At 34.4% G+C, this 57,671-nt stretch carries 51 protein-coding genes and 1 tRNA gene (1 of these 52 running past the window's edge); 20 read left to right on the top strand and 32 right to left on the bottom strand.

Annotated features, from left to right (window positions below; translation table 11 throughout):
* The 16 genes from X925_RS02505 to X925_RS02430 all read right to left on the bottom strand — a co-directional run.
* Positions 1-215 carry the 5' portion of an FAD-binding oxidoreductase gene (locus tag X925_RS02505; RefSeq protein WP_121959031.1) on the bottom strand. The gene continues 931 nt to the left of window position 1, outside the view, so only the first 215 of its 1,146 coding nucleotides appear in the window; the start codon lies at positions 213-215; the stop codon falls past the left edge of the window.
* A 28-nt stretch (positions 216-243) separates the two neighbouring features.
* Complete coding sequence (locus tag X925_RS02500; protein ID WP_121959030.1) at positions 244-531, bottom strand: (2Fe-2S)-binding protein; 288 nt, start codon at positions 529-531, stop codon at positions 244-246.
* Entirely contained in the window at positions 524-2,167 is a 1,644-nt protein-coding gene (locus X925_RS02495; RefSeq protein WP_121959029.1) for an FAD-dependent oxidoreductase, read from the bottom strand. The genes X925_RS02500 and X925_RS02495 overlap by 8 nt, the downstream gene beginning before the upstream one ends.
* Positions 2,160-2,468: a (2Fe-2S)-binding protein gene (locus X925_RS02490; RefSeq protein ID WP_041534008.1), complete on the bottom strand. Its 309-nt coding sequence runs from the start codon at positions 2,466-2,468 to the stop codon at positions 2,160-2,162. Before X925_RS02490 ends, X925_RS02495 begins: the two co-directional genes overlap by 8 nt.
* A gap of 279 nt (positions 2,469-2,747) precedes the next feature.
* Positions 2,748-3,389 carry a hypothetical protein gene (locus X925_RS02485; protein WP_121959028.1) on the bottom strand — a complete coding sequence of 214 codons (642 nt, stop codon included), beginning with the start codon at positions 3,387-3,389 and terminating at the stop codon, positions 2,748-2,750.
* 125 nt (positions 3,390-3,514) lie between these two features.
* Positions 3,515-4,249: an ABC transporter ATP-binding protein gene (locus X925_RS02480; protein ID WP_121959027.1), complete on the bottom strand. Its 735-nt coding sequence runs from the start codon at positions 4,247-4,249 to the stop codon at positions 3,515-3,517.
* Positions 4,246-5,043, bottom strand: a complete 798-nt coding sequence (locus tag X925_RS02475) for an ABC transporter ATP-binding protein (RefSeq protein ID WP_121959026.1) — start codon at positions 5,041-5,043, stop codon at positions 4,246-4,248. The genes X925_RS02480 and X925_RS02475 overlap by 4 nt, the downstream gene beginning before the upstream one ends.
* A 27-nt stretch (positions 5,044-5,070) precedes the next feature.
* Entirely contained in the window at positions 5,071-6,144 is a 1,074-nt protein-coding gene (locus X925_RS02470; protein WP_121959025.1) for a branched-chain amino acid ABC transporter permease, read from the bottom strand.
* 2 nt (positions 6,145-6,146) lie between these two features.
* Positions 6,147-7,061 (bottom strand): branched-chain amino acid ABC transporter permease, encoded by a 915-nt coding sequence (locus X925_RS02465; protein ID WP_012208117.1) that lies wholly within the window; start codon positions 7,059-7,061, stop codon positions 6,147-6,149.
* Between the two features lie 74 nt (positions 7,062-7,135).
* Entirely contained in the window at positions 7,136-8,266 is a 1,131-nt protein-coding gene (locus X925_RS02460) for an ABC transporter substrate-binding protein (protein ID WP_012208116.1), read from the bottom strand.
* A 410-nt stretch (positions 8,267-8,676) separates the two neighbouring features.
* Entirely contained in the window at positions 8,677-9,075 is a 399-nt protein-coding gene (locus tag X925_RS02455; RefSeq protein ID WP_012208113.1) for a secondary thiamine-phosphate synthase enzyme YjbQ, read from the bottom strand.
* Between the two features lie 20 nt (positions 9,076-9,095).
* Positions 9,096-9,362, bottom strand: a complete 267-nt coding sequence (locus tag X925_RS02450) for a hypothetical protein (RefSeq protein ID WP_012208112.1) — start codon at positions 9,360-9,362, stop codon at positions 9,096-9,098.
* Between the two features lie 6 nt (positions 9,363-9,368).
* Positions 9,369-10,190, bottom strand: a complete 822-nt coding sequence (gene minD, locus X925_RS02445) for a septum site-determining protein MinD (protein WP_012208111.1) — start codon at positions 10,188-10,190, stop codon at positions 9,369-9,371.
* A 154-nt stretch (positions 10,191-10,344) separates the two neighbouring features.
* On the bottom strand, positions 10,345-10,527 hold the full coding sequence (locus X925_RS02440; protein ID WP_012208110.1) for a ferredoxin: 183 nt from the start codon (positions 10,525-10,527) through the stop codon (positions 10,345-10,347).
* 130 nt (positions 10,528-10,657) lie between these two features.
* Positions 10,658-11,590 (bottom strand): D-2-hydroxyacid dehydrogenase, encoded by a 933-nt coding sequence (locus X925_RS02435; RefSeq protein ID WP_121514453.1) that lies wholly within the window; start codon positions 11,588-11,590, stop codon positions 10,658-10,660.
* Between the two features lie 6 nt (positions 11,591-11,596).
* Positions 11,597-12,745: an alanine--glyoxylate aminotransferase family protein gene (locus tag X925_RS02430; RefSeq protein ID WP_121959024.1), complete on the bottom strand. Its 1,149-nt coding sequence runs from the start codon at positions 12,743-12,745 to the stop codon at positions 11,597-11,599.
* Positions 12,746-12,946: 201 nt separating this feature from the next.
* On the opposite strand from X925_RS02430, the gene X925_RS02420 reads away from it, so the two are divergent.
* The 3 genes from X925_RS02420 to aroH are packed head-to-tail and all read left to right on the top strand — an operon-like array spanning position 12,947 to position 15,787.
* Positions 12,947-13,273, top strand: coding sequence for a ribosomal L7Ae/L30e/S12e/Gadd45 family protein (locus X925_RS02420; protein ID WP_121959022.1), 327 nt, complete (start codon positions 12,947-12,949; stop codon positions 13,271-13,273).
* A 16-nt stretch (positions 13,274-13,289) separates the two neighbouring features.
* Entirely contained in the window at positions 13,290-15,392 is a 2,103-nt protein-coding gene (infB, locus tag X925_RS02415) for a translation initiation factor IF-2 (RefSeq protein WP_121959021.1), read from the top strand.
* A 38-nt stretch (positions 15,393-15,430) separates the two neighbouring features.
* A complete protein-coding gene (gene aroH, locus X925_RS02410; RefSeq protein WP_103065163.1) occupies positions 15,431-15,787 on the top strand; it encodes a chorismate mutase in 357 nt (118 codons plus the stop codon).
* Positions 15,788-15,792: 5 nt separating this feature from the next.
* On the opposite strand, the gene X925_RS02405 is transcribed toward aroH, so the two are convergent.
* The 5 genes from X925_RS02405 to X925_RS02385 all read right to left on the bottom strand — a co-directional run bounded on the left by X925_RS02405 (position 15,793) and on the right by X925_RS02385 (position 21,635).
* Positions 15,793-16,563 carry an ABC transporter ATP-binding protein gene (locus X925_RS02405; RefSeq protein WP_199171173.1) on the bottom strand — a complete coding sequence of 257 codons (771 nt, stop codon included), beginning with the start codon at positions 16,561-16,563 and terminating at the stop codon, positions 15,793-15,795.
* 20 nt (positions 16,564-16,583) lie between these two features.
* On the bottom strand, positions 16,584-17,630 hold the full coding sequence (locus tag X925_RS02400) for a MetQ/NlpA family ABC transporter substrate-binding protein (protein ID WP_103065187.1): 1,047 nt from the start codon (positions 17,628-17,630) through the stop codon (positions 16,584-16,586).
* 37 nt (positions 17,631-17,667) lie between these two features.
* Positions 17,668-18,456: an ABC transporter permease gene (locus tag X925_RS02395; RefSeq protein ID WP_121959020.1), complete on the bottom strand. Its 789-nt coding sequence runs from the start codon at positions 18,454-18,456 to the stop codon at positions 17,668-17,670.
* 99 nt (positions 18,457-18,555) lie between these two features.
* On the bottom strand, positions 18,556-20,253 hold the full coding sequence (locus tag X925_RS02390) for an FAD-dependent oxidoreductase (RefSeq protein WP_103065160.1): 1,698 nt from the start codon (positions 20,251-20,253) through the stop codon (positions 18,556-18,558).
* A gap of 89 nt (positions 20,254-20,342) precedes the next feature.
* Positions 20,343-21,635: a YeeE/YedE family protein gene (locus tag X925_RS02385; protein WP_103065159.1), complete on the bottom strand. Its 1,293-nt coding sequence runs from the start codon at positions 21,633-21,635 to the stop codon at positions 20,343-20,345.
* A gap of 365 nt (positions 21,636-22,000) precedes the next feature.
* Here X925_RS02385 and X925_RS02380 point away from each other — a divergent pair, with 365 nt between their 5' ends.
* On the top strand, positions 22,001-22,705 hold the full coding sequence (locus X925_RS02380; RefSeq protein ID WP_103065158.1) for a YjjG family noncanonical pyrimidine nucleotidase: 705 nt from the start codon (positions 22,001-22,003) through the stop codon (positions 22,703-22,705).
* 2 nt (positions 22,706-22,707) lie between these two features.
* Here the strand turns inward: X925_RS02380 and X925_RS02375 are convergent, their stop codons facing one another.
* Positions 22,708-24,018, bottom strand: a complete 1,311-nt coding sequence (locus tag X925_RS02375) for an alpha-amylase family glycosyl hydrolase (protein WP_103065157.1) — start codon at positions 24,016-24,018, stop codon at positions 22,708-22,710.
* 183 nt (positions 24,019-24,201) lie between these two features.
* Between X925_RS02375 and X925_RS02370 the strand changes: the two genes are divergently transcribed.
* The 8 genes from X925_RS02370 to gcvH all read left to right on the top strand — a co-directional run bounded on the left by X925_RS02370 (position 24,202) and on the right by gcvH (position 33,754).
* Positions 24,202-25,683, top strand: a complete 1,482-nt coding sequence (locus X925_RS02370) for a B12-binding domain-containing radical SAM protein (protein WP_103065156.1) — start codon at positions 24,202-24,204, stop codon at positions 25,681-25,683.
* Between the two features lie 13 nt (positions 25,684-25,696).
* Positions 25,697-26,896: a hypothetical protein gene (locus X925_RS02365; protein ID WP_103065155.1), complete on the top strand. Its 1,200-nt coding sequence runs from the start codon at positions 25,697-25,699 to the stop codon at positions 26,894-26,896.
* A gap of 132 nt (positions 26,897-27,028) precedes the next feature.
* On the top strand, positions 27,029-27,952 hold the full coding sequence (locus tag X925_RS02360; RefSeq protein ID WP_233186677.1) for an alpha/beta hydrolase: 924 nt from the start codon (positions 27,029-27,031) through the stop codon (positions 27,950-27,952).
* Positions 27,953-27,986: 34 nt separating this feature from the next.
* Positions 27,987-29,000 (top strand): dienelactone hydrolase family protein, encoded by a 1,014-nt coding sequence (locus tag X925_RS02355; RefSeq protein ID WP_121959019.1) that lies wholly within the window; start codon positions 27,987-27,989, stop codon positions 28,998-29,000.
* A gap of 293 nt (positions 29,001-29,293) precedes the next feature.
* A complete protein-coding gene (locus X925_RS02350; protein ID WP_158245193.1) occupies positions 29,294-30,583 on the top strand; it encodes an amidohydrolase family protein in 1,290 nt (429 codons plus the stop codon).
* Positions 30,584-30,658: 75 nt separating this feature from the next.
* Positions 30,659-32,659 carry a S9 family peptidase gene (locus X925_RS02345; protein ID WP_103065151.1) on the top strand — a complete coding sequence of 667 codons (2,001 nt, stop codon included), beginning with the start codon at positions 30,659-30,661 and terminating at the stop codon, positions 32,657-32,659.
* Between the two features lie 44 nt (positions 32,660-32,703).
* Positions 32,704-33,300 (top strand): ECF transporter S component, encoded by a 597-nt coding sequence (locus X925_RS02340; RefSeq protein WP_012208096.1) that lies wholly within the window; start codon positions 32,704-32,706, stop codon positions 33,298-33,300.
* A 103-nt stretch (positions 33,301-33,403) separates the two neighbouring features.
* A complete protein-coding gene (gene gcvH / locus X925_RS02335) occupies positions 33,404-33,754 on the top strand; it encodes a glycine cleavage system protein GcvH (RefSeq protein WP_103065150.1) in 351 nt (116 codons plus the stop codon).
* Positions 33,755-33,784: 30 nt separating this feature from the next.
* Here the strand turns inward: gcvH and X925_RS02330 are convergent, their stop codons facing one another.
* The 6 genes from X925_RS02330 to hutH all read right to left on the bottom strand — a co-directional run bounded on the left by X925_RS02330 (position 33,785) and on the right by hutH (position 41,087).
* Positions 33,785-34,963 carry a ComEC/Rec2 family competence protein gene (locus X925_RS02330; RefSeq protein WP_103065149.1) on the bottom strand — a complete coding sequence of 393 codons (1,179 nt, stop codon included), beginning with the start codon at positions 34,961-34,963 and terminating at the stop codon, positions 33,785-33,787.
* Between the two features lie 218 nt (positions 34,964-35,181).
* A tRNA-Leu gene (locus X925_RS02325) sits at positions 35,182-35,270 on the bottom strand.
* 57 nt (positions 35,271-35,327) lie between these two features.
* Positions 35,328-36,641: an imidazolonepropionase gene (hutI, locus tag X925_RS02320; protein ID WP_304465925.1), complete on the bottom strand. Its 1,314-nt coding sequence runs from the start codon at positions 36,639-36,641 to the stop codon at positions 35,328-35,330.
* A complete protein-coding gene (ftcD, locus tag X925_RS02315) occupies positions 36,604-37,503 on the bottom strand; it encodes a glutamate formimidoyltransferase (RefSeq protein WP_103065147.1) in 900 nt (299 codons plus the stop codon). The genes hutI and ftcD overlap by 38 nt, the downstream gene beginning before the upstream one ends.
* A gap of 12 nt (positions 37,504-37,515) precedes the next feature.
* Positions 37,516-39,543 carry a urocanate hydratase gene (locus X925_RS02310; protein ID WP_121959018.1) on the bottom strand — a complete coding sequence of 676 codons (2,028 nt, stop codon included), beginning with the start codon at positions 39,541-39,543 and terminating at the stop codon, positions 37,516-37,518.
* 17 nt (positions 39,544-39,560) lie between these two features.
* Positions 39,561-41,087: a histidine ammonia-lyase gene (gene hutH, locus X925_RS02305; RefSeq protein WP_121959017.1), complete on the bottom strand. Its 1,527-nt coding sequence runs from the start codon at positions 41,085-41,087 to the stop codon at positions 39,561-39,563.
* 360 nt (positions 41,088-41,447) lie between these two features.
* Between hutH and xylF the strand changes: the two genes are divergently transcribed.
* From xylF to X925_RS02270, 7 genes are all read left to right on the top strand, one after another.
* Positions 41,448-42,476, top strand: a complete 1,029-nt coding sequence (gene xylF, locus X925_RS02300; RefSeq protein WP_103065144.1) for a D-xylose ABC transporter substrate-binding protein — start codon at positions 41,448-41,450, stop codon at positions 42,474-42,476.
* Positions 42,477-42,559: 83 nt separating this feature from the next.
* Entirely contained in the window at positions 42,560-44,098 is a 1,539-nt protein-coding gene (locus X925_RS02295; RefSeq protein WP_121959016.1) for a sugar ABC transporter ATP-binding protein, read from the top strand.
* 41 nt (positions 44,099-44,139) lie between these two features.
* Positions 44,140-45,234 (top strand): sugar ABC transporter permease, encoded by a 1,095-nt coding sequence (locus tag X925_RS02290; RefSeq protein ID WP_103065186.1) that lies wholly within the window; start codon positions 44,140-44,142, stop codon positions 45,232-45,234.
* A gap of 33 nt (positions 45,235-45,267) precedes the next feature.
* Positions 45,268-46,584, top strand: coding sequence for a xylose isomerase (xylA, locus tag X925_RS02285; protein WP_103065142.1), 1,317 nt, complete (start codon positions 45,268-45,270; stop codon positions 46,582-46,584).
* A 23-nt stretch (positions 46,585-46,607) separates the two neighbouring features.
* Entirely contained in the window at positions 46,608-47,804 is a 1,197-nt protein-coding gene (locus X925_RS02280; RefSeq protein ID WP_103065141.1) for an ROK family transcriptional regulator, read from the top strand.
* Positions 47,805-47,819: 15 nt separating this feature from the next.
* Complete coding sequence (xylB, locus tag X925_RS02275; RefSeq protein ID WP_121959015.1) at positions 47,820-49,292, top strand: xylulokinase; 1,473 nt, start codon at positions 47,820-47,822, stop codon at positions 49,290-49,292.
* Positions 49,293-49,493: 201 nt separating this feature from the next.
* Positions 49,494-50,480: a 2-hydroxyacid dehydrogenase gene (locus tag X925_RS02270; RefSeq protein WP_121959014.1), complete on the top strand. Its 987-nt coding sequence runs from the start codon at positions 49,494-49,496 to the stop codon at positions 50,478-50,480.
* Between the two features lie 2 nt (positions 50,481-50,482).
* Here X925_RS02270 and lnt read toward each other — a convergent pair whose 3' ends face one another.
* Positions 50,483-51,958, bottom strand: a complete 1,476-nt coding sequence (gene lnt / locus X925_RS02265; RefSeq protein ID WP_158245386.1) for an apolipoprotein N-acyltransferase — start codon at positions 51,956-51,958, stop codon at positions 50,483-50,485.
* A gap of 234 nt (positions 51,959-52,192) precedes the next feature.
* On the opposite strand from lnt, the gene X925_RS02260 reads away from it, so the two are divergent.
* A complete protein-coding gene (locus X925_RS02260; protein ID WP_121959012.1) occupies positions 52,193-53,692 on the top strand; it encodes a carboxypeptidase M32 in 1,500 nt (499 codons plus the stop codon).
* A 49-nt stretch (positions 53,693-53,741) separates the two neighbouring features.
* Here X925_RS02260 and X925_RS02255 read toward each other — a convergent pair whose 3' ends face one another.
* The 3 genes from X925_RS02255 to X925_RS02245 form a co-directional block, all read right to left on the bottom strand.
* Positions 53,742-56,114, bottom strand: a complete 2,373-nt coding sequence (locus X925_RS02255) for a Lon protease family protein (protein WP_121959011.1) — start codon at positions 56,112-56,114, stop codon at positions 53,742-53,744.
* Between the two features lie 116 nt (positions 56,115-56,230).
* On the bottom strand, positions 56,231-57,526 hold the full coding sequence (gene purB / locus X925_RS02250) for an adenylosuccinate lyase (RefSeq protein WP_369973990.1): 1,296 nt from the start codon (positions 57,524-57,526) through the stop codon (positions 56,231-56,233).
* Positions 57,519-57,671: pyrroline-5-carboxylate reductase dimerization domain-containing protein (locus tag X925_RS02245; RefSeq protein ID WP_369973989.1), on the bottom strand; the 153-nt coding region annotated here is incomplete at its 5' end. The genes X925_RS02245 and purB, both read right to left, overlap by 8 nt.

Raw genomic sequence — 57,671 nt, 5'->3', positions numbered from 1 at the left:
TCAAAAATATGCATACTTTCACTTGCCAGAAGACAGTTTTGTTTGGTGCCCCATTGTTGCCTAACTCCTGCACCGCATCTACCAGTTGCTCCGCTTGAAAGATAGGATTTTTCAAGTAATACTACATCTTTAACACCTTTTTTGGCAAGGTTATAGGCGATGGAACAACCTACGACGCCTCCTCCTATTATCACAACGTTTGCTTTATTTTTCATATTTTTCACCTGCTAGTTATATTAAGGTTTATTTATCATTTTCCGTTATGGTTCCTTTTATTACTTCTTCAAAGGTTATTCCTCCGTATGGAGGTCTGATGTTTTGTAATTCTATTTCTTCCATCGGCTTGCCAGTCATCTGTGAAATTTCCCTTGCGATCAACAAGCCACAGGTTTTACCTTGACAAGGTCCCATCCCGCTTCTTGTCACCCTCTTTATTTCTTCAACGGTGGTGAATCCTTCTCTTATGGCATCCCTTATTTCTTTTAAAGTTACATCTTCACATCTACAAATTATTACCTTGTTTTCATCCATGGGTTCCTTCCTCCACTTTAAAATTCCTAGCCTGCAAATAGTATTCTTTTGGAATTTCTATACTCACTGCGGCTGTTTTGTCTTGAAATTTTCCATCCAATATTCTTATTACTTTGCCATCACATAAGTATTTTCCCTCTCTATCAAGTACCTTGACAATTTCTCCTTTATGAGGTCTTGGAAGAAATTCGTAAGGCATAATAACAACCGAAGTTGTTTCACTGAAATTTTTATGAACTACAAACATTGCCAGCCCTGGGCATTTGCTAACACATATGCCACATCCGGTACATTTTTCAAAGTCAACATAGGGGATGTTGTTGATGTTACCATTTTCAGATATGGCGTTGAAAGGGCAGCTTTTTACGCATGGATCACAAGGGAATCTTTGAAAGCACTCTGATATGGCTATAGGTCCTTTGTCAAATGCCTTTTCTTCTGATGGTAACTTGTTTTTTAAATTTTCTTCTGAAGGTACCCCAGTTTTCATCAAATAAGAAATGTCGAGTGTTTCTTCTGAAAAATTTTCGTTATAATTTTTCCCGTGATTCAAACCTAATTTAGATAAACCTTTCCTAATTTTCTTGCCTACAGGTCCAGATCTTAGCAATTCTAATTCATTTTTAGCTTCTTCTATTCTTTTTTCAATTTCTTTTTTGTTGTTTTTTCCGATTCTTATGGCAACGGATAAACCGGCTATTTGACCTTCGATCATTGCTGCTGTTGCTTCTTCTATTCCTGAAACATCCCCTGCAACAAATAAATTTTTAATTGAGGTTTCCATATTTTCATCTCTTAAGGGGACGTAGCCGCCCAACTCTGAGACATAAGTGGTTTTTACTTTCCTTTGTCTTAAGAGGTCAACCAATGGGGTTAATCCAACAGATAGACAGATTGCATCACATTTGATCAGTTGTTCGGTATCTTTTACTTCGTTCCAATCGTTGTCGAGTTCACATATTACCGCTCCTTCAACTTTTTCTTTTCCGATTGCTTTTTTTATGGTATGAGACGTTAAAATCGGTACGCCCAACCTTCTGAGTTTTGATGCATGAACAGAGTATCCACCTATTTTTGGCGCTGCTTCAACTATTGCAGCTACTTTTACACCAGCTTGTAATAATTGGTAAGAAACTATCAACCCAATATTTCCCGAACCAATCATTAAGACATTTGTTGCTGGCATGACGCCATAAACATTCATCAAAGTCTGAACTGCCCCAGCACCAAAAATGCCAGGAAGGTCGTTATTCTCAAAAGCTAAAAATTTTTCGGATGCCCCCGTTGCAAAAATAATACTTTGAGGATAATACTTTTTCATTTTATGATCGTTTAATATAGTTACAACGTTATCTTCATAGATTCCCAAGACTCGAGAAGATAATAACACTTCTATGTTTTTATTTTTGTTAACTTCGTCGATCAACTTTCTCAGTATATCTATTCCCCTTGTGCCTGCGTATTCTTTTTCTGAACCGAAAAATCTATGGGTTTGTTTTATTAGTTGTCCCCCTAAAAATTCTCTTTCTTCTGCTAAAGATACTTTAATTCCGTAATTAGCAGCAGCAAGTGCAGCTGAAAGTCCTGCAGGACCTCCACCTACAACCAATAATTCAAGGTTTTCAATTTTACTCATTTATCTCAACTCCGATATTTTGGGATTCCACTTTCATTCCATCTTTTAGAGGAGTTATGCACGTTCTTACGTTTGGGACTCCATCAACTGTCATCAAACAGGAGGAACAATGTCCAATAGCGCAGAAAATCCCTCTTGGTCTGTGTAATTTCTTACTTTCACTGAATTTAAAAACACCATTTGCGTACAATGCTGCCGCAATGGTTTCTCCTTCGTAACCTATCAATTCTTTACCATTGTAATAGAACTTTATTTGTTTATCTCTATTGAAACTTAGTATGGGATGATTTTGTATTCTCATTTTTTCTCCTTCTTAAATAAATTATATACTCCTTTCTTTAGTGCCCCTTGGTCCCGCTGTCCACAACACAAGTATTATGTTTCTACTATTAATTGAATCACAATTCTCGTTTTTTAAAAAAGGTGATTATAGACGATTATGAAAAAAATTTCATGATTATAGACGATTAAAGCCAAATATTGAAGTTTTTTTCAATTTTTGAAAAATATTATAAAGTTAATTATTTCTTTGTATAAAAAAAGAGGCCTTTAGGCCTCTTTTCATCGTTTTTACTTTGAATTAGTCGTTGTAATAGGGACAATCTTGATATCTTTGTTGATTGAATCTTTGGTAGTTTTGGTATCTTTGAAAATCTTGGTAGTCTTGATAATTCTTGTACTGTTGATATCTTTTGAAATCTTGGTAATCTTGGTAATCTTGGTAGTCTCTATATCTTTGATAATCTTGATTTTGTTGGAAATCTTCTTGGTATCTTTCTTCGAAATTTTGAGATCGAACATTTTCCATATATCTCTGCATATTCACTGTTCTATCTTGATATTTGATCTCTAAAGGTACAAAGTTTTTGATGTCGTTTATTACTACCTTGTATCCTGTTAGTTCAATACTTTCACCGGCTTTTACATCATCCAAAAAATTCTTGGGCACTCTTACTGAGTAGATTTCAGAGTCTACTTCAACACTCAAGGTTAGAAATACATCGTTATCCACTATGGTTTTGACAGTTCCTGTAATGGTTACTGGTGAAACATCTTGAAAGAATATTCTTTCTTGCAATCTTTCTTGATCCTGAACCATTTGGTTGAGAGGATCCTGATTTTGTACCTGGGACATTGGAGCCCCACCAGCTGGTCCTACTTGTGCAAATAACGATCCGACTAAAAGAATACCTATAAAGAAAGACAGAAAAACTTTTTTCATACCAACACCTCCACTAAGTAATGTTTTTTATTTTTGATACATCAGAATAATAAAACAATATGCTTAATGTTCACTTAATGGAAGCTTAGAAGAAGCTTAAGAAAGTGTGATGTGGTTTCAAAGTTTTAAACCGTCACTCCTAGATAAGTTTTCCTAACTTCATCGTTTTCTAAGAGATCTTTTGCAGGTCCTTCGAGAACAATTTTGCCGGTTTCTAAGACATAACCATAATGAGCGATTTTTAATGCACCAACGGCATTTTGTTCTACAAGCAGTATGGTTACCCCCTCTTCACATATTTTTTCTATAGTTTCTAAAACCTCTTTAACTAGAATAGGAGCTAGTCCAAGAGAAGGTTCATCAAGCATTAGAACCTTTGGTCTTGACATTAACCCTCTTGCAACCGCCAGCATTTGTTGTTCTCCCCCAGATAGTGTGCCTCCAAGTTGCTTGAGTCTTTCCTTTAATCGTGGGAAAAGTGTAAGTACCCAATCGAAATCTTCGCTTATTTTTTCAGAGTCTTTGCGAGAATACGAACCCAATCGGAGGTTTTCTAAAACCGTTAGATTTGGGAATATACGTCTACCTTCAGGGACTAGAACTACTCCTTTTTCTACCATTCTATGAGTTTCCATGTTTGTAATATCAACATTATCTAAAAACACCTTTCCACCGCTCTTTTTAACTACATTCATTATTCCGTTCAAGGTTGTAGTTTTTCCCGCTCCATTTGATCCAATCAACGTTGTGATTTCATTCTTTTTGATTTCCATATCGATTCCTTTTACTGCATGGATACCACCATAGTGAACGTTCATATCAGATATTTTAAGAATTATGTTTGAATTTTCACTGTTCATATTGCCAACTCCTCACCTAAATAGGCTTTTATTACCAAAGGATCTTTTTGAATCTCCTGTGGACTTCCTTCAGCGATTTTTTTCCCATAATCCAAGACATAAATACGCTCACAAATTCCCATGATAACTTTCATGTCATGCTCTATGATGAGAATAGATAGTCCAAACTCCTGTCTTATATGTCTTATAAACTCCATCAATTCACTTGTTTCATGAGGGTTCATTCCTGCCGCCGGTTCGTCTAACAGAAGTAGGTTTGCTCCGGTGGCAAGTGCTCTTGCGATTTCTAACTTTCTTTGTAATCCATATGGAAGAGAGTTTGCCTTGTCATTAGCGTAAACAGACAATCCGACTTCTTCTAGAAGATCCCAGGCTTCGTTTTGCATCTCTTTTTCCACTTTTAAAACGTTAGGAGTTTTTAAAACACTTTTAAAAAGCCAAATCCAACTTTTCAATTTCAAATGCTGAGAGACTAAAACATTTTCTAGAACTGTCATATCTTTAAACAATCGAATATTTTGAAAAGTTCTAGCAATTCCCAACTGAGTTATTTCATGAGGTTTTTTAGAATTTATTTTTTGTTTCTTAAATAAAATTTTTCCAGTATCTGGAGTGTATATACCAGTGATCAAATTGAAAAGAGTGGTTTTCCCTGCTCCATTGGGACCTATTAGACCAAGTAATTCGCCATTTTTCAAATAGCCATTGAAGTTATTAACTGCCATTAAACCTCCAAATCTTTTGGTTACATTCTCAAATTCTAAGATATATTCGTTATCGTATTGGTTAGTCATTGGAAGCCTCCTTGAAAATTTTCTAATTCATTCATCATCTCTCAATCTATTTTTATTTCTTGCTTTCATTATCAGTTTATAGATGCCATCCCATGTTATTTCATTTCTTCCCATTATGCCTCTTCTCCAAAATAGCATTATAATTATGAGAATGAGAGATAAAACCACCATTCTCATTCCCGGGACACCTGGTATGTAGATGGGACCTATCGATATTGGTTCTTCTAGAACTCTAAGGAACTCTAATCCTACTGTATAAAGTGAAGCTCCGATTATGGCTCCACTAATACTCCCAAGTCCACCGATGACCACCATTATCAATATTTCAAAGGTTTTTTGAAACATGAAAGATTTTGGATCTATAGTAGTGATTAAGTGAGCCCATAATGCTCCACCAACTCCTGCAAAAAAAGAACCAATTACAAAAGTGACTACTTGATGAGAAAAAACATTAATTCCCATAGATTTAGCAGCAATTGGATCTTCTCTTATTGCCTTTAAAGCTCTTCCATAACTACTTTTTATTAAGCTGGAAATGAAGACTACGGTAATTAAAGCAAATCCCCAAGTCCACCATAGGTTAGAATATTGTGGGATGCTTTTTAAACCCAAAGCCCCATTTGTGATAGACCAGGTATTATTTGCAACGATTCTAACCACCTCACCTAAACCAAGGGTTGCGATGGCTAAATAATCACCAATTAGTCGAAGAGATGGGGCAGCAACTAAGTAACCAAACGCAGCAGCTACCAGTCCAGCTATTATAATTGCTGGTAGGAAAGGGATTTGGATAACATTTAAGGGGTATATTAAAGGTTTTATCAGAAAACTTATTTCTTTTTGAGCAGGAGAAAGTGTTAAAATGGACGATACATATGCCCCAATTGCGATGAATCCAACATGCCCCAACGAAAAGATACCTGTAATACCGTTAATAAAGGTTAAACTTACGGCGAATATTATATTAATTGCCATTAAATTCAATATCAAAATTAAATAATCACTAGCTTTGTTATTAGCTGTCAACAGTAATAGAAAGATTGCCAATATAAAAAGAATTGTCAAAAAGAATTTAGTCTTAAAAGATAGCGTTTTTTCCATATTCACACCTTCTCCCCTATTTCCACACCGAGAAGCCCGTTTGGTTTTACTAGAAGAATAACTATCAAAATAATATAAGCAATAGCGTCTCTATATCCTGCCAAAGCGGGTAAGAATGCGACTATCATTATTTCGGCAACCCCTAAAATAAAACCTCCAAGCATAGCTCCTGGAATACTTCCAATTCCTCCGACAACTGCAGCTATAAATGCCTTTAAACCGGGGATCATGCCGGTATAAGGATAGATTTGAGGGTATTTCATAGCCCAAAGAATACCTCCTACAGCTGCTAAGGCGGACCCCAACATAAATGTTTGAGAAATAGTTCTGTCGGTGTTTATGCCCATTAATTTTGCTGCAGTAACATCTTTAGAAACTGCCCTCATCGCCATGCCGGCTTTTGTTCTATAAACTATCCAGACCAATACAAAAAGTGCAAGAATAGAAACACCTATGATTATGAAAGTTAGTAAAGGTATCCTTACATCTCCAAAAGTTAGTACTTGTGCAAATTGTGTTGGGTAAACTCCTAATTGGGGATTGAATGATTTTGCTCTTCCACCAAAGACAACTATTGCGAAGTTTTGTAAGAAGAACGATACACCAATAGCTGTGATTAATGCTGAGATCTTGGGGGCATTAGCCTTTCTTAATGGTCTGTAAGCGACTCGTTCGATTGTAGCACCTAGTAGAGTCGTTAAAACAATCGCAAAAATAAAAGCTGCCCACCATGGAAATAAAAAGAGAGTAACTGCATAAAAAGCAAAATACATGCTAAAAGTAAAAATGTCACCATGAGCAAAATTTATTAAATTGAGTATCCCATAAACCATAGTATAACCTATGGCAATAAGTGCGTATATGCTGCCAAGAGAGATGGCATTTGCTAGATGTTGAAAGAACATTTGGATAGTCAATTATGACCCCCCTTTCTGGATCCAAGAAAGTATAGCCATCTCATTTTGTGAGATGGCTTTAATATAGTTAAATATTACATCCTGGGTTTTATAACGGTACGGAAAACAAATTGTCCGTTTTCAACCATGTTTATTACCGCTGGTTTTATAGGGTTTCCAGAGCCTTGAGGATACGTAATTGTACCGGCGACACCCGGAAAGTCTCTAGTTTGTGCTAAAGCGTCTCTAATTTTTACAGGATCTGTGGACTGTGCAGACTCAATAGCGTTAACTATTACCATGTAAGCATCATAGGCCAAAGCTCCAAATGCGTCGGCTCTTCTGTTGTATTCCTCTTGATAGGCCTCTACAAAAGGTTTGGTAGCAGGGGATAATTCTGCATCCTCGTGAAAGTAAGTTGTATAAGAAAGGCCTTCTACGTATTCTCCACCAATTTGTATTAATTCTGGTGCGTCGGCACCATCTCCAGCAAACATGGGTCCTGTGAAACCTAGATCTCTAGCTTGCTTGGAAATTAAGGCTATTTCAGCGTAGTACCCTGGCATAAAAATAGCATCTGGATTTTTTGAAAGGGCGTCGGTAAGTTGAGCGGTGAAATCTTGGTCACCAGTAGTATAAAATTCAGTAAAATACGTTCCTCCAAACTGTTCAAAAGCTTTTTCAAAATAATTAGCAAGTCCCACAACGTAATCTTGTGCTACATCTACCATTATGGCGACGTTTTGAGCTCCAAGTTCTTCCCAGGCAAATGTTGCAAGTAGAGCACCTTGCAAGGTATCTTCAAAACAGGTCCTGAATACATACTTTTTGTTTTGGGCAACTAAAGGGTTAGTGGCGGTGTTGACCACCATTGGTATTTGCCTTTCTTCCGCTATTGAAGCTGCAGCTAATGCTGCCGAACTTGTTGCAGGACCAATAACTGCAACTACCTTTTCGTGATCTATCAACCTTCTTATTGCGTTAGCTGATTCTGCTTTGTCAGATTTGTTATCGACAGCTACAACTTCCACTTTGATTTCTTTACCCCCGATGTTAACTGTTGGTTTCAACTTGTTGGCTAACATTACACCGTCTCTTGACATTTGACCATACCCAGAAACAGGTCCTGTTAGTTCAAAGTTCATACCAATTTTGATGACTTCTTGACCAAAGAGTGTGAAAGTCATAATAACTACCAAAAACACCAAAACAACGGTTTTTCTCATGTTTTTCCCCTCCTCATATAATATGTGTAGATGTTATTTTGCTTAATAAAGTGTAGAAAAAATTTTCATAGTCTTTATCTTATGTGAACAGAATTTCATAAGAATATATTAATAATCTAACAGAAAAGAAATCAAATAGTAATTTTCTTAATTATACAACAAATAAAATTATAATGCAACTTTTTTTGCAGTCTTGTGCAAAAAGCTTTATTCATAATGCTTTAGAAATACCTTCCAAATTCTCATTTGCGAAGCAAATGATGTCCTGACTTGTGCTAAAACCTTTATTCATAATGCTTTAGAAATACTTTCCGTATTCTCATTTGCTATGCAAATGATGCATATAAAAAAATTGACCGGAATATTTCTGGTCAATTTTTGTTGTAATAAAAGATTATTAACTTTAAACTTTAACCTTCGATGATTTTTACTATAAAATTTCTGTTTCTTGGACCATCGAACTCACAGAAATAAATTCCTTGCCATGTTCCCAATAAAAGCTTTCCATTTTCAATAATTAAAGACAATGTTGGTCCAACGAGCGTTGATTTTATATGCGAGTCAGCATTGCCTTCAAGATGGGAATATTCCGTACTTTTAGGGATTTTATTTCTTAGAAAATCTGTGATGTCTTTTCTTACAGATGGATCTGCATTTTCGTTGATTGTTACGGCGGCAGTTGTATGGGGGACATATACTATCAAAATGCCTTCTTCTATTTTTGAATTTTCAACACTCTGTTGAATATAGCTGGTTATGTCGATCATTTCTTCTCTATTATGGGTTTTTAAAGAGTAGGTATATATCATAATCCTCAACTCCTTATTTATTACTGGTAAAATATATTAGCAACAATAGTGATAGAGTTGCCCTCTTTGGAGACATGTACTTTGACATCTTCTTTTTTTACTGACAGATGTTTAACAGCATAATCTTTAATATAGTTTATTACGAAATCCAAATCTTCTTGTTTGACATTTTCAAATCTAATTTGGCTCTTTCCTCCATTTTTTCGGTCTGAGGTACTTAAGAAAGAATTCATTCTTTTTATTGCGGTTTCCCGAGTTTTAGTCTTTTTACTTTTGAAAGGCCACATTTACTTTCACCCTCTTCTGAATATTCTTTTGATGAATTCTATAAATCCTTGAGGGGCGTGGTCGACATCTATCAAATCTTTTTCTAAAGGTATATCTTTTCCTAAGATTCTATCGCTTATATTATTGAAAACAGAATAAAGTTTAGCTTCTTGGTTTGTCGATATTGGAGTTCCTTCGTTGGAAGAAAGTAAAATTTCCTCACTATCAGGTATTATTCCGATTAAATTCAATGCTAGAGCTTCTTTAATATCATCAGCGGAAAGCATTTCGTTTCTTTTAACAAGTCTCAATTTTAATCGATTCACAATTAATGATATGCGATCGTCGGTATAACCTTGATTTTCAAGCAACCCTATGACTCTATCTGCGTCGCTTATGGCAGTCAGGTCTGGTGTAGTAACAACGATAGCGTGTTGTGCAGATGAAACAGCGTTTTGGAATCCTCTTTCTATTCCTGCTGGGGAATCTATAATAATGTAATGAAAATGTTTAGAGAGTTTAGAGACTATATCGCTCATATCTTGAGGGGACATTAAATCTTTGTTGGCAATTTGAGAAGAAGCCAGTAGAGAGAGATTTTTTAATTGTTTGTGTTTTACGAGTGCTTCCATAACAGTTTTGTTACCACTTACAACATCCATTATAGTGTAAACTATTCTGTTTTCCAACCCCAAAATCAAATCCAGATTTTTCAATCCAATATCTGCATCTATAAGGCAAACATTGTAACCTTTTTTTGCTAAGGTGGCCCCTAAATTAGCTGTGATGGTAGTTTTACCAACTCCCCCTTTTCCAGAGGTAATAACAAACACCTTTGCATTTTCCATCTCTACCCCTCCACTAGAAAACATTGCCCATTTTTTAAAAATTAAAAAAGTTATAATATTCTAAGGGCTAAACAGATTATACTACAAATTGATTAAAAATAAAAAAATCGGGGAGAAATCCCCGATTAATTTAAAAACTATTTTTGTTACCGTATTATTCTTCGATACTTATAGCTTCAGTTGGGCAGGCATCGATAGCATCTTGCACGCATGGTGCGTCACTTTGTTCATCAATAACTTCGGCTTTTCCATCATCAGCCATTTGGAATACGTCTGGGCATAAACTTTCACATATAGCGTCTCCTATACAAGCTTCTTTGTCAATAACTATCTTCATAGCTACACCTCCAAATAGTTTTTAAAATCTTTGCTATCTGTTACATATGCTAATTAAAGCCATCTGATTATACCATATATCTACTCAATTAAATTTAAAAATTGATTTAAGAAAATATAACTTCATTTCGTCAGTTCTGTTTTTTAACTTCTTCTACCACTCTGTCTATTATATTTATTCCCACTCGTTCTTGCGCTTCTTTTGTAGAAGCACCTATATGGGGTGTTACGACAACGTTTTGTAAAGCAAAAAGTTCCTTGTATAGATCACCCTTTGGAGGTTCTTCTTCGAAAACATCCAATCCTACTCCAAGGAGCTTGCCATTTTTCAAATATTTAAGCACAGCATCCTCGTCGAGGACGCCCCCCCTTGCAGCATTAATTATTACTGCACCATCTTTCATCATTTTGATTTGGGGTTCACTTATAAAATGGTAAGTTTTTTCGTTTTTTGGAATATGTAAAGAAATAATGTCAGAATTTTGGAGTAACTCCTCCAAAGATACCTGTCTAACATTATAATTCTTTTGCTCTTCTGCACTTATCTCAAAAACATCATACACCAAAGTATTGGTCTGGAAACCTTTTAGTAATTTTGCCAAATTTTTTCCTACATAGCCAAAACCGATGATGCCAAAGGTTTTTTGCGACAACTCCAATCCTTCTAGTTGTTTTTTCTCCCATTGTTCATTTTTTAAACCGATCGTCCCTCTTGTAATGTGTCGATAAATATCTAAAACCATTCCTATAACCAATTCTGCAACGGATAAGGAATTCTGGCCAGGAGTATTTAAGACGGTTATTCCTTTCGATTTAGCAGTATCTACATCTATATTATCTAATCCCATGCCCGCTCTTGCGACAATCTTTAATTTATCTGCGTGTTCTAATATTTCTTTCGTTACCTTAGTTGCACTTCTTACAATTAATACGTCAATTTCTTTAATTTTATCTTTGAGGACATCTTTTTCGAGGTGTTCCGAAGTAATTTCAACATCAGGTAATTCATTTTGTAATTTTTTTAAGGCATTTTCATCCAAAGGGTCGTTTATATGAATTTTCATAGTTATTTAAACCCCCTCTTTCATGAAAACTTCTTCGGCAGCTTTTACACCTTTTCCAAGTTCAACTTCGAAACCAAATTTATTAAAAGCCATTTCTAAGGCACTTACAGCGACAATAACATCAAATTTTGACATGTAACCAAGATGAGCAATTCTTATTATTTTTCCTTTTAGCTGGGACTGTCCTCCTGCAAAGGTAACTCCCCATTCATCTCTCAAGAATTTAACTATACCTTCACCATTAATATTCTGAGGTACCTTTATTGCTGTTAATACATTTCCAGGTCTTTCTGCAAAAAGTTCTAAGTTCATCGCTTTAATAGCAGCCCTTGTTGCTTCTGCCAAGATTCTGTGTCTTTCCCAAACGTTTCCAATTGTTTCCTCTTTTAGCGTCTGGGTTGCCTTTGCTAACTGATAAACAAGGTTAACAGGAGGAGTATATGGAGAATCCGGAAAACTTTTTTTATATGCTCTTAAATCAAAGTAATATCTACGGTTGTTAGAATTTTCTACAACTTTCATTGCTTTGTCACTTAAAGCTATCATGGCTACTCCTGGAGGCATCATAAATCCCTTTTGAACTCCAGTTACTACAACATCAATGTTCCACTCATCCATTTTTAAAGGTTCAGCCAGCATTCCAGAAATAGCATCAACAACTAAAACCGCATCAGTTTCTTTTACAATCTCAGCTATTTCTTTGATAGGATGTACAACACCTGTAGAGGTTTCGCTTATGGTGGTGAAAACAGCTTTTGTTTCTGGATGCTCTTCTAGTTCTTTTTTTATTTGTTCTACTCGAACATATTTTCCCCATTCGATATCGATTTCAACTAAATTTGCATCGTAAGCTTTACACAATTCGCACCATCTTTCCCCAAATTTACCTCCATTTACAGCAATAGCCGTATCACCTGGTGAAATAAGGTTGGCAACTGCAGCTTCCATTACTCCTGTTCCAGAAGCAGCTAAGGTGTATACATTATTCTTTGTTTGAAAGAGATATTTAAGATTTTCTAGGGCTGTGCTTTGAATTTCTAAATATTGTGGGGTTCTATGATGGATGGTATCCTTTGCACCTTCCAATAAAAGATCAATTGGAACAGGGGTTGGTCCTGGAGCCATGAGATAGTTCTTTCTTACTAACTTTGTCACAAGTATCCCTCCTCTAAAAATTGTGAAAGTTTTCTTATTTTTATTTTACCATACTTTTTAAATAACAATATGGATAGTTTTTGTCCTTTTTTGGTTTTTATGCATTTTCTTAAAATGTAATGAAAAAATATTTTGAATGACAGCAATAAAATGTTATAATAAAAAGAGAAGGTTTCATGGAAAAGGGGATTTGAAGAAAGCATGGGGAATGAGAATTCCTTAAGGGAACAAAAGATCTTGAGTTATATGGGTTTTGCTGCTAAAGCGAAGAAGATTGTTTATGGTAAGCAAGGATTGAGGAATTATATACGCTCATTTCAAAAAAAGAAATTAATACTTATTCCAAAGGATGTTGGTTCAAGAGTGAAACTAGACGTAATAAAACATTGTCAAATTTTCGATGTACCTTATATAGAATTATATTGCTCAAAGTCAACATTAGCTAAGGCTCTTGGTAAACAAAATATAAGTGTCATAGGAATTACAGATGAAAATATCGTCGAAGGGATATTGAAAATGTTCCAATAGTGGAGGTGGTTTATAGGTGTCGAAGACCCGAATATATGAAGTTGCAAAGGAGTTGGGAATGAACTCTAAAGAATTAATGGAATTTTTAGAAAAGGAATTAAATATTTCTGTCAAAAGTCATATGAGTACTATAGAAGAAGAAACTGTGCAAGTTATCAAGGATCTTATTGAAGAAGAAAGGCAAACTAAAAAAGAAGTAAAAAAACAAAAAGAACCTTCAAAAGAGAAAAGTAAATCTTTAGAACAAGTAAAAGTCACGGAAAAACCAAAAGAAGAACCTGTTGAAGAAAAGCTTTTAAGAGAGGTTACTATACCTTCCCACGATTTAACGCTTGATATTTTAGCAAAAGAAATTGGATTGGAACAAAACGATATTATAAAAGACATGTTTATGAAAGGCATAGTATTAAAACCTGGCCAGAAACTAGATAAAAACCTGGCAGAAAATATTGCTATGAGCTATAACGTTATATTGAATTTCGAAATTGAAAAAAAGGAAACAGAAGAAGGAAAAGAACAAGATATAGAAGCCATCCTTGCCAAAAAATGGAACGATATTTATGAAAAAGAGAAAGACAAATTGGCTCCACGCCCTCCGGTTGTCACTATTATGGGACACGTTGATCATGGGAAAACAACCTTGTTAGACAAAATTAGAAATACCCACGTCGCTGATAAAGAAGAAGGCGGTATTACTCAATCTATAGGTGCTTACCAGATAGAGTACAACGGCCAAAGGATTACTTTTATTGATACCCCTGGCCACGAAGCATTTACAGAAATGAGAGCCAGAGGAGCTCAAGTAACTGATATAGTTGTTCTTATCATTGCGGCAGATGATGGTGTAATGCCTCAAACAATAGAAGCTTATAATCATGCAAAAAGTGCCAACGTTCCTATAATAGTGGCTATAAATAAAATTGATAAACCTAATGCCAATGTTGAATTAACAAAACAACAGATGGTTTCTAAACTCAATCTTATTCCGGAAGATTGGGGAGGAGATACAATAACAGTTCTTGTTTCAGCAAAAACAGGCGAAGGAATCGATGAATTGTTGGAAATGATTCTCCTAGAATCTGAAATGCAGGAGATAAGATGTATTCCCGATGGAAAAGCTAGAGCAGTAATAATTGAAAGTCGCGTTGATAAAGCTATGGGCCCTTTGGGAACGGTTATTGTTAAAGACGGAATATTGAAAGTTGGAGATGACTTTATCTCGGGTTCTACTTATGGCAGAGTCAGAAGATTGATAAATGACAAAGGAGAAAGTTTAATAAGAGCCGTTCCTTCCACCCCTGTTCAAGTTTTGGGGTTTAACGATGTTCCAAACACACATTCTATTTTATACGTTATTGATTCAAAAGAAGAAGCCAGAGGGCTAGCAGAAAAAATAAAAGAAAAAGAAGAAGAAAAAAGTAAAGGTCCAGCTAAAAGGCACGTAAAGCTTGAAGATATTATGCAAAAAATGGAAGAGGAAGAAAAAAAGAAATTAAATATTTTATTAAAAGCTAGTACTTATGGAGAAATAGAGGCTTTGAGGAATGCTATCCAAAAGTTTGAAAATCCAGAAATAAATATTGAAATTATACATGCTGGAATAGGTCCAGTAAGCACAAGCGATATAATGTTAGCTTCCGCTTCAGATGCGATTGTTTTGGGTTTTAGAGTAAAAGCTGATTCAAAGGCATTAAAGATGGCAGAAGCTGAGGGAATAGAAGTCAGAAGATACAATATTATATTTGATTTGATTGATGATATCAAGAAAGCTTTAGAAGGTATGTTAGAGCCTATTCAAAAGGAAGAGCTTACGGGAAATGGTGTAATTAAAGAAGAGTTCAAGATAAAAGGTGTAGGGAAAATTGCTGGTGTTCAAGTAAATGAAGGTTACGTTCAACGGGATGGTGGAGTTAGAATCTATAGGAGTGGCGGTTTAGTTGCCGATGTAAAAATTAAGAGTTTGAAACATTATAAAGATGAAGTTAAATCTATTGAAGCACCTAAAGAATGTGGAATTCAATTTGAAAATTTCGAAGATTTCACTAAAGGTGATGAATTAGAGTTTTATAAACATGTATTCGTTAAACGAGAATTGGGTTTGGAACAAAAAACTAAATAATTAAGTGTTTTGGTGATAATAAATGGGGATATGATAATATGGAGCCTGAATATAAAATAGTGGGAATAAGAGGAGCGACTTCTTTAAACGAAGATCATCCAATAGAATTAACTGAAAATGTTATAGAGCTATGGAATGAGATAATGAATAAAAACGATATATCACGTATAATATCAGTGATATTCTCTGTAACTCCTGACATCAAAAGTCTCAATCCTGCTACCATTTTACGTGAGAAATTAGATCTGAATAACGTCCCTTTTATGAGTTTAGAAGAAGCTTCCTTTAACGATTCTCGAGAAAAAATAATAAGGGTGCTGATTATTTGTGAAAGCAGCACCCAAAATTTTGTATACTTACATGAGGCAAAGAACTTAAGAGCAAAAAAAGAATAATCTTTTTATATTTCACTTTGAGAGTTTATTAAATCTAAAATTTCGCTTTTTGTATTAAAATATTCTTCTGTATGAAGTATCTCTTTTGCTTTTTGAGTTAGCAACTTGTTGGTAAAATCCAAGTTAAATTCCTTGATTATTTTTCCAGGTCTGGGAGACATCACTAAAACTTTCGTACCTAGCATTAAAGCTTCGTCTACATCATGAGTTATAAAAAATATACTACAATTATTTTCTTGCCAAATATTTCTAATCAAATTTTGCATATTGCTCCTAGTAAATGCGTCTAAGGATCCGAAAGGTTCATCCATTAAGATAACTTCAGGATAATTTGCTAAAACTCTTGCAAGAGCTACTCGCTGTTTCATACCTCCGGAAAGCTCGAAGGGATATTTTTCTTCAAAACCGGTAAGATCAACTTCTTGAATAAAAAATTTTGAAATTTCTTCGATTTTGTCTTTTGCGACACCCCTGCTTTTTGGCCCAAACTCGATGTTTCCTTTAACAGTTAACCATGGATATAGAGTAGGAGATTGAAATACAACTCCTCTATGCCAGTCTGGCCCTTCTATGGGGTTTTCATGCATCAAACATTTCCCTGATGTTAATGGGATGAAACCTGCTATTACTCTTAACAATGTACTTTTTCCGCAACCGGAGGGTCCTAAAATACAAAGAAACTCGCTTTTTTTCAATTCTAAATTAACGTCTTTTAAAGCTTCTATCACACCGGTTTTTGTTTCGTAATTGACACTCAAATTTTCAATTTTTATCAAAGTTTCTTTATAAAGATTGTCTATATTTCATCATCCTTTTCCAAGGATTTTTCAATGTAATAAGGGTTAATATATTCAATAAATTCTTCTAAACTTGGCGAACTTTCGATATAGCCCTGAGTTTTTAAAAAATCTGACGTATCTTTCATGACTCTTACAAAATTACCAGGTTTTTCACTTGTTCCCATATACATAGAACTGATCATCTCTTCTCTTGTAAGCCAAATTGAGCCTTGCATTTGGGTTAAAGCAGTTTCAGGAGATATTCCTAAATTTTTCGAAACTATTTCAGCAGCACGTTCTGGATCATTTAAATATATGTCGTTTGCTTCAGCCAAACAGTCTATAAAAGATACAACTAAATCAGGGTACTTTTCTGAAAACTTTTTGCTAACTAAAGCCACATTTGCTGTAATATAGCCTTGTTCTAACATATCCTCACTGGAAATCAAAACTCTTCCACCATTTGCTATAAGTTCACCTAAAGAAGGTTGCCAAGTATAAGCAGCATCTATATCTCCTCTTGACCAGGCAGCAACTATCTCGGTTGTTTTCATGTCTAGCAGTTGAACTTTATCTTCTATTCCTGCCTCTTTGAGAATATTCAGTAAAATATAATGACTAGTGGAAGCAAAAGGAGTTGCTATCTTTTTACCAATAAGATCGTTTATACTGTTTATTTCATCGTTCTCTCTAACGACCAGGGCCTCTATATCACCCAAGACTTCGTGTATCCAAATTAACTCTACATCAAGGTCTCTAACGAAAGCAATGATAGAATTTATGTTCCCCATGGTAGCAAAATCTATACTTCCTGAGGCGAAAGCTTGATTGGCTTCTACTCCAGAATCAAAAACTATAAAATTACATTTGATGCCCTTATCAGTAAAGTATTTATCAAACAGCCCTTGTTCAATGGCAATGGTTTCGTCATTCGGGACTCTTAAAATCCCAATATTGATCTCTTCGGGTAAGTCTTGCTGACCCTTATTACAACTTGTAAAAATAAGAGTTATCAATGTAATTAAAACCAAAAATAGTAAAGATTTCATTAATCTACTTTTCATATATGCCATAACACCTCCTCTAAGGAGAAACCAGTTTTTAAACCTTACCTTTCCAGAAAATTAATTTTCTTTCTAAAGATCGTAATCCATAATCTATTAAAACACCACTGATTCCCATTATAAAAATGCCAACGAATATGACATCGCTTTTTAAATAGTTAGAGGCATCAATTACCATCCAACCAATACCAGAGGTAGCTGCAACCATTTCAGAAGAAACAAGAGTTGTGTATGCCACACCGAAAGAAGTTCTGATACCGGTAAATATTTCTGGTAGACATGCAGGTAAAACAATTTTAAAAAACACATTCGTTTGATCTGCTCCCAAGGATCTTGCACTCAATATATAATCTTGGTTTATTCCTTTCACAGCGGAAACGCAAGCTATGTATATGGGAGCAAAGGCGGCTAAAAAAAGTAAAACTTCTTTTGATAAGTCTCCTATACCAAACCATAAGATAAGAATCGTGTAATAAGCCAAAGGAGGTAAAGGCCTATAAAATTCTACGATAGAATCTATTATCGCTTCCACTCTTTTAAAATAACCACTTAAAAGTCCTATAGGTAAAGCAAATATTATAGCAAAAGCTAAGGAAACGAATAACCTTTTGAAACTTGTTCCTATATGCACCCATAATGGAATATTGTTGTATCCATCTCTGATCAAATTTAAAAAAGCGGACCAGACTCTTTGAGGTGAGGGTAGCAGAGTTGGAGTAAATATTTCTAGTTTTGTAACAATATACCAGGCTAAAAATATCGTTAACCAAGTGAATACTGTTAATAAAATATGATTGTTTTTTTTGTTTGATTCATTATTATTCATGCAAACAATTCCTTCTCTTTTTACAAAGATTTTAAATGAAAGGCCATCAATTTTCTTGATGGCCTATGAATTGTATCACAATTTTAGTCTAAACATAAATCAATCAAAATTATAAGCGGTAACTATCTTTTCTCTACCAGTGATTTGGTCTAAATAATATTCATAATAACAGGTACCTAAGAATGAACCGGAAATATTAAAGACATTTTTGTACCCTCTTCCTTGAAGAGCTATAATCGCATTATAACTTCTCTGAGAAGAACGGCAATGAATATAGACTGGACGATCTTTAGGTATTTCATTCAGTCTTTCCCTAAGTTCACTCAACGGTATGTTAACAGCGGTTTTTAGATGACCTTTTTCGTATTCATCTCTTTCACGACAATCAATGATGAAAGCGCCATTTTCGACAAGTTCCCTAACTTTAGTCACAGGGACTTGTCTGAATCTACCATGCAATAGATTTAAACCAACTAACGCAGCATGATTAACTGGATCTTTAGCAGTGGAAAACAGAGGCGCATAACATAGTTCTAACTCTTTTAAGTCTTCTAATGTTCCATTCATACGAATTAGTGTAGCTATCACATCAATACGTTTAGGGGCATCACCTTCGCTAATTGCTTGTGCTCCAAGTATTCTTCCCGTAGGAACTTCGTATATCAATTTTAAATGTAGCTGATAACTATTCGGCATTAAGCCGACTTTATCCTGAGGAATGATATAAACAAAGTCGTAAGGAATGTTATTAGCTTTAGCTTGCTTTTCATTTAGGCCCGTGGCAGCTGCGTTTAAATTGAAAACTTTCACAACTGATGACCCAATAACGCCTTTATTTATATGAGGTATATTGTAAATATGATCTGCTGCAGCCCTTGCTTGTCGTTGGGCAGGACCAGCAAGAGGTAGTCTGCAAGGTTTGCATAGTAAAGCAGAATAGGTTTCTATGGCGTCTCCAACAGCATAGATATCATCATCGCTTGTTCTGTAGTTATGATCTACTTTAATACCACCTGTTTCACCTATTTCCAAACCAGCATCCTTTGCCAAAGAGGTTTCAGGGCATACTCCTACAGCCATTATAACAGCTCTAGCATTTACTTTTTTACCGGATTTTAGTTCTACATAATCATCAAAGATTTTAGTTACAGAATCACTTAAAATAAGGTTTACACCGTTATCGTATAACTCTTTATGTAAGATCTGAACCATATCGTAGTCAAACGTTTGCATTACTTGATCTAGAGCTTCTATCAAATTAACGTTATAACCCGCTAATTTAAGGTTTTCTGCAACTTCGACTCCAATATAACCTCCTCCAACTACCGCAACATCTTTTATGTTATTTTTTTCTATGTAGTCTTTAATTTTAACTATATCTACCACGTTTCTGACTGTAAATACATTTGCTCTGTCTATTCCTTCGATACTTTTTGGAAGAACAGGTTTGGCCCCTGGAGAAAGAACCAATTTGTCATAATGCTCTTCGTATTCTTCTCCCGTTTTTGTATTTCTAACAATGACTTTCTTTTGGTCCCTTATAATTTTTATAACTTCACTGTTAACCCTTGCTTCAATGTTATACTGTTTTTTAAATTGTTCTGGTGTCATCAAAACTAAATCATCACTATTTTCAACCATACCACTTAAATGAAATGGTAAGGCACAATTGGAGAAAGAAACATGGGGCCCTCTTTCAAACATTATTATTTCAGCAGATTCATCAAGCCTTCTTGCTCTTGCTGCTACTGAGGCACCTCCAGCAACTCCTCCAACTATAAGTATTCGTTTACCCATTTTAAAGGCCTCCTTTAGTTGACCAAAAAAAGTCTGAATCGCATTGCATCAATGAAATTCATCTTTTTTTATAGTTCACAACTATTGTGTTAATTCTTATCTACTTTAAACTCAGTTTTTGATGGGATCTTATAAAATATCTTATTGCTAACCACAGCACCTAAAACCATGAAAGCTAAAAATATCCAACCTGATAATGAAAATTCGACTATAGGACTGTATAGTGCTCCAACATTACAACCATTGGCAAAACGGGTTCCGAATCCCATCAAAATACCACCCAAAGCGTATAAAAAGGCTTCTTTTCCAGTTACACGCAGCTCTGATTTAAATGATTCAACAAATTTACCAGCTGATAGAAGATAAGCAAGTGCTCCTACTACTATTCCGAAGTTTTGAACTAACGATGCATTTTGAAAAAAAGGCGTAGTAAAGGTAGAAACAGGCATTTTTGTAAACTCAGCAATAGTTTCCCCTGAAACACCAAAAACCATAAGTATTTTGCCTATAAAAACCCCGTGTGGAGTAGAAGCTCCCCAACCTGCCTTTGTAACTCCAAACAATAGAACAAAAAGTATACTTAATACTACTGCCCCTTCAGTTAAAGTCCAAGGTTTCACAAATATATGATCATAAGTTTCTTGACTAAAAAGCTTGAAATTAAAAAGATCTAATTTCTTTCTGCTTTCTTGTTCTTTTTCTGAGGGAACTCCAAAATATGTATTTTCTTTCCTTCTCTTTTTTTCGTATTGGTAAGAAGCAAAAATCACTATTGAGGAAAATAATCCCAACAATAAGATAGCCCCTAAATAACCTTGAAAACCGTCCCATTTGAATAAATCTGGCAAAAAAACTCCTCCACTAAACTCAGCTCCAGTTGGAGATGTAATCCATGAATTGGTAACCCATCCAGCGGTTCTTTGAATAGGAAATCCCAGAAAAACACCTATTCCAAAAAATATCAAAGTTATCAAAGCTCTTGTAAATCCCATAGTTAAGTCGGTAAGTACACCTGTAGCACAACAAACAGAAAGGGACATACCAAAACCAAAGAGGAAAGCTCCCAACAGTAAACCTAAATTAATTGGGTTTATCCAAAGGCTGTAATTAGTGGGGTCTGAATTAAACAAAAATCCCATGATCATCACAGAGGTTATAAAAAACATAAATATCATAGCACGCATGAGTTGAGTAGATCCTGTTCTATAAGCTCTATTGACACTTCCAGCAAATCCGGTATAAGCTCTCGCTAAGGTGTATCCAAAACCTACTCCAATCAAAAGTCTAAAAAAAAGCATATCTGTTGCCAAAAGTGTGTTTCCGAGGATGAGAATCAGTGCAAAAGTTAACAAACCAAGGACTTTCTCTACTGTTTTAGTCATACTTTTTCCTCCTGTCTAAAGGCATTTTTAAAACAAAAGATTGAAATTTCTAAAAGAATAGTTTTACTAGAACATTAGTTTAATATTTAGGCTTCACCCCCTTTGTGAAATAGTTCATGAAGTATGAAAAAATATAAAATATTTTTAAACACTAAAATTTTAATTGTTAGTTCTTTCACTAATTACGATTCAAAATTATTCTAACAAAAAAAAGTAAAAATAGAATTAACTTTGTCAGCTTTTTAATAAAGAAAGATTAAATAATGGTTATTTCATAAGTTTTGAATAAAAAAGGTTTAATGTTATAATTAAAAAAGAGATTTTTTTCAGTAATTTTATCTAGTTGAAGAATAGAGGTGAAATATTTGAAAAACCAAGTAAAGATGATCTACTTTGATTTAGATCATACCCTTTGGGATTTTGAAAGTAATTCACAAGAAGCATTGAAGTTGGTCTATCAAAAGTACGGTCACGTTTTTCGTGAAACGTCTTTGGACAAGTTTGTAGAATCCTACCAAAAGATCAATAAAAAGTTATGGGAAATGTATAGGAAAAAAGAAATAGGTCAACATGAATTAAAACTTCTTCGTTTTGAAATTTCTTTGAATGCTTTAAAGATAAAGCATAGGGAAGATTTGATAGAAGAGATGAATAATACTTACCTAAATATTTTATCGAATCAAAAACTCCTCGTCGAAGGGACAGTGGAAATTTTGGAGTATTTAAAAGATAAATATGAATTGGGAATTTTGACAAACGGCTTTAGAGAAACTCAAATTGTTAAAATGAAAAGTTCGGGAATATATGACTATTTTAGTATTTTAGTTAGTTCAGAAGATGTCGGTTTTCCGAAACCCGATGAAAGGATTTTTAATTATGCCATTTTAATGTCTAAAAAGTCTAAAGATGAAATTATTTACGTTGGTGATGATCTTGAAAACGACATCCTACCGGCAATAAAATGTGGAATTGATGCCATCTGGTTTAAAAATCATGAGGAATCTCTTCAAATCCAAGAAAAGGATGTTCTCGCTATATCCAAGCTTATAGAGCTGAAAAATATACTTTAAATTCATTGAAGGTAATAAATGCCTTTTTTTAATTTCAAAACTTTTGTATTTCTAATTAGATCTAAATATTCTTTATCCAAATGATACTCTTGTTCTCCGATATAAATGACTACCTTTATCTCGTCATATGCTGCTTTCTTTTTAAAAATTAGTAAATTTTCTTCCGAAGTTATAAGTTCATAACTCCCTGATGAAAGAGAGGGGTGAACTCTTCTTAATTTAATGAGATTTTTACAATAATTGAAGGTTTGTTTCTCTAGATCTGACCAATCTTCTTTGAATTTCATCGCAACTCTTCCACTTTCGTGAAAATTTTGAATTGTTGAGTCTCCTTTTAAAGCTATCTCATTGCCATATTCTAACATCACATTTCCTGTAAGAGCCATTAATAAACCAAGTGCTATGTAAAATGTCTCTAATTCTTGGCATATATCTATGAACCTTGGAAGATCGTGATTTTCTATAAAATAAGTTAGCTGGAACACCCTTTCGTTTAATTGGTTTGATAATACTATTTGATTATATAAATCGAGTAACGACCCATTTTTCTTTCCTAAAACTTCTTTAATTGTATCGTATGTAGCAAAATCAAACAGACTGGTAAAACGTTGAGCATCTTCTCCTTTGAACTTTTTAAGGAGATTAAAATTTTTTATCTTATCTCCCTCGTCTTCCCATACTTCACCTAAAATTACCACATCTTTTTTTATTTTTTTCATCCTTGTAGAAAATTCCTCTAAAAAGTTTAATGGCAAGCCTAAGGCATGATCCAATCTAAATCCGTCTAATTCAAAGTTTTTTAGCCAATACTCTCCAACTCTTATTAAAAATTCTCTTGTCTCTTTATCATCTAGATTCCAAAACAAAAAGGATCTTTGCCATCTTTCTTCTTGAGGTGAACGGGGAGATTCAGTTTTAATGTTCAAATCTTTGGGGACAGAATTAAAATCAAATTCCTTTGAGGCATGGTTAAGTACTAGATCGATAATAACCTTTATTCCTCTTTTATGAGCATCTTCAATAAGCTTTTTAAAGATCGCTTTAGCATCTTCTTCGGAGTTGGAACTTATGTTTTCTGAGATAGAAAAATAATTGGTAATATCGTATCCGTGTGTGGTTTTACTTTTAAAAATAGGCCCAAGATATATCAAATCTATCCCAAGCTCTTTTAAATAGTCTAATTCTTTAATGACACCTTGAAGATCTCCATCTATTGCATTTTTTTCGTAATAGCGATAACTCTCCTTTGGAAAATCATTTGTTAATTCTCCATTTTTATAAAATTTTATTAGAATGTGGTATCCTAAAAACATAAAATTCCTCCCATAGTTTACTTCTGGTTATTTTACCACTCTTTTTTTAAAGAAATGAAAACGTTTCCTAAAGATATTCACTTTTTTTACTTTTAAAATTTAAAATTAAAAAATGTGGTATAATTAAATTATAAATGGATCGTTAGCCCCGTTGCAATAAAGCAACTAGAAGGAGGGGTAACTATGAACATACTTTTGGTTTATCCCGCTTATCCCGAAACATTTTGGAGTTTCAAACACGTGCTGAAATTTATTTCCAAACGCGCTGCTTTGCCGCCTTTGGGTTTGATTACAATAGCTTCTTATCTACCCGAAGAATGGAACATCAGGTTGGTGGATATGAATTGTGAAAAATTAAAAAAAGAAGATATATTAAATTCAGATTATGTTTTTATAAGCGCCATGGCTGTTCAAAGAGAGTCAGCGGTAAATGTGATCGAACAATGTAATGACTATGGCAAACCTATAGTTGCCGGTGGTCCTCTTTTTACAATGGAACCCGACACATTTCAAAATACTGTAGACCATTTTGTTCTTGGAGAAGCGGAAGAATTAATGGATGAGTTGGTTGAAGATATAAAAAATAACAAATTAAAAAGATATTATGCAAAACCTAATTTTTGCAATATTGAAACTACGCCTGTTCCCAGGTGGGATCTGTTAAATCTCAAATGGTATGGGTCCATGAGCATCCAGTATTCTAGAGGTTGCCCTTATAATTGTGAATTTTGCGATATTGCCGCCTTGAATGGTAGAAAACCCAGAACTAAGACAAGCGTACAGTTGATTCAAGAACTTCAATCTTTGTACGATGCAGGGTGGAGGCGTTCTGTTTTCTTTGTAGACGATAATTTTATCTCAAATAAATCAAAATTAAAAAAAGATGTGTTACCCGCAATAATACAGTGGCAAAAAGCTCATGGTTACCCGTTTTCTTTTTATACCGAAGTGTCTGTAGATTTTTCTAATGATGATCAACTCATGGACTTGATGTTCAAAGCGGGTTTTGACAGAGTTTTTATTGGCTTAGAAACCCCTGATCCGGATAGTCTACGAGAAGCTAATAAGTATCAAAATATTAAGCAAAATCTTGAAGAGTCTATCAAAAAAATTCAAAGTTTTGGTTTTGAAATTCAGGGAGGATTTATTGTCGGTTTTGACAGTGATAAGCCCACAATTTTCGATAAGCAATTCGAGTTTATTCAGAAAAACGGCATAGTTACCGCCATGGTTGGCATTTTAAATGCGCCAAGGGGAAGTGAATTATACTCAAGATTACTCAAGGAAAATAGATTACGGGGAGAAATAAGTGGAAACAATGTGGATATCAATACGAATATAATTCCAAAGATGAACTTGGAAATCCTAGTCAAGAATTACAAAAATCTTGTTGCTAAGCTTTATCAGCCCAAAAACTATTATGATCGTTTGAAGAAATTTTTGGTTAATTATAAGGTACCTGGATTCTCCAAGGCTAAGATAGGTTTTCAAGAAATTAGTGCTTTTATTAAATCCATCTTTATTTTAGGGATTGTTGGTAAAGAAAGAAAACAATATTGGAAAATGTTTTTTTGGAGTTTGTTTAAGAAACCTAAAGCTTTTCCAAAAATGATTTCTCTTTCAATTTACGGTTACCATTTCAGGAAAATTGCAGAAAATTTATAAGGTGAGAAAAGGTATGATAAAAAAGATAATTTTGGTTTTTGCATTTATTCCCGTTATAGTAGTCTCTTTTGCTGCAAATCTATCAAAAGATAATATGATTATAAATTTAAACGATAATACATGGATAACAAATCAAATTGCAGAAAAAATAAAAAGTATCGGAAGTTATATGTACAATATAAACATAAAAGATGCGATGTCTAACTCCATAAATATCAATGATTATGATGTAACAATGAATATATTTACAAATACTAAGGAAAATATCACAATTGCGTTTGGATACTTTGATGGCGGAGGTTTTTCATACTCTGAAGAATCTGGTGAAACTAGTGATTGGGTAGAAAAGTTTGCGGTAAAAACTCTGGAGACATTATCCATTCAAAGGTTTTTGTATGGAGAAAACTGGGATGTTTTACAGATCACTTTTTGGAAAGGGGTAGATGAATACCCTGTTTTTCAAAATAATAAGTTGTATCTTGTAAGCGACAGATATATTGGTAATAGGGAAATTTATATTTTTGACTTTAAAGAAGGTACACAAGATAAGATTCCATTGGAATATTCTGCTGAGTATTTTCCTGATATTTCCCCAAACGATGAGTATTTAACTTTTCAAACTACATTGTTTGGAAAATGGGATATTGTATTGTATAATCTAGAAACTGAGGAGATTCAAAAAGTAAGTCCGTCCGATAAGAATGCTTATTCACCATATTTTTATGATAATACTTTGATTCTATTCACTATGGATGAAGATGGTGGTCAGTGGACTGAAGTTTGGATTTATGACTTATACTACGATAAACTTGAGAAATTAACGGAATCAAAGGATCTTTTGAAATTTCGCCCCACCAAATGGGATGGTAACAAAATCAGTTTTTATGGTGTGGATCATCAAACGGCGAATATGAATGTTTATTTTGTTGACGAAGAAAACAGTATCTCACCGTTAATAGCACAACAAAATAATCAAACCGATAATTGGTCAAATGGTTCAGAGCTTCTTGTGTTTTCTGAGTTTAACGGAACCTATTTCAGTATATATGAATACGATGATGGAGAAAAAAGGAATTTATCAGGCATGTTGACAAATGACTGCTTCTATCCAACATATACACCCGACAAAAAATATGTTTTTTTTACTAATTATTATTCAGAATCTGATATTTTTGTTATAAACAGAGAAAAGATCAATATGAACGAACAATAAAACTCTATCGGAGTGATTTGAATAAACAACGAAAAGGTGAATGAAGAAAATTCCGACAAAAATGAGTATAAAAAAATTGCTAAAATCTTTGGATTAATTCTTTTGTTTTTTCTTTTTTTCTGGAATGCTTTGATGACTTTTTTTCTAATAATTCTATTGAATGCAAAAACAATTAAGAAATCTGTATTTGGGAACCTTCCATTGGAAGTTAAGAAAGGTTCCTATACTGATGCAATTACTGTGGAGTATAAAAAGGAAAAGTTACCTTTGAAATTAGATGTTTACTATCCTTCTAAAGAAAAAAGCAAATTTCCTGTAGTCTTTTTTGCTCATGGAGGAGGGTGGATAACTGGAAGTAGGAAATTATCAAGCGTTACCGCATGGGCAAAATTTTTAGCGAGTAGAGGATTTGCCGTTGTTGCAATAGATTACAGGTATAGCTATTTAAACAAATATGAAGAGTTGATAGAAGATTACCACGACGCCCTAAATTATATAAAAGATCATAGTGAAGAGCTGAGTTTAGACAAAGAAAATATCGTGTTGATGGGCACGTCCGCAGGCGGTACTTTGTCACTTTATTATGCAGCATATAATTCTTACTACAATCATTTTGAAAAGATGAAGGGAATAAAGGGAGTTGTGGCTTGGTACGCTCCATCGGATCTTTTAGATCTGTGGAGTAATCAAGTAGATTCTCTTTTTGCACAATTTGCAGTTACAACCACAATGAAAGGAACGCCTAAAACAAAATTTGAAGAATATAAGTTATATTCACCTATAAATTATATATCTGAAAGAATGGTTCCAACACTGTTAGTACATGGGGAAAAAGACGCTACCGTCCCTGTAACAACTTCTATAAAGTTAAACCAGAAAATAAAAGAATGTGGTGTTCCTTCTACATTGTTAATTCATCCAAAAGGGAAGCATTCTTTCGAATTAGAATTAAAAGATGTTTTAACCCAGAAATTTGTTGAAAAAACGGTGAGTTTTATTAAAAAAGTATGCCAAAATAAAGAAACTGATGATACATTAAATAGAAGAGCTGTTTAGAAATAAAGATCTACGAAGATGGGGAGATGAACATATGCTACAAGAGAATTTTAAAATAGATTTTAGTTATGCAAAACAAAATATAGAATTTACTCAAGCTTTCATAAATAAAGGTAAAAATTATAGAGAATCATTAATAAAATTTAATTCTTTATACAAATATAATAAAAAAGGTACCGAAACTAATGAAATCTATCTTTTTGAACCCCGAGGAAAGGCTTTGGGTGTTGCTTTGATACTTCATGGTTTGGGAACTAAAAACATTACCTATATCTTAAAAATGGGGCGATATTTTTCCAAATTAGGCATAAGGGCTGTAGTACCATTATTACCCGACAATTATACCAGAACATCTAACGGATCTATGAGTGGTAAAAATTATTTTTCTGCCGATATTTATACAACCTTGAACACCTGGGAACATGCGGTTGTTGACGTATTAAGTATCATAGATTTTTTGAAAGCGAACGCGCTTTGGCACGAGCGAAACTTCATGATAGGATACTGCCTTGGGGGCATGGTATCTGTTATCGCTAACGCTTTAAATCCTGAAATAAAGCACAATTTCATTATAGCCAGTGGTGGAAACATGGCTGAACTTATATGGGAATCACCTACATTGGAATTTACAAGAAGGGAATTGCTTAAAAAGAAAGACCAAATAGCTTATTTAAGCGATAGAGAAAGGCTAAGAAAGACCTTTCAAAACGATTTAAAGAGGATAGGAGAGTTTAAGAACATTCAAGAGTTTTTAAATTCAGATATACATCCATTGATGAAGGTTGATCCTGCAGCCTATGCCAAATTTTTAAACAGAGAAAAGGTAACATTCTTAGAAGCAGCTTTTGATAAAACCTTACCCAAAAATACAAGAAGGGTTCTATGGGAAAACTTAGGAAGACCTAGAAAGGTGACGGTCCCCATTGATCATATTACCTGGCTACCTTTTCAAAGGTTAATATCAAATATTATAATTAACGAAATGAGGTTCGAAGAAATTAAATACCGTTTCGCTAATTTAGGATATTTGGCTATTTTATCAAAGTGAAGTGATATTTCTTCATCAATTTTAACTTAGAAAATTCATGTTCATAGCGAGATATAAAAAATAAAGGCGTCGAAATTGAACGCCTTCATTTTTTCTTTTACCCTGCAATTTCTACATTTTACTTAGTTTACAATTTCTTCAGAGTAAAGATGACATTTCACTTCTCTTTAGTCAATTATGTCGATAAATCTTAAAAATCGAAACTTGCATTTAATTTAAAAAATAAAAAAAGATTAGTGGTAAAATATTGAAATAAGGTAGAAACATTGACTTAAAAAGGGGGAAATTGAATTTTGTTTAAACTCAGTAGAAATGGTAAGTTTAAATTTGTGAGCACTAAACACAACAAACAGATATTCGTTACTCCATTGATAACAGATTCACATTTACATATATTGGGATTGGGAGAAAAGCTGTCTCAACCGACTTTGGAGAAAAAGAAACTATCTGAAATTAAGGGTATTATAGAAGAAATTGTCAGTAAAAGACCGAATAAAATTGTTTTAAGAGGTTGGACCGAAGAATTTGCAAATCCTGATAAAAATTTTTTAGATTCAATAAACAGAGAAATCCCCATCATGTTGGTTAGAAGATGCGGACATTTTGCGGTTGTTAATTCAAAGGTTTTTGAGGGTATTGATTTTTCAGATTCAAGTAATTACGTGGATTTTGAAGAAGGAAAAATCAAAGAAAGTGCGATCGATAAATTTTATAAAACCTTTGGCCCTTTCACAGACGTAAAAAATAATTACGAGACCTCAAAGAGGTATTTAAAAGAAAAAGGGTATGGTTTTGTTCATTCAGATGATTTACATGGTATTTCTCAAGACGAGTTACCATTTACACACGATAATGATTTTTTTGTATATGAAAAGGTTGCCGTTAAGGGCTATAATGAGCTTTCAAAATATTATGAATCAGGATATTTTAATGAATTTAAATGTGTTAAAATATATTTGGATGGTTCGTTAGGTGCACGAACAGCTTTATTGCTTAATAAGTACACCGATTCTGATACGTATGGGGAAAAATTATGGGAAGATACTGAGTTAACTGCGGTTGTTGAATTTTGTGAAGATAACGGACTTCATTTAGCTGCTCATGCTATAGGAGATGGGGCTATAGAACAAATTTTACGAGTTTTTGAAAGAGTCAATCCTAAATTAAGGCATAGAATAATTCATGCTATTCTGCTTAGTTCTAACCAAATAGAAAGGATTAAAAAACATAACCTTATTGTAGACATACAACCTCAATTCATTGAATCCGATAAAGTTTTTATTGCAGATAGATTGGGTGAAAGGGTAAAAGATGCGTTTAGATTTTATGATTTATACAAGTCACAAGTTCCTCTTTTTATTTCATCAGATGCTCCAGTTGAAGAACCAGATTGGTTGAGAGATATTAAAAGATTGAAAGAAATAGGTATCCCTTACAATTATTCTTTGTATCAGCTTATCTATGGCCCAGAAACCATAGATAACATTGATAGGCAAGAAAGCATGGAAAGTAACGCTTTAATATTTCAGGACGATCCTTTTGTTGAAATATCTCAACCAAAGATCTATCAAAATGAAAATTAGATTTTGATTTTAAAAAAGTGCAAGTATTAGAATTTTAACGACAGTAATAATTACATTTTGTGAGGAGGTAGAGTAATGGAGAAATTAGCTTTAGAGGATTTTACAAAGTACAAATTTATATCGAACACAAAATTTTCACCGAATGGTAAAAACTTAGCTTTTGTTGTCTCTGAGATGGATGTCGATGAGAACAAGTATCTATCAAATATATGGCTTTACAATGTAGATAATAGAAAGACCAACAAACTTACTACTTTCAATCAAGAAAGTTCTTATGTATGGTTGGACGATGAGAATATCATCTTCTCAACGGTAAGAGAGGAAAAGGATAAAAAGAGGAAAGAAAAGGGAGAACCTTTTACAATTTTTTATATAATAAACATCAAAGGTGGAGAAGCTCAAAAATACTTTGAACTCCCGTTCTTTGCATCAGATATTGAACCCATATCTAAGGATAAGTTTGTTGTAACTGGTATTTACGACCCGAAATATAAGAATTTGGATAACCTTTCAAAGGAAGAAAAAGAAAAGGAATTGGATAAGCTCAAAGAAGAAAAAGATTACGAAGTTTTAGATGAAATACCCTTCTGGTCGAATGGCCGAGGATTTACCAACAAGAAAAGAAATAGATTATACATTTATACGTTAGAAGATAAGAAAGTTACCCCCTTAACAGATGAATTGACAAACGTAGAAGGTTTTAAATTAAATGAAGAGAAAGATTTAATACTTTTCATTTCCAACACTTTTAAAGATAAAATGGAAATAAGATCCGATCTTTATTTATATGACTTAAAGAAAGAAAGTTTAGAAAAATTAACTCATGAAGATCCTTTCAATTATGTATATGCAGACTTTCTCAAAGAGAAAATAATCTTCTTAGGGTCCAACATGAAAGAGTATGGAATCAACGAGAACCCAAAATTTTATTTGATGGACTTACAAACAAAAGAAGTGAAACAAATTCAAACTGATTTTGATTTTAGTACTTGGAGTTCTGTAGGTTCTGATTGTAGATATGGTTCTAATAGTGAATTCAAAGTGGAGGACAATTACCTTTATTTTGAAACAACAGAGTATGGAAATTCTTTCATAAATAGAATAGATGAGAGAGGTAAGAGGGAAAAATTAACCACACAAAGCGGATCCGTTGATGGTTTTGATGTATTTAAAGATCGTATCATCTTTGTGGGGATGAGAGATGTTAAACTTCAAGAACTATACGAATTAGCAGGCAATGAAGAGAAACAACTAACTACTTTCAACGAATGGGTAATAGGAGAAAAAACTTTATCTAAGCCTGAAAAAATAACCTTTCTTGGCAAAGGTGAGATAGAAATAGAAGGATGGGTTATGAAACCTGTTAATTTTGAAGAGAACAAGAAATACCCCGCAATCTTAGATATTCATGGTGGCCCAAAAACCGTTTATGGTGGAGATGTTTTTTTCCATGAAATGCAGTATTGGGCAAATGAAGGTTATGTTGTTATGTTTTGTAATCCCCGAGGAAGTGATGGAAGAGGGGATGAGTTTGCAGATATCAGAGGAAAGTATGGAACAATAGACTATGAAGACATAATGGACTTTGTTGATAAAGTATTGGAAAAGTTCTCTTTCATAGACGAAAATAGAATAGGGGTAACAGGTGGTTCTTATGGTGGTTATATGACCAACTGGGTAATTGGACATACTGATAGGTTCAAGGCTGCTGTTTCTCAAAGAAGTATAGCGAATTGGATAGCTAAATTTGGCACTACCGATATCGGTTACTATTTCGTTGAAGATCAACAAGCAGCCACCCCCTGGAGTGATTATGAAAAGTTATGGTTCCATTCACCTATGAAATACGCAGATAACGTTAAAACTCCAACTCTTTTTATACATTCGGAAGAAGATTACCGTTGTTGGTTGGCTGAAGGATTGCAGATGTTCACTTCACTCAAATACAATGGCGTGGAATCAAAATTGGTTATGTTCAGAGGAGAAAATCATGAGTTGAGCAGAAGTGGAAAACCAAAACATCGAGTAAGAAGATTAAAAGAGATTACCGCGTGGTTTGACAATTATTTAAAATAGTTAAATGTTTGTAGCTAACTTTTCACATTAAAAGGAGAAAAAGCATGAGATCAAAAACCAAACGCTTGGTAACTATATCGTTGTTATCTGGTATTTCTTTTGTTCTAGGATTTACTCCATTGGGATTTATCCCTATTCCTCCAGCGAATGCAACAACTATGCATATTCCAGTTATAATTGGGGCAATATTGGAGGGACCTATTGCAGGAATGGTTATAGGTTTGATATTTGGGGTGTCTAGTATAATTCAAGCACTTTTAAGACCGAATATATTGTCTTTTGCTTTTGTTAATCCTTTAGTTTCTGTATTACCAAGAATATTGATTGGTTTAGTTTCATATTATTCATACAGGTTAGTATTTGAACTTTTCTCGAGTAATAAAGAAAAAGTTTCAAAATGGAGAGATAGCGTATCTATTGGTGTAAGTGCTGCTTTAGGAACTTTTACTAACACCGCAGGTGTTTTAGGTATGATGTATCTCTTATTTGCCGACAGGATAGCTACCGCTATGGGAGTAGCAAGGGAAGCCGTAGGTGGGGTAGTGTTGGCTATAGGCCTAACAAACGGTATTCCAGAGATCATAATAGCGATTTTAATAACTGTTGGGGTAATCAGAGCGGTAAAAAAGGCAGGCTATTGATTATCTCATCATTTGGGTGGGATGCGGGGGAAGGGCGCTATAGCAACTTTTTTGATTTCTATAGACAACAAAAATTACAAATTAAAAGGAGGAGTCAAGTATTATGAAGAAATACACAGCTACCCACGAATATGTAACAATAGAAGGAAATATTGCAACTGTTGGGATTTCTGCGAAGGCTGCTGAAGAATTGGGTGATGTAACCTACGTTGAATTACCAGAAGTTGGGAAAGAAGTAAAAAAAGGTGAAGTCCTGTGCACCATAGAATCTGTGAAGTCAGCCGAAGATATATATGTACCTTTAAGTGGAAAAATTGTTGAAGTTAACAAAGATCTTGAAGACCAGCCGGAAATAATAAACGAAGATGCGGAAAATAAAGGATGGATTGTAAAAATTGAATTTTCTGATCAATCAGAGATCGAAGATCTTTTGGATGAAGAACCTCCAATGTAGACAAGTATGATTCAAAATTAAGGGCCCTTATTAAATGGGGTCCTTTTTTCTTTTGTTAACTTGAAGAAGCCAGACATAAAGCAAAAAGATCAAACTCCATAGAAATAACGGAATAAATAAAGAATTAAATTCAATTGGCTCCCAAAATGTAAAAAGATTTACGAAGTTTTTTATTGACAAAGCAAAAAAAGTTGAAAAAGAATGAACAAAATTGAAAGGCAATAATATTGAAAGAACGCTACATAAGATTAGTAATGAAATAGCAGGGGTTAGAATGGGCGTTATGAAAAGTCCAATCAAAGAAATTTCTCCAAAGTGTATCAACGCTATAGGAAATATACCGACATATGCCGCTATAGGAACAGATAAGGATCTAAAATATTGATTTTCTATATGGTTCATTGAAAATAAAATCATAAAAGTTGCTGCATAACTCATTTGGAAACTAACGTTCATAAGATTATTGGGGAAGAACAAAAGGTTGAGATATCCTATTAATCCTAAGATGTTGAAAGAGCTAACAGGAACGTCGAAAAGTCTGAATAAGTTTAAAGTGACTAAAAGCGATACAGCCCGTACAGAACTTGGGGTGAATCCGGTAAAAACCAAATAAAAAGTGATGATAGTGGAGTATAAGATGAGTCTTAAATTCCTTTTCAAGATAAAAAAGTTGAGAAAGAAACTGATCATCGAGTAAATTATGTACACGTGCATACCTGAAACGGCAAATAGATGCAAAGTCCCTGTTTTTTGAAATACCTCTTTATCCCGTATATTACCCATAAAAGAGCTCGTCAATATATCAAGTGCCTCGGTATTTTGAATGTTTTCAGACAATCTATTGGTTGCAAGATCTTTTATCTTCATAATCGAATTGTTGTTGGCAGGAGCCACATATTCAGCTCTAAGAAAATCGTTTTCAATGGTTCCGTATATGTAGACGTTTTTGCCCGTAGTGATGGGAACCGTACTGAATTCACCATAGTAAAATTTATAATAATTCCTGTATTTCTGCCATTGATTTTCATAATAGATTTTTCTTGAAAATACCGTATAATAATTTCCTCTTTTGTCTATAATTTTCCCTAAAATACCTGCTTCTGAATTGAGATTGATGGGAATGTATAACAAGCCAGGAAACAACAAGACACCGATTAAAAAGACTTTTAATTTATCTTTCTCAAAGAGTTTTAAAAGAAGAAGAAACAAAAAATAGCCTATTAATACTGCGGCTTTATTCAAGTAGGAAAGTACTAATAACAAAGAAAAGGCAATGAATAATTCAATAAAAAAGGGGAAGGTAACTTCAGTTTTCTTTTCTATACTTTTACCCCCAGTAGATAGAAATCAGAAGTGAGATTATCAATCAGGAATATAATAAAATTAATTCAAAAAACAAAAGGATCGTAAAACACGATCCTTTATTCTGGTGCCGGGGGCGGGACTTGAACCCGCACGAGTGTAAATACTCATATGGCCCTCAACCATACGTGTCTACCAATTCCACCACCCCGGCGAAAAAGTTATTTATGTCAATATATCAAAATTATTATACACTACGTTATAGGCTTTGTCAAGAGACCGTGGCTATGTCATACACTTCACCATTTTTGATAACAGTTTGAGTGTGGTTTACTCCGAAGTGGTATATTAAGTATTCTATATTTGGAACATCGAAAATCGCCATATCAGTTTTTTTACCTACCTCCAAACTACCAATTTTATCTTCTAATTTCAGTGCACAAGCCGCATTAATAGTAACCGATGTAATTATTTCCTTTGGATTCATATGTAATTTTATTGCCCCAAACGTCATAACCAATTGTAAATTTTCTGTAGGCGAACTTCCTGGGTTATAATCGGTCGATAATGCAATTGGTATACCAAGTTCAATCATCTTTCTGGCGTTTGCATACTTCTCACTTTGTAAAAAGAAGGTTGTTGTAGGAAGAAGGGTAGCTATAACGTTGTTCTCAGCCATTTTTTTCAAGCCTTCATCACTTGCACCTACCAAATGATCTGCTGAAACGCAGCCTAACTCAGCAGCTAATTCGGTACCTCCTAAAGGTTCTATTTCGTCTGCGTGAATTTTGAGGAATAGACCGTGTTCTTTTGCAGCAGAAAGTATTTTTCTGGATTGATCAACTGAGAAAACTCCTTTTTCACAGAATACATCACAAAATTTAGCTAAATTTTTTTCTGCTACATACGGGATCATTTCAGTTATGAGTATATCTACGAATTTATCGACGTTGTCTTGGTACTTTTTAGGTACGGCATGCGCCCCCAAAAATGTAGGAACCAAATCTATGGGGTGGATTCTATTGAGTTCTCTTATGACCTCAAGCTGTTTCAATTCTGTGTCAAAGTCATCAAGCCCATAACCGCTTTTTGCTTCAACGGTTGTTACTCCGTAAGACAACATTCTATTTAAACTCTTTTCTGACTTTTCAAGTAATTCTTCAAAAGATGCCTTTTTAGTTGATTCAACGGTGTCGTATATTCCTCCCCCAGAACTTAAAATATCTAAGTAACTCTCACCTTCTAATTTTTTAAATAATTCATATTCCCTTGAGCCACCATGGACCAAATGAGTGTGAGAGTCTATTAAACCGGGTGTTACAGTTTTCCCTTGGGCGTTTATAATTTTTGCATCTTGAGCTATTTCTATGTCTTTTGGCAAATCACCACTTCCAACGTAGATAATCTTATCTTTTGAAGCAGCAATTATGCCATTTTTTATTAAGCCAATTTCTGACATTTCCTCTTTCTTTCTTGGTCTATTAGGACCTCTCATCGTTATTAAATTTGAGATGTTTTTTATTATTAAAGTAGCTTTTTCGCTCATATCAATCGCCATAAATCCTATTCTCCAAAACTTTGTCATAACTGAAATCTTCTAATTTTAAAAAGTAATCAGCTGTATCAACAAGGGCATTCAAAGGTACCAACCCAACTATTTCACTTCCAACAACGTTCACTCCATACCTGTTCGCTTCATTTTCTATCACCTGAAATACCCTGTACAAAGGTGTTTTTGTGTAATCAACCATATTCATGGAAACTTGGACTATATTTCTTTCTTTCAATTCAAAACCCAACGCTTTACAATATTTAAATCCTCCACTTTTACCTCTCACAGCTTGGGCTATCTTTTTTGCAATGTCTATGTTGTTGGTATTTAGGTTCACGTTGAAAGCTATCAAAGGCATCCTTGCCCCCACGGCGGTAACTCCTGCACTTTCATGCGGTTTATCTGGGCCAAAATCTGGTTTGAACGCTTCTTGTTTTAACTTCTCAAACATTCCTTCGAACTCGCCTTTTCTTATAACAGCTAAATCCTCTCTTTCAGGTCGGCTGGCTGATTTTTCATACAATATTACGGGGATATTCAACTCTTCTCCTATTCTTTTTGCCAATTTTTTAGAGTACTCTACACACTCTTGCATCGATATGTTTTTAATTGGAATGAGCGGTATGACGTCTGTAGCCCCCATTCTTGGATGTTCACCTTTGTGGGTTCTCAAATCTATCAATTCAGCCGCTTTTTTACAAGCGTTAAAAGCTGCTTCTATTACTTGATCTGGTTCCCCCACAAAAGTAACTACGCTTCTGTTGTGGTCTCTGTCCATAGAGTAATCTAATAATTTTACTCCTTCTTGTTTTCTTATTTCATCTACAATACGCTCTAATTTTTCTTTATCTCTTCCTTCACTGAAATTTGGAACACATTCTACAATTTTGTTCAAAGTATCTACCTCCTAACCCTGATAATATTTATCAACTAAATCTTTTACCATATTTTCATCAGCAATGTACGGTAAAGTTATGTGGTCTGTATTTTTGTTTTCTTTGTTGTACTCTATGGATGTTTCTATAGAAGCTTCATTCCTAGCCCATGATCGTCTGGCAACCCCAACCATAACATCCCATGGAATTGCGTTCTTTATTATTTCATCCACCCTTTCACTTCCATCGAGAACCAAGCCAAAACCACCGTTAATGGCTTTACCAATACCAACTCCGCCTCCGTTGTGCAGTGTTACCAAACTCATTCCCCTTGCTATATTTCCAGCGAAATCATGGGTTGCCATATCAGCCATTATATTACTCCCGTCTTTTATATTCGCAGTTTCTCTAAAAGGAGAGTCAGCTCCACCCGCATCGTGATGATCCCTTCCGAGCATAATGGGGCCAACTTCCCCTTTTCTAACCATTTCATTGAATTTAAGAGCTATCTTCATCCTTCCCATAGCATCCTGATAAAGGATCCGAGCTTGAGTACCTACAACAAGGTTGTTTTTATCTGCATCTCTAATCCATATGTAGTTGTCTCTATCCTGGCCTCTTCTATTGGGATCTATGCATTCCATCGCTGCTTTGTCCGTTTTCAATAGATCTTCCCTTTTTCCACTTAAACATACCCACCTGAAAGGTCCATAACCATAGTCGAATATTAACGGTCCCATTATATCTTCCACATACGAGGGAAATATGAATCCTTCACTTTCATCCAACCCATTTTTTGCTATTTCTTTCACCCCTGCATCAAAAACCGCCTTCATGAAACTATTCCCATAGTCAAAAAAGTAGGTTCCCCTTTCAACCATTGTTTTTATAAGCTCAAAATGTCTTCTCAATGAATTGTTGACTAATTCAACAAATCTCTCTTTATTTGTTTCTAAGAGTTGATTCTTTTCTTCATGAGTTAAGCCTTGAGGGCAGTACCCTCCTTCGTAGGCGGCGTGACAAGACGTCTGATCTGATAGCAAATCTACCTTTATACCTTTCTTTACAATGTATTCCAATAGATCTACAATATTACCATAATAACCGATGGAAATGGGTTCTCTTCTATTTAGATGATCGGAGGCTATTTCAAAAACTTCGTCCAAATCTTTGCTGTAGGTTTTTAGCCAACCTTGGTTGAGTCTTGTTTGTATTCTCGAATAATCCACTTCTGCAATTATCCCAACGCCTCTTGCGATTTCTATCGCTTTAGCTTGCGCACCGCTCATTCCACCTAAACCTGAACTAACAAACAAGCGTCCTCTTAGATCACTATCTTGTGGTATTCCTAATTTCAACCTTCCAGCATTCAACAAGGTATTGTAAGTGCCATGAACGATACCTTGAGGTCCTATATACATCCAACCTCCTGCAGTCATTTGCCCGTAGTTGGCGACACCCATAGCTTGTGCCTTGATCCAATGTTTTTGGTCATCGAACATCCCAACCATCAAGGCGTTTGTTATTATCACTCGTGGACTATTTGGGGTTGATCTGAACAAGCCTAAGGGATGTCCTGAAGCCACAACTAAAGTTTGTTCTCTCGTTAGTTCTTCTAAGTATTTTTTAATCAATCTGTACTGCATCCAATTTTGACATACTTGACCGGTTTCACCGTAGGTTACCAGTTCATAAGGATACAAAGCAACATCGAAATCCAAGTTGTTGTCGATCATGACCTGAAATGCCTTTCCTTCAATACATTTACCCTTGTACATATCTATAGGTTTTGCCTTAATGTTGCCCTCAGGCCTATACCTGTATCCATAAATTCTACCTCGAGTAAGCAACTCTTGCAGAAATTCTGGAGCCAATTTTTCATGCAAATTTTCCGGCACGTACCTTAAGGCGTTTGCAAGGGCTAGTTCTACTTCTCTTTTTGATAAGTTTAAAGGTCTTTTAGGTGCCCTTCTTATGCCTTCGATGAATTTGGGCATAGGAGGGAGTTCATCATCCAACTTAATGGACATTGCATTTGAAATATCAATATTGTTCACCATGATAATTTCTCCTTTCTTTAAAATAATTTACCAGTTTCTTTTTCCACTTCTTTAACGATTATGCCAGATTTTAAGATTTCTTCACTCTTATCTATCATTTCGTACATCGCTCTGTCTTCGGTTATCTTCGGTACCTTATCTCTAACTATATCATATACTATCTTTGAACCTTTTCCTAAACCTTTATTTCCTCGTAAGTCTATCGCTTGGCAAGCACACAGCATTTCCATAGCTAATACTTTTTGGACGTTGTTTAGAATATTCTTTGCCTTTCTCGCTGCGATTGTACCCATAGAAACGTGATCTTCCTGGTTTGCAGAAGAAGGAATTGAGTCAACACTTGCAGGATGGGCTAAGACTTTGTTTTCTGAAACCAACGAAGCGGCTGAATATTGAACCAGCATAAACCCAGAATTCAATCCACTTTCTTCTATCAGAAAAGGAGGTAATCCACTCAATTTAGGATTAACAAGCCTTTCTATTCGTCTTTCTGATATATTTGCAATTTCAGACAAAGCAATCGCCAAAAAGTCCATGCCCAATGCAATTGGTTGGCCATGAAAATTCCCCGCAGATATTGCTTCTTCTTCTTTTGAAAATATCAAAGGATTATCGGTTGCTGCATTCATCTCTTTCACGATGATATCTTCTACATAATTTACCGCATCACGTGAAGCACCGTGAACCTGCGGGATACATCTCAAGGAATAGGCATCTTGAACACGTAATACCCCTTGATGAGACACCATTTTACTACCTTCAAGTATTTTCCTTAAATTATTAGCGGACCCAATTTGCCCTTTATGAGGTCTTAGATTGTGTACCCTGTCATCAAAAGCCTCGATGACACCGTTCAGCGCCTCAAAACTCAACGATGAAATTATGTCTGCTGTTTTTAAAAGTTCTATGCTATCGTATATCGATAATGCACCTATAGCCGTCATAACTTGTGTTCCATTTATCAAAGCGAGACCTTCCTTGGCAACAAGATTTATCGTATCTATTCCCGCCAACTTCATCGCTTCTTTTCCATTTAACCGTTTGCCCTCGTAATAAGCTTCTCCTTCTCCTATCATCGGTAAAACCATATGGGCTAAAGGAGCAAGATCACCACTGGCTCCTAAAGATCCTTTTTCTGGTATTATTGGGTGAACCTTCTTGTTGATCATATCAATCAGAGATTGTATGGTGGATAACCTTATTCCAGAAAAACCTTTGACCAAAGAATTCGCACGAAGCAACATAATCGCTCTAACAGTTTCTATATCCAAAGGATCCCCAATTCCGCATGCATGGCTTCTGATCAGATTCTTTTGTAATTTCTCTGTTTTATCGTTCGAAATGAAAACATTACAGAGTTCTCCAAAGCCAGTAGTTATACCATATATGACTTTTTCCTCTTCTGCAAACTTTTCTACAATTTTTCTGGAGTTCTCAATGTTCTCAAGGACAGATTTATCGATAGCCACTTCGTAATAATGTCTAGCTACATTAATCACATCTTCCAAACTCAGATGTTCGCCGTCTATATAGACCTTTTTCAAATATAAGACCTCACTTTCGATCAAGCAAAAATTTCACATCTTCTATCAAAATTATAACACCATGAAAAAAATTTCTCACTTTTAAATAGAGCGGTTTAATGGCGATTAAAAACAATCTAAGTCGATTAAACAAGAAAATCTAATGAAATCTTACAAAACAATTTTTAACAAAATTCAAGAAAAACTAAGAAAAAGCTTCCTAATCGCAAATAATTGCTCGTAATTGCTCCTAATATTAGTTGATTGGATAAACTTACTATTGACAATGATAAATAGAATATTTTAAAATGGAAGTAGTTAGATGCAGTTTTTACCATTAGTACTAATGGTAAAAAAACAAAAAAAGAGGAGGTTAGTAAAATGAAGAAAGTTCTTTTGGTTTTTCTGGTGTTTTTATTAACATTTGGTGGTGCTTTATTTGCAAAGGATGAGGTGTTGATTGGGCTTTCTGTTGCTAATTTGCAACTTGAAAGGTGGCAAAAAGATAGAGATATTTTTGTTGAAACTGCTGAGAAACTTGGTGCAAAGGTTATTGTACAATCGGCCAATAATGATGATTTATTGCAAGTTTCTCAGGTTGAAAACATGATGAATCAAGGAGCTGATGTTTTAGTTATCATTGCACATGATGGTTATATTATGGGAAGTGTGGTTGAAGAGGCTCACGCTAACGGAATTCCAGTAATTGCGTATGATCGTCTTTTAATGGAATGTGATTTAGATTATTACATTACTTTCGACCCAATAAGAATTGGAGAAATTCAAGCACAGTACTTGGTTGATAGGAAACCAGAAGGTAATTATTTCTTGTTGGGAGGGTCTCCAACAGATATGAATGCGCATTTTGTTAGAGAAGGTCAAATGAACGTTCTTCAGCCATATATTGATAGTGGGGCGATAAAAATAGTAGGAGATCAATGGGCAAAAGACTGGTCAATGCAAGAAGCTATGAAGATTGTAGAAAATGCTTTAACCGCTACTCAAAATCAGATTGATGCAATTGTTGCTTCCAACGATAGTACAGCTGGAGGGGCGGTAGAAGCGTTAAAGGAACAAGGACTAGCGGGAAAAGTTTTAGTATCTGGACAAGACGCAGACCTGGTTGCCTGCCAGAGAGTAGTTGAAGGTACACAAACAGTGACCGTCTATAAACCTATAAAGGATATCGCCACAATGGCTGCTATTATGGCTGTTTCAGCTGCTAAGGATATTCATATTGTAACAAATGGATCAATTAACAATGAGTATAAGGAGGTTCCTACTTTCTTCTTGGAGCCTATCCCTGTTGATAAAACTAATATAGTAGAAACGGTTATAAAGGATGGTTTCCAAAGGTTAGAAGATGTATATAAAAATGTTCCCAAATCTCAATGGCCGAAAGTGGATTAAACAGAACTTTGAATATTGGGTTAGGGGTCAATCCCTAACCCTTCAGTCTCATTTTTATAACACATAACAATTGAGGTGATTAAATGGCCGCTCTTTTAGAATTGAAAAACATATCAAAAGAGTTTCCAGGGGTAAAAGCCCTTGAAAATATCAATTTAAAAATTGAGGAAAATACAATCCATGCTATTTGTGGAGAAAACGGAGCAGGAAAGTCTACTTTGATAAGTATATTAGGTGGAATATATCCATTGGGAACCTATGAAGGTGAAATTTATCTACATGGAGAAAGGGTGAAATTTAGAAATCCAAAAGAAGCAGAAGAAGCAGGAATCGCTGTTGTTCACCAGGAATTGAGCCTATTTGACGAATTAAATATCGTTGAAAACATCTTTATGGGTAAAGCTATTGTAAGAGGAGTTTCAATAGATTGGAATGAAATGATCAAGGAAGCTAAGGAATGGTTAAAAAAATTGAAGATGGAGAATGAAAATGTTCTTAATAAAGTAAAATACTTAGGTTCTGCAAAACAACAGTTAATTGAAATTGCTAAAGCCTTAGTTAAAAATTGTAATATTTTGATTTTGGATGAACCTACTTCATCTTTAACAGAAAATGAAACAAAGATATTGTTTGCTATTTTAAAAGAGTTGAAATCTGAAGGGGTTACGTCTATTTATATTTCACATAAGCTTGACGAAATTTTTGAGTTAGCTGATACTGTCAGCGTTCTAAGAGATGGCAAATTAATTGACACAAGGCCCATTGGTGAAGTAAAAGAAAGTGATCTCATAAAAATGATGGTGGGGAGAGAAATAAATCAAATGTTTCCCAAAAGACGTTATATTCCAAACGAAATAGTATTTGAAGTGAGTGATTATACGCTTTTTGAGGATTACGATTCTCAAAGAAAAGTTGTTGAAAATATTAGTTTTCACCTTAGAAAAGGAGAAATATTAGGTCTGTTTGGATTAGTCGGTGCGGGTAGAACAGAATTAATGACTAGCATAATAGGATTCAATTCGAGTAATAAAAGTGGAAAGGTATTTTTGAATTCCAAAGAATTAGAAATAAGTTCACCAAGGCAAGCGTTAGAACTCGGAATAGCTTATTTATCTGAAAATAGGAAAAATTTGGGGATATTTCCCAATCTATCTGTAAGACAAAACCTTTCAATTACTTTTATTAAAGAGTTTGGTAGCTATTTTAAAATATCTGAAGAAGACGAAATAGTAGAAGCTCTTAGAATGATCAAACAACTAAATATTAAAACTTCTTCTCCAGAAACAAATATTACTACTTTGAGTGGAGGTAATCAACAGAAGGTTTTACTAGGTAGAAATTTGATAAGAACACCAAAAATATTGATTATGGATGAACCTACAAAAGGAATAGATGTTGGAGCTAAGCAAGAAATATATTCATTAATGAATGATTTAGCATCTCAAGGTATTTCAATAATTATGATATCTTCTGAATTACCAGAAATAATAGGTATGAGCGATAGAGTTATAGTTATGCATGAAGGTAAATTTATGGGAGAATTAGAAAATATCAACCACAATTTAACCCAAGAAGAAGTTATGTACCTTGCCACTGGGACTAAAGGAGGAGAGGTGTTTTGAAAAGGGGAAAGATTAGTTTAAATTTAAGTTTAAGATCGTACATGATGATAATAGCTCTAATAGTAATTTGGGTATTTTTTACCATCTTGACCGAAGGTTCTTTTTTAAGTGCTAGGAATATTTCTAATTTATTCAGACAATCAGTATTTTTATCAGTATTAGCAATGGGTATGGTTTTTGTTATAATATTGGGGCAAATAGATCTTTCGGTTGGCTCTATTGTAGGACTAACTGGGGGTATTGTAGCAATTTTGCATGTGTGGAACGGAATGGATCCTTTTATTTCTATCCTCATTACTTTAGGTATTGGACTTCTTATAGGTCTATGGAATGGATATTGGGTAGCTTACCGAGGAGTTCCAGCCTTTGTTGTTACATTAGGTGGCATGCTCATTTTCAGGGGAATTCTATTAGGAATTACAAAAGGTACTACTATTGGTCCAATGAGAGGTTTTTTTGAATTTTTGGGAAAAGGTTATCTATCAAACATTGTAGGGATAATAATAGGAGTTATCGGTGCTATTCTCATAATACTAGCAGAACTTAATTCATGGAAGAAGAAAAAATCTCATGGATTAAATGCTCCCTCTTTGAGAGTAGAATTTTTAAAATTATTGGCTTATATTTTATTAATAACCATTTTTATTGTAATTTTCAATTCTTATCGAGGAGTTCCTTTTCCTGTTTTAATAGCTGTTATTCTTTTAATATTCTTCACTTATATTTCTCAAAATACAGTTTTTGGAAGATATATATATGCAATTGGCGGTAATAGTCAGGCTGCAACTTTATCTGGAATAAACGTAAAAAAGATTACACTTATAGTTTTTATGATTAATGGACTATTAGCAGCTTTTGCAGGCATTTTTTTAACTTCTCGACTTAATGCGGCGGCTGTTTCGGGTGGAGAAGGAGCTGAGTTAGATACTATAGCTGCTTGTGTTATAGGTGGTACAAGCTTAATGGGAGGAATAGGTACTGTTGTTGGTGCAGTAATTGGAGCAATTGTAATGGCAAGTCTAGACAATGGAATGAGTCTTATGAATGTCCCGGTTTTTTGGCAGTCTATAATAAAAGGTTTAGTATTAATATTTGCGGTATGGTTTGATGTTGCAAGTAAAAAGAAAGAGGCTTAAATATGTACAAAAAAACTTACAGGAGGTCTTAAAATGACAGAATACTTCAAAGATATTAAAAAGGTTGAGTATGTTGGTAAGGAATCAAAGGATCCGTTAGCTTTTCACTATTATGATCCCAAGAGAAAAATTGGTAATAAAACTATGGAAGAACATCTGAGATTTTCTGTGGCCTACTGGCACACTTTCACCGCAGAAGGAAGGGACATGTTCGGTATAGAAAGTGCCAGCAGAGAGTGGAATAAGTTTTCAGATTCTTTAGATAAAGCTTACGCAAGATGTGATGCAGCATTTGAGTTCATGAGCAAATTAGGGGTTAAATATTTTTGTACCCATGACAGAGACTTAGTTGATGAACAAGAAACGTTGAGAGAAACAAATAAGTTATTAGACAAAGTAGTAGAAAGAATAAAAGAAAGAATGAAAGAAACAGGTATAAAGCTTCTTTGGGGAACAGCGAATCTTTTCACTCATCCAAGGTTTATGCAAGGTGCAGCAACGTCTTGTGATGCAGATGTATATGCTTATGCCGCTGCACAGGTGAAAAAGGCACTTGAGATTACTAAGGAATTAAATGGTGAAAATTATGTTTTTTGGGGTGGAAGAGAAGGATATGAAACCCTTTTAAACACTAATATGGAGTTGGAATTGAACAATTTGGCTAATTTTTTACACATGGCTGTAGATTACGCCAAAGAAATTGGTTTTGATGGCCAATTTTTGATAGAACCCAAACCAAAAGAGCCCACAAAACATCAATATGATTTTGATGTTGCGAACTCTTATGCATTTTTACAAAAGTACGATCTTGATAAGTATTTCAAGTTCAATATAGAAGCAAATCATGCCACTCTTGCTGGTCATACTTTTCAGCATGAATTAAGGTATGCAAGGATAAATAATATATTGGGAAGCGTTGATGCTAACATGGGTGATCTATTGTTGGGATGGGATACAGATCAATTCCCAACAAACGTATTTGAAAACGTTTTGGCAATGTATGAAATACTTAAGAATGGAGGAATAGCTCCGGGTGGTTTGAACTTTGACTCACATGTTAGAAGACCTTCTTACGAAAATATTGATCTGTTTTACGCTCATATAGCAGGAATGGATGCATTTGCGTTAGGATTGATATTAGCCAATAAGATTTTAGAAGACAAAGTTTTGGAAGACTTTGTAGAAAAAAGGTATAATAGTTTTAATGAAGGAATGGGTAAAAAGATAGTGGATGGACGAACTAATTTCAAAGAACTCGAAGAGTATGTACTAGATAAAAAAGTGGGAGTACCAAAATCTGGAAGACAAGAATATTTGGAAAACTTATTAAATTTGTATATCTACGAATAGACAATAAATCAGGAGGCTTTGTTTTGAAGATAAAGAAAATCAATGCAGAAAGAATGGGATATTCAAACAAATTAATGGTTTTCAATTTGATCAGATATTATTCTGGAATCTCAAGAAATGAGATTTCTAAGCTTACAGGTTTGGATAAAAGTACTGTGACAAAGATTACGTATGATTTGATTTCTAAAAACTTAATAGAAGAAGGAGATAGAAAATCTTCTAAAGGGGTTGGAAGAAAACCTATAAAACTGGAAGCAGCGAAAGGCGTTGCTGCTTCCATTATCGTTAAGGTTGGAGTTGAAAAAACAGTCGTAGGTCTTGGATATATGAACAATTCAATAAATAAGATTGTTGAATTTGAAACCCCAAAAAATTTTAATGTTTTTATTGGTAAATTAGCTGTTGAGATAAAAAGAATATATGAAAATGCTAATGGGAATAATATAGTAGGCCTTTCTTTTTCTTTTCCAGGAATGATTGATAGGAAAAACTTGATTATCGAATACGTACCTCATTTTAATTGGAGTGAGATCGATCTTAAAGCAGCTCTTTTAAAGGAACTACCCAAATGTGACAAACCAATTTTCGCTGCAAATGAGGCAAAGTTAGCTCTACAAGCAGAGATGTATTTTAACAAGAATATTGCCAACCTAAACAACGGAGTCTATGTTTTCATATCTCAGGGGATAGGAGGAGCTTTGCTTATAGATGGTCAAATTCATTTGGGACCTAATTTCACAGCAGGTGAATTTGGTCACATGAGCATCGATGAAGATGGAGAAAAATGTTTTTGCAATAATCAAGGATGTTGGGAAACGTTTGCCTCAATTGATACAGTTTCTAAGATATATGAATACAGCAATGGGCGATTGGAAGGCAACAATTACGAAGAAAAATTTAGAAATCTTCTTATAAAAGCCCAGAAGAAGGAAGGAAACGCCGATGAAATAATTAAACAGATGTTATATTATTTGGGAGTAGGGACGGTTAATTTAATAAATATCTTAAATCCTGAGTTTGTAATTTTTGGGGGGTATGGGTATCTTTTCCCGGATGAGTATTTCACAGAGATTGAAAATATTATAAAGACTCGAGCTCTGAAGCCAACCTTAAAATCTTTAAAAAAGCCCTTGAGACCTGTTTTTGATATAGAAACAGCATGTTTGACGGGGGCAAATTTAAGGGTGATGGATGATTTTGCAGAAAAAGCTGTAATTTAGAATGAGGTGATAAGTTTGCATAAGTACTTAGGAATTGACGTTGGGACAACTGGATTGAAGGGTTTAGTAGTATCTGAAGAAGGAGAAGTTTTGGATAGTTATTCCTATCCATTAGAAATGAAAGTTCCCAAACCTGCATGGGCTGAACAAGACCCTGAAGATTGGTGGATTGGTGTATACGAAATATTAAAAAAAGTTTCCAGAACGCATCAAATAGATGTAATAGGGTTTTCCGGACAAATGCATAGCTTGGTGGTTTTGGATGAAAATAATAAACCTATTAGGCCAGCAATCCTTTGGTGTGATCAAAGGACCACTCCCCAGTGTAAAAAAGCTACAGAAGTTTTTGGTGGTGAAGAAAAGGTTATCTCCAAAATAGGGAATCCCTTTTTGGAAGGTTTCACTTTCCCAAAAATACTGTGGTTAAAAGAAAATGAAGGAGAGAATTTTAAAAAAATAAAGAAGATTCTTCTACCTAAGGATTATGTAGTTTTTAAGTTAACAGGAACCATTGGTATAGATTACTCGGATGCGTCTGGAACGGCGTGTTTTAATGTAAAAACAAATTATTGGGATGAAGAGATTTTGGAAACTTTTGGTATTAATATGGATATAATGCCTGAATTGTATCCTTCTTATGGGATTCGAGGGGAAGTAAAAGAAAGTTTACAAAAAGAATTGGGATGGAAGAACACAAAGGTTGTTTCTGGGGGAGCAGATAATGCATCAGCTGCATTTGGAATAGGTATATCAAAAGCAGGAGAGTCGATGGTTAGTATCGGAACTTCAGGCACTGTTTTAACCCTCACTGATAAAAAAGAACCTGACTTATCGGGAAAAATACATTACTTTAACAGTGTAATACAAGATAAATATTACTACATGGGGGTAATGCTTTCAGCCGCTCATTCTCTAAATTGGGTAAAGAATCGATTTTTTCCCAGTTCAGATTGGGCAGAAATAGAAGAAAGAACAAACCAATCAGTCCCTGGTTCAAACGGTATTATTTTTCTTCCTTATTTAAACGGAGAAAGAACCCCGCATAGAGACCCTAACGCAAGAGGTGTTTTCTTTGGAATTTCTTCTTTGAATACTGAAAATGACATACTAAGAGCAACAATGGAAGGTATAACCTTCGGCCTGAGGGATTCCTTTGAACTTATAAAAGAAAAAACTGAAATAAAAGATATGAGGATAGTAGGGGGAGGAGCTAAAAATAAAACTTGGGCAAAGATAGTTGCAACAAACTTCAAAATACCCGTTAAAATGCCTAAAATTGATGAAGGCGGTGCTTATGGAGCTGCTATGTTGGCTGCAGTCGGAGATGGCCAACAGCTTGAAGATGTTTTAAAATGGGTAAAATTCAAAGAAATTATTGAACCTAATTATCAAGATATCAAGATTTACGATGATTATTATGAGACTTACAAGAATTTGTATAAATCGTTGAAGGGAAATTTCGAAGAGTTGGCAAAAATTCAAAAATGATATATAAAAAGAGCGGCTTTAGCCGCTTTTAAAATTGTTAATTTAATTCCGACTTTTTTTGTGATATAATTAGTATGGATCATTAAACAATGATGGTTACTGGGGAAAAGGGAAAAGAACTTTTATCCTTATGGGCGGGCTGCGGGGCGAAGGGGCGCTAAAGATAGTAAAATTAATCACTTCGAGGGGGCATTGAAAAAATTGAAAGTATTGTTTATGAACAAGTTAAACTCGTATTGGAGAGAAAAAATTAGTGAATTGAAGAAATTATTTCCCAACGATGAATTTTTAGATAGTGATGAAATCAGCAATATTGAAGATGCAATGGAAGTTGCAGATGCAATAGTGTTTGGTGGAGACTTGGACGAGAACGTCTTGGGAAAATCAAAGAATTTGAAAATAATTTTTGTTCCCTATGCTGGAGTGAACCAATTACCTTTAGAAATACTTAAAGAAAAAGGCATTAGCGTTGCAAATAGTCATGGTAATGCGAGAATAGTTGCAGAAAGGGCTTTTACTCTTGCTTTAGCTCTTCTTGGAAAAATTGTACCTTATCATAACGATTTAAAAGAAGGAATTTGGCATGGATTTAGTGCCGGAGAAAGCGTTAAAGATTCATGGGTATCTATTCAGAACAAAAGTTGTGCAATATTGGGGTTAGGCAATATAGGAAAAAATCTTGCACAAATGCTTAAAACCTTTGACTGTAAAATTGTTGGTTATAAAAGAAACGCAAATATAGATATTGAAAATGTGGATGAGATTAGTTCCAATTTAGATTATGTAATAGAAAAAAGTGAAATTGTATTCGTAACTTTGCCCTTGACGAAATATATAAAAGGTCTTATCGACGAAAAGGTGTTTAATAAGATGACTGGCAAATACATAATAAATGTTGGAAGAGGTGATGTTATAGATCAAAAGGCACTATACGAGGCTTTGAAATCTAAAAAATTAGCTGGAGCCGCTATAGATGTTTGGTACAATTATCCTTCCAAAGAAAAGCCATCGATCTTGCCAGCTAATTACCCAATTCATACCTTTGATAACGTTGTTTTGTCTCCACATGTTGGAGGCTATAACACTGAAGCTACAAAGTACAGTATCGATGAAACTGTAGAAAATATAAAAAGTTTTCTAAAAGATGGTACGGCAAAAGACTTAATTGATTTAGAATTTGGATACTGAATTTAAAGAATTGCAAGCAGAAGGGCTCCGATAAAAAATAAGATTTTTAATATATCTGAAGCCTTAGAATAAAAAGAGATGTTATCGTTTGGATTGACAAAAAAGATTCCCGTTTTTTCTTCTTTGGATTCAAATATGTTGGTAATTCTTCCATATTTGTCGATTGAGCCGGTTAAGCCTGTATTTGAAACCTGGATGAAATCTCTTCTCGTTTCTACTGCTCTAAAAACGCCCTGACTGAAGTGTTGAAACAGGCCGGTTTTTGAATTAAACCAACCGTCGTTAGATATTGCAATCAATAAATTTGCTCCATTCTTAGCTTGATTAATTGAGACTTCCGGGAAATAGGTTTCAAAACATATTTGTACTCCAATATCAGTTTCGTTCAATGAAAAGGTTAGGTAATCTTCCCCAGGAGTATAATAGTTTAATAATCTAAAAACATCAAAGTTTCCAAATATAGTTTCATACGGTAAAAATTCGGCAAATGGTGTTAATTTAACCTTATCGTAGATACCCTCAATACTCCCATGTGGGTTATATACCCAGGCAGAGTTAAAATGGTTATCGTTTCCTATCCTTGGGTGTCCTAATATTACAGGTTTGTATAAGTTTTGAATGTCTCTTACCATTTGACTTTCTATTTCTGATTTTGAGATGTCTTCAAGAAAAGTTGATTCTGGAAAAACTACTACATCCACATCCCTATTTTTAAATTCTTCGATATTCTTAGAAAAAGTTGAATAATCTTGTATTGGATTTGAGGAGTATTTTATCTCTTGAGGAACATTCGTTTGAACGACTCCAACTTTTATGGAATCGTTTGTGCCATTAATGGGAGGTAGATACCTCACTATAGCAAAGTTAGAAATGTATATAGTAGTAAATATAGCAAGAATTTTAAATACCTTATCACGTGAATTATCGAAAGCAATCAGGGCATTGACAAAAACTATGATAAAAGTTAGACCAAAAGACCCTATAATTGAGGCGATTTGTATTATCCCTGTATGATCGTAAAGGGCGTAGGATAAATTTCCTCCCATAAAAGCCAAATCTCCAAAACCCCTCAAAATTTCCGCAACAGTGTAGGCAAAAGAATAGAAAAAAACCAATGAAAGATAATTGTATTGCCTATCTTTTCGATGGTAAAGTTCTGATAACAGCCAAATGATGAGGTAAGGTATCATTAAAAGTATTATCATTCCAACGTATCCAAAAAAACCTACTATTGGAGAATAATTTTTTAAAATTTGGGGTATATTTTTAGACAAAGTAGGAAGCAGCCACCAAAGAGTAGTTACAAGCATGGAAGAGGAATATATTATCGTATGAAGTAATCTTTCATAATGAGTTTTTGATCTGGCTATGTTTCTAAGAAAGAAAACCAATGAAAACCAGATGAAAAAAGAAAATAAATTACCCGGCATAGCCAAACCGGTTAAAACACCTGAAATTAAAGTAAGTAGATATTTCATATATACCCCCATGGATTATATTTTGAAAATCTTGTTTCTTGTATAATTATGTTGTCGTTACAATATTATACAGCAAACTTTGTGATAGTTCAAGAAATCTGATATAATAAGGATAACTAACAAAATTAGTGTTACTCCTTTATCCTTAAGGGTGGGGAGCGGGGCAAAGGGGCGCTATAACAAGTTTTAGAATATCTAAAGAGTGAAAAAATTTATGTAAGAGGGGGTAAAAAGATGTCTAAATTGGAAGAATTTAAAGAGTTTCAAGCCAAGATTTCAAGATACAGTCAGGCTATCGCACTCATGCACTGGGATTTAGAAACTAACGCTCCCAACAATGCTTTTGAGTATCGTTCTAAAGCTTTGGGAGAACTTATGGAGGCACTTTTTAGAATGTCTGTTTCTGATCAGATGGGTGAATTTTTGGATTATTTTTCAAAGAAGGAAAATTATGATGAATTGAGTGAAATTGATCAAGCAATGGTAAGAGTAACCAAGAAAGATTTCGATAAGTTTAAAAAGTTACCTCCACAGCTTGTCAGAAAATTAGCCGAAACGACTTCAAAAGCAGGTCATTTTTGGAAAAAAGCCAGGGAGGAAAATAACTTTTCTTTATTTGAGCCTTATTTGCAAGAAGTCGTATCTTTAGAAAAAGAGCAAGCAGAGGCTTTGGGATATGAAAAAAATAGATACGATGCTCTTTTAGACTTATTCGAACCTGGAGTGAAAACAGAAACGGTGAAAGGTACAATAAATTACTTAAAAGAGCATCTACTACCTTTTATGCAAGAGCTTTTAGAAAAAGGAAAAGAACCAAGATACGATTTCTTTGAAGGAGATTTCGACGTAAATAAGCAAAAAGAGTTATCCCTGGAAGCGTTAAAATTTATGAATTTCGATTTCGATTCTGGACGTATGGACATGTCTGCTCATCCTTTCACAACAAAAATTGGTCCAAAAGACGTAAGAATTACAACAAGATACAACAACAAAGATTTGAGATATTCTTTATTTTCAACTATGCACGAAGGTGGACATGCTTTATACGAACTTCATATCCCTGAGGAATTTTCAGAGACTCCTTTGGATGAAGGTGCTTCTATGGCTGTGCATGAATCCCAATCAAGATTTTGGGAAAATATTATAGGAAGAGGGCCTCATTTTTGGGTTTTCTTTTCTAAAAAGTTAAAAGATATTTTCCCATCTTTTGAAGGAATAAGTAGTGATGAGCTGTATAAAGGTGTTAATATAGTTAAAAAAGATTTCATCAGAACTGAGGCAGATGAAGTAACTTACAACTTTCATATTATGCTGAGATTTGAAATCGAAGAAGCACTGATAAACGATAGAATAAAAGTAAATGAACTTCCAACGGTATGGAACGATAAAATGAAAGAATATTTAGGTATTGTGCCGCCAAACGACGCAGTAGGTGTTTTGCAAGATGTTCATTGGTCAAATGGACAATTTGGTTATTTTCCTTCATATATGTTGGGTAATCTTTACAGTGCTCAATTGTTCTCAAAATTGAAAAAAGATCTAAAAGATTATCCATCTCAAATAGAAAAAGGAGATTCAAAAGAAGTTTTGAACTGGATGGTTGAGAATGTCCATAAGTACGGTAAAATGTACGAACCAGAAGAACTTTTGAAAAAGGTTACAGGTGAAACTCTTAATCCCAAATATTTTGTAGAGTATATAAAAGAAAAGTTTTCTGCAATTTATGGTTTATAATTAAAATCCCCCATCTATATACGATGGGGGATTTTAAAATTAATCACAGCTATTTGTTATCTTTTTCGTCTTTTTCTTTTTTCTCCTCTTTTGATAATTTCTTGAGGTTTTCACTTACATAGTAATAAAATGTGCCTTCTTCGTATTCACCGTTTTCATTTGGTGTCCCTGCTTTGTAATCTGTCATTAGTTCGATCCCTTCATCTATATTATCAATAGCCCAAATATGGAACTTTCCATTTTGTATATCTTCATTTATTTCGTCTTTCAATACGATATTATCGATATTTTTACTTGGAATAATCACCCCTTGATCTCCAGTAAAATTGAGATTTTTACAGGCGTCGTAAAATCCTTCAATTTTTTCGATTATTCCTCCAACTGGCAAAACTTCTCCGTTTTGATTCATAGATCCGGTGATGGCAATATTTTGTTTCAATGGAATGTTAGCTATGGAAGACATTAAAGCCAGCGTTTCTGCTATTGTAGCGCTGTCTCCTTCGATGATAGAATAAACTTGTTCAAAATTTAAAGATACACCGAAACCTGTTTCTATGAAAGAAGAAAATTTATGTTTGAAATAGTTTTCTATGATCAATGAGGATTTTTTGTATATTTTCCCGCTTAAATCGATATCCCTGTGTATGTTTATGATTTTTTCAGAAGAGGATCTGTAACTTTTTGCTGTTATTTTGACGGGATGCCCAAAGGTGAAATCTCCTGTATCCAAAACAGTCAATCCATTTATTTGTCCGACTTCAGAGCCTTCAGTTCTTATGTCAATCTTTTGTTCTTTTATCGCATTAAATAATTTTTTCTTATGAAAGGAAAACATTTTTTCTCTAAACTTTATAGTGTCTTTTATATCTTTGGCGGTTATGTATGGGCTTGATCCATTTTTCCGTGAAATGTTGAAAGAGTCTATTAGTAGATTCTTAATTTCCCCCAATCTTAAAGAGAACCTTTTGTTGTTTCCATTCATCCTACAACTGTACTTGATAATCTCTTCAATCGCATCTTTTGTAAAGTGTGAGATATCGTTTTCTTCCACTGTGTTGCTTAAGAAAGCTAAAAATTTATTTAAATTCTCGTTGCTTAACTCTGCCTCATAGTCAAATTGTGATTTTATGGGAAAAAGTTTTTCGAATTCGCTATCGTAAACTCTTAATAAATTGTACACCCATTCTTCTCCTATGAGAATCACTTTAACGGTTAAAGATAAAGGTTCTGGTTCCAAACTTTCAACACTCGAATAGCCTTCAGCGGTTTGAATATTTTCAATTTTTACTTCTTTCTCCGATAAAAACCTTTTAATTACCTCCCACGCGTAAGGTTTTCTTAAAACTTTTTCTGCTTCCATTATTAGATAACCACCGTTTGCCCTGTGAAAAGCTCCAGATTTTATCATTGTAAAATCCGTTTGAAGGAGTCCCATTTGGGAATAATACTCTATTCTACCAACTAAATTTGAAAAAGTAGGATTGTCTTCTTCTATCACAGGTGCACCTTGTAGATAAGAATTATCCACTATAATGTTGACATTGTATCTTTTTTCTTTAAGATAAGTTATTAGATTTTGATTTTCGGAAGTTAATTGGGATAGGTGAGAAGCTATGTCCTCTTTCAAGTTTTGAAGGTATTCAAAAACATCAGAATATTTGAGATATTTCTTTTCAAGGGGTTCGAAAAGCTTAGCTAAGCTAAAAGCTGCCCAGTAACGTCGTAAGTTTTTAACTTCCTCCCAGTATTCTTTATCCATCTCCGTGATCTTTACCATTGTTTTTTCAATTAATTCTCGCAACTTCTCGGAATTTTTTCGAAAATACTCTTTTATCTCTTCCGGAAGATTTTCAAACTCAGAGGTGCTTATTTTTTTGCCATCGTACACTGGAACGCTCACTATACCTTTTTCAGAAGCCTCAAGTATAAAACCAAGAGCTTGAGCCTGTTTTCTCAGATCTGACCACAATTTTTCCCTCTGCTCGTTGTATTCTTTTTCTAACGAACTTAACCTTTGTTGAAATTCTTCTGTCTGCATCGTTTTATTTAAAACTTGTACAGAGGAATTAATAATAGATTGCAATTCAGATTTGAAATTTTTGGCTTCTCCGGCGGGCAGTTTCAACAACTTGGGTTTCTTTTCTTCCTTAAAATTAAAAACATACATAAGATCTTGAGGAGCTTTTTGAGTTAACGATATTCTTTCGATTATCTTTCGAGTCATACCTCTTCTACCACTACGATTTGGACCAACTAAGAAAACATTGTTTGAATCGTTACTGCTTTCCAAGGCAAATTGTAAAATTTCACAAGCATCCGTTTGTATGGTGTAATCTTGATAAGAACCAATTTTTATTTCTGAAGTGTTATCGATTTTGATATCTGGGATTTTAATTTCAAAATCACTTAAAGTTAGTTTCATTATCTACGCCTCCATTATTTGCACTTTTACCGTTGTTAAAAATTCTAAAAACTTGTTTAATAGCGCCCCTTCGCCCCGCTGCCCACCCTTCTAAGGAATGGGCCTGCAGCCCTCTACTAAAGTTCAAACCTTTCATAAATTTCATTTATATTTTTTAGATAATAATCAGGTGAGAATATATCTTCAAATGCTTCTTTATCTGATAATTTTGCCTTTACTCTATTATCTTCCAATAAAATTGCTTTAAAATCACGCCTTTCATTCCAAGCTTTCATCGCGTTTTCTTGAACTATTTTATAAGCTTCCTCTCTACTTACCCCTAATTCAACTAACTTCAACAACACCCTTTGAGAATAAATTAAATTATACGATTTTTCTATGTTTTCTTTCATTCTATCTTTGTGAACCACTAAGTTTTCAACTAAGTAATTTGCTTTATTCAACATATAGTAAGTAAGCATGGTTGCATCCGGTATAAACACCCTTTCTACAGACGAATGAGAAATATCTCTTTCGTGCCATAAGGAGATATTTTCATAAGCAGAAGACAGATAAGATCTTAGCATTCTTGACATCCCGGTCAACCTTTCGCACAATATGGGGTTTTTCTTATGTGGCATCGCTGAAGAGCCCCGTTGCTCTTTTTTAAAAGGTTCTTCTACTTCCAGGACCTCTGTTTTTTGAAGGTGCCTGATTTCTATGGCAAGTCTTTCTATACTGCTTCCTATAATAGCTAAAACACTGAAAAATTCAGCGTGAAGATCCCTTGGTAAAACTTGAGTAGATACTTTACAAGGTCTGAGATTGAGTTTTTTCAAAGCGATTTCCTCTACTTTTGGTTCTATGTTAGCATAATTTCCAACCGCCCCGCTGAGTTTTCCTTGGGAAATGTTATCTATAGCCTTTTCTAATCTTTCTTTGTTTCTTTCTTCTTCCGCAACAAATCCTAAAATTTTTAATCCAAAAGATGTTGGCTCAGCGTGTACCCCATGGGTTCTTCCAACTATAATAGTATACTTATGATCCACAGCTAATTTTTTGAGGTTAGCTATGTATTGAGTTAGCTCATCAAGAATAATCTCTCCTGCTCTTTTTATAGCTAAGGATAAAGCTGTATCGACAACATCTGATGATGTTAAACCCTTGTGAAAGTATCTTGCCTCATCTCCCATGTCTTCAGTTACCACTTTTATAAAGGCTATCACGTCATGATCCACTATTTTTTCTGTGTCTAATATTTTTTGAACGTCTAATTTTGCTTTTTGTCGAATGTTTTGGGATGTGCCTTTGGGAGCAAGGTTAAGTTCTTCAAAGGCTTCTATTACAGCTATTTCTACTTCAAGCCATCTTTTATACTGGGCATCTAAAGTCCAAATGTCTTTAATTGGAGAAAGAGAGTACCTTTCAATCAACATCCACACCCCTTTGTGAATTAAGTTCTTTTGACCTTATAGTTGCTTCTTTTACTGCGTCCATAAGGATACCTCGTAAACCATGAGATTCTAAAACTTCTATTCCTTTAATTGCTGTGCCTCCTGGGGAAGTAACCATATCTTT

It is taken from the genome of Petrotoga sp. 9T1HF07.CasAA.8.2, assembly GCF_002895585.1.
Lineage (GTDB): Bacteria > Thermotogota > Thermotogae > Petrotogales > Petrotogaceae > Petrotoga > Petrotoga mobilis.
Note: the sequence above shows the minus strand (reverse complement) of the source record. Positions and strands in the feature narration are given on the sequence as shown.

Excerpts from the sequence above, each read along its gene's own strand:
- X925_RS02500 (WP_121959030.1), bottom strand. The coding sequence starts at position 531 with ATGGATGAAAACAAGGTAATAATTTGTAGATGTGAAGATGTAACTTTA.
- X925_RS02495 (WP_121959029.1), bottom strand. The coding sequence starts at position 2,167 with ATGAGTAAAATTGAAAACCTTGAATTATTGGTTGTAGGTGGAGGTCCT.
- X925_RS02490 (WP_041534008.1), bottom strand. The coding sequence starts at position 2,468 with ATGAGAATACAAAATCATCCCATACTAAGTTTCAATAGAGATAAACAA.
- X925_RS02485 (WP_121959028.1), bottom strand. The coding sequence starts at position 3,389 with ATGAAAAAAGTTTTTCTGTCTTTCTTTATAGGTATTCTTTTAGTCGGA.
- X925_RS02480 (WP_121959027.1), bottom strand. The coding sequence starts at position 4,249 with ATGAACAGTGAAAATTCAAACATAATTCTTAAAATATCTGATATGAAC.
- X925_RS02475 (WP_121959026.1), bottom strand. The coding sequence starts at position 5,043 with ATGACTAACCAATACGATAACGAATATATCTTAGAATTTGAGAATGTA.
- X925_RS02470 (WP_121959025.1), bottom strand. The coding sequence starts at position 6,144 with ATGGAAAAAACGCTATCTTTTAAGACTAAATTCTTTTTGACAATTCTT.
- X925_RS02460 (WP_012208116.1), bottom strand. The coding sequence starts at position 8,266 with ATGAGAAAAACCGTTGTTTTGGTGTTTTTGGTAGTTATTATGACTTTC.
- X925_RS02455 (WP_012208113.1), bottom strand. The coding sequence starts at position 9,075 with ATGATATATACCTACTCTTTAAAAACCCATAATAGAGAAGAAATGATC.
- X925_RS02450 (WP_012208112.1), bottom strand. The coding sequence starts at position 9,362 with ATGTGGCCTTTCAAAAGTAAAAAGACTAAAACTCGGGAAACCGCAATA.
- minD (WP_012208111.1), bottom strand. The coding sequence starts at position 10,190 with ATGGAAAATGCAAAGGTGTTTGTTATTACCTCTGGAAAAGGGGGAGTT.
- X925_RS02440 (WP_012208110.1), bottom strand. The coding sequence starts at position 10,527 with ATGAAGATAGTTATTGACAAAGAAGCTTGTATAGGAGACGCTATATGT.
- X925_RS02435 (WP_121514453.1), bottom strand. The coding sequence starts at position 11,590 with ATGAAAATTCATATAAACGACCCTTTGGATGAAAATGCCTTAAAAAAA.
- X925_RS02420 (WP_121959022.1), top strand. The coding sequence starts at position 12,947 with ATGGGGAATGAGAATTCCTTAAGGGAACAAAAGATCTTGAGTTATATG.
- aroH (WP_103065163.1), top strand. The coding sequence starts at position 15,431 with ATGGAGCCTGAATATAAAATAGTGGGAATAAGAGGAGCGACTTCTTTA.
- X925_RS02400 (WP_103065187.1), bottom strand. The coding sequence starts at position 17,630 with ATGAAAAGTAGATTAATGAAATCTTTACTATTTTTGGTTTTAATTACA.
- X925_RS02395 (WP_121959020.1), bottom strand. The coding sequence starts at position 18,456 with ATGAATAATAATGAATCAAACAAAAAAAACAATCATATTTTATTAACA.
- X925_RS02390 (WP_103065160.1), bottom strand. The coding sequence starts at position 20,253 with ATGGGTAAACGAATACTTATAGTTGGAGGAGTTGCTGGAGGTGCCTCA.
- X925_RS02385 (WP_103065159.1), bottom strand. The coding sequence starts at position 21,635 with ATGACTAAAACAGTAGAGAAAGTCCTTGGTTTGTTAACTTTTGCACTG.
- X925_RS02375 (WP_103065157.1), bottom strand. The coding sequence starts at position 24,018 with ATGTTTTTAGGATACCACATTCTAATAAAATTTTATAAAAATGGAGAA.
- X925_RS02370 (WP_103065156.1), top strand. The coding sequence starts at position 24,202 with ATGAACATACTTTTGGTTTATCCCGCTTATCCCGAAACATTTTGGAGT.
- X925_RS02365 (WP_103065155.1), top strand. The coding sequence starts at position 25,697 with ATGATAAAAAAGATAATTTTGGTTTTTGCATTTATTCCCGTTATAGTA.
- X925_RS02360 (WP_233186677.1), top strand. The coding sequence starts at position 27,029 with ATGACTTTTTTTCTAATAATTCTATTGAATGCAAAAACAATTAAGAAA.
- X925_RS02355 (WP_121959019.1), top strand. The coding sequence starts at position 27,987 with ATGCTACAAGAGAATTTTAAAATAGATTTTAGTTATGCAAAACAAAAT.
- X925_RS02345 (WP_103065151.1), top strand. The coding sequence starts at position 30,659 with ATGGAGAAATTAGCTTTAGAGGATTTTACAAAGTACAAATTTATATCG.
- X925_RS02340 (WP_012208096.1), top strand. The coding sequence starts at position 32,704 with ATGAGATCAAAAACCAAACGCTTGGTAACTATATCGTTGTTATCTGGT.
- gcvH (WP_103065150.1), top strand. The coding sequence starts at position 33,404 with ATGAAGAAATACACAGCTACCCACGAATATGTAACAATAGAAGGAAAT.
- hutI (WP_304465925.1), bottom strand. The coding sequence starts at position 36,641 with ATGACAAAGTTTTGGAGAATAGGATTTATGGCGATTGATATGAGCGAA.
- X925_RS02310 (WP_121959018.1), bottom strand. The coding sequence starts at position 39,543 with ATGGTGAACAATATTGATATTTCAAATGCAATGTCCATTAAGTTGGAT.
- xylF (WP_103065144.1), top strand. The coding sequence starts at position 41,448 with ATGAAGAAAGTTCTTTTGGTTTTTCTGGTGTTTTTATTAACATTTGGT.
- X925_RS02295 (WP_121959016.1), top strand. The coding sequence starts at position 42,560 with ATGGCCGCTCTTTTAGAATTGAAAAACATATCAAAAGAGTTTCCAGGG.
- X925_RS02290 (WP_103065186.1), top strand. The coding sequence starts at position 44,140 with ATGATGATAATAGCTCTAATAGTAATTTGGGTATTTTTTACCATCTTG.
- xylA (WP_103065142.1), top strand. The coding sequence starts at position 45,268 with ATGACAGAATACTTCAAAGATATTAAAAAGGTTGAGTATGTTGGTAAG.
- lnt (WP_158245386.1), bottom strand. The coding sequence starts at position 51,958 with ATGAAATATCTACTTACTTTAATTTCAGGTGTTTTAACCGGTTTGGCT.
- X925_RS02260 (WP_121959012.1), top strand. The coding sequence starts at position 52,193 with ATGTCTAAATTGGAAGAATTTAAAGAGTTTCAAGCCAAGATTTCAAGA.
- X925_RS02255 (WP_121959011.1), bottom strand. The coding sequence starts at position 56,114 with ATGAAACTAACTTTAAGTGATTTTGAAATTAAAATCCCAGATATCAAA.